Below are 54,705 nucleotides of genomic sequence, written 5' to 3' on the forward strand. Positions count from 1 at the left end.
CGAACCACGGCCCCAGCGCATAACCCAGACCGATCACGCCGATCCACGGTAGCAACGGATACGACGTGCGCAGACGCAAGGTTTCGCTCGCCTCGATCCAGCCCCGGTCATGCAGGATCGCCCATGGCACGTGCAGTGCCGGCTCGGTTGCGAAATGCAGTCCGTCGAGCAGGTTGTGTCCGGCGATGATCGCCAGGCTCAGCGTCAACAGCAGCCAGCGTGGCAGCCAGACCAGCAGCGACAGCGCAATCATGCTCAGGCCGATCGCCCAGATCACTTGCAGGTAGATCACGGTCGGTGGCAACTGAAACGTCCAGGCGAAATTCACCAGAGTGAATTCGAGCGCTACCAGAAACAGTCCGCGCTTGAACAGGAAGGCACTGACATCAGCCTTGCCGTCGTACTTTTCTCCGAACAGCCATGCTGACAACCCGGTCAGCAGCACGAACACCGGCGCACACAGATGCGCCAGGGTGCGGCTGAAGAACAGCGCCGGCTCGGTGCTGGCGATGTCCATCGGGTCGGTGACCTGACGATGCAACAGAAAGGTTTCGCGCACGTGGTCCAGCAACATGAACAGAATCACCAGGCCACGCAGTGCATCAATGGACAGCAACCGGCCAGTCGCCGAGGGGGCAGAACGGGGAACCGCAATCGTCATGGAGGTATCGCAATCGAATGGTTGATCGATGCGACCGCCCGAAAGCGGCCGCGCAATTTGCGTTACCTTATAACATGAAAAACCGATCCAATCGCTAGCGGTTCTCAAACAGCGATCACGCTTTACGCAAGACTTCCAGCACGACCTGCAACGGATGGCGCAGTTGTCGATCGGCCTGGCGCTTGACCTGACTGCGACAGGAATAGCCCGTGGCCAGTGCCTCGCCCTTCTCCGCCGGGGCCTCGATCTGCTTGGCCCAGGATTGTTCGTAGATCACCGCCGACGTCTCGCGATTGCGCGCTTCATGTCCGTAAGTGCCGGACATGCCGCAGCAGCCGGTGGCCTGGGTCGCCAGCTTCAGGCCGACACGTTCGAACACCTGCTCCCATTGCCGGGTGGCGGCCGGGGCGTTGGTTTTCTCGGTGCAGTGCGCCAGCAGGCGGAAGGTGCCGGCGCGGCGCTGGTCGGTCTGCTCCGGCATGACCTTGAGCAACCACTCCTGCACCAGCGCCACCTCCGGGCATTTCTCCATCTCCGGCACCTTCAGATACTCCTGGCGATAGACCAGGGTCATGGCCGGGTCGAGTCCCACCAGCGGAACACCAACCTCGGCCAGTGCGCGCAGCTGTCCGGCATTGCGCAATGCCGCACGATTGAACGCCGAAAGGAAACCCTGCACATGCAGCGGCTTGCCGTTGGCGCTGAACGGCGCCAGGTAAACCTGATAACCCAGTCGCGAAATCAGCTCGATCAGATCCGCCAGCAATGGCGCCTCGAAGTATCGGGTGAACGCATCCTGCACCAGCACCACACTGCGCTCACGTTGCGCCTGGGTCAGCGCCGAAAGCACCTCGACCGACGCCGGCTGAACCTGCCAGCGACGCATCGCCGCGTGGAAATCGAAACGGCTGAGCAACGGCACATCGACCATGCCGCCAACACGCTCGATCAAGCGACGGCTGAACGAGGCGCCCATCAAGCCGTTGTAGAGCAACGGAATCCGCGCCATGTACGGAATCGTGTACTCCAGCGAAGCGATCAGATAATCCCGCGCCGGCCGCAGATAACGCGTGTGGTACAACTCCAGAAACCGCGAGCGGAAGTCCGGCACGTTGACTTTCACCGGGCACTGCCCTGCGCAGGACTTGCACGCCAGGCACCCGGCCATGGCGTCATACACCTCATGTGAGAAGTCCTTTTCCTGCGCACGGCTGTTGCGCCAACGCTGCAGCAACGTGCTGAAAAACGGCGGACGACGGCTGGCATCGGCCAATACATCAACACCCGCCTCCCCCTGCAAACGCAGCCATTCACGAATCAGCGAGGCGCGACCCTTGGGCGACTGCGCGCGCTGGCGAGTGGCTTTCCACGACGGGCACATGGCATCGTCGGGATCGAAGTTGTAGCAGGCGCCGTTGCCGTTACAGTGCATCGCCGCACCGTAGTCCTGCCAGACTTTCTCGTCGATCTGTCGGTCCAGTTCGCCGCGCAGGGTCACTTCGTCGATTTTCAGCAATGCAGCGCCGGGGATATCCGGCGTGGCGATCTTGCCGGGGTTGAACTGGTTGAACGGATCGAACGCCGCCTTCAACGCTTGCAGTGCCGGGTACAACGCGCCGAAGAAGGCCGGTGCGTACTCCGAGCGCAGGCCCTTGCCGTGCTCGCCCCACAACAGGCCGCCATAACGCTGGGTCAGCGCAGCGACACCGTCCGAAACAGGGCGCACCAGCGCGGCTTGTTGCGGATCCTTCATGTCGAGAATCGGCCGCACGTGCAGCACGCCGGCATCGACGTGGCCGAACATGCCGTATTGCAGCTTATGGCTGTCGAGCAGCTCGCGCAGTTCGGCGATGTACTCGGCCAGATGCTGCGGCGGCACGGCGGTGTCTTCGACAAACGGCTGCGGCCGCGCTTCACCGGCGACGTTGCCGAGCAATCCCACCGCGCGTTTGCGCATGCCATAAACGCGGTTCACCGCCGCATGCCCGACGGCCAGCGTATGGCCCAGGCGCTCGACCGTGGCGTCGGTGCCCAAATGCTGGACGAAGGCTTCGACCCGGCCTTGCAATTCCTCGGGATCGTCGCCGCAGAACTCCACCAGATTGATCCCCAGCGTTGGCCGCTCGGCGCTTTCCGGGAAATACTCGGCAACGCCATGCCAGACGATGTCCTGCATCGCCAGCAACAGCACTTTGGAGTCGACGGTTTCGATCGACAACGGCTTGAGCGCCATCAACGCCCGGGCATCACGCAAGGCATCCATGAAGCCGGCGTAGCGAATGTTCACCAGCATCGTGTGCCTGGGAATCGGCAACACGTTGAGCTTGGCCTCGACCACAAACCCCAGCGAACCTTCAGCGCCGCACAGCACGCTGTTGAGGTTGAAACGGTTGTCAGCCTCGCGCAGGTGCGCCAGGTCGTAGCCGGTCAGGCAGCGGTTGAGATCGGGGAAGGTTTCCCGGATCAGCTCGCCCTGCTCATCGATGATCTGCCGCGCGCAGCGATACACCTCACCGGCCCGGCCCTCACGCGCGCATTCCGCTGCCAGTTCGCTTTCTTCCAACGGGCGGCCGTGCAAACGCTCGCCACCACGCAGGACCATGTGCAGTTCCAGCACGTGATCGCGGGTCTTGCCGTAGGTGCAGCTGCCCTGGCCGCTGGCGTCGGTGTTAATCATGCCGCCGACGGTGGCGCGGTTCGACGTGGACAGTTCCGGAGCGAAAAACAGTCCGGCGGATTTCAGCGCCGCGTTTAGCTGGTCTTTCACCACGCCGGCCTGCACCCGTACCCAACGCTGTTCAACGTTGATTTCAAGAATGCGGTTCATGTGCCGCGACAGGTCGACGACGATGCCGTCGGTCAACGACTGGCCGTTGGTGCCGGTGCCGCCACCACGAGGCGTGATCACGACTTTCTGGTAAGCCGGCTCGGCGATCAGGCGCGCGAGCAGCGCCACGTCGTCGGCATCACGCGGGAATACCGCCGCTTGCGGCAAGCGCTGGTAGATCGAGTTGTCCGTGGCCAGCACCACGCGGCTGGCGTAATCGGCGCTGATCTCGCCACGAAAACCGCCGGTTTCAAGGGCTTTGAGAAACTGCTGGTAGTCGGTGTTCAACGCAGTGGAAGGCGACAGCTGGGCAATCATCGGGCGTGTAATCTCGGTCAAAAACGGGCCGTGTGGCGGTGAACAGTTGTGCGCAATGAATGATTGCGTCACGCTCCCGCCATCTCATAGGCCTTATGTTCATTGCAGAGCGATGCCGGGACAACCGTAAAATCGACCCGCAATCCATGACTAAAACGAATGAATCCGCGAACTCTCACTCCCTCGATGTCGTTGCTGCTGGCGTTTGAAGCCGCCGCGCGCCATGAAAGCTACACCCGCGCCGCTCACGAACTGTCGTTGACCCAAAGCGCGGTCAGCCGTCAGGTGCAGATTCTGGAAAAGATGCTCGGCATGCGCCTGTTCAGCCGCGAAGGCCGGCGGGTGATTCTCACCGACGTCGGGCGCATGTACCAACGCGAACTATCCGAAGCCCTCGGCCAGATTCGCAGCGCGACGTTGCAGGCGATGGCGTTTGGCTCGGGCATTCACAGTTTGCGCCTGGCGACGCTGCCGACCTTCGGCTCAAAATGGCTGCTGCCACGCTTGAAGGATTTCTACACCGCGCACCCCGGCATGACGGTGCACCTGCATTCACGCATCGAAACCATCGACTTCGACACCAGCGAAATCGACGCCGCGATCTGCGTCGGCGGCGGTGACTGGCCAGGGCTGACCGCCCACCGTCTGCACACCGAAGAGCTGGTGGTGATTGCCAGTGCGCAGCTGTCCGATGCCGAGCGTCGTGCGGCAGACGAAGATATTGCCGGGCAACTGCTGCTCAACGTCAGCAGCAATGCTCAGGCCTGGTCCGAGTGGTTCAGCCATCACGCTTTGCCCCATCGCAGTATGCGCATCGGTCCGAGCTTCGAGATGACCTCGCACTTGATCCAGGCTGTGCGCGCCAATATCGGGATCGGGCTGGTGCCGAGAATTCTGGTGGAGGATGAGCTACACAACGGCGAGTTACTGCAGCTGGGCGAACCGATCAGCAGTCGCCGCAGCTATTACCTGGTATACCCGGCGCGTAATGAGTCGCTGGCATCGCTGAAGGCGTTTCGCGACTGGTTGATGCGCACGCTCTGAAACAACAGAGGGCGCCGTTCGACACCCTCTGGTTTTGCTCAATCAGAATCGCGGCTTCAGCGCTTTCCAGTCAGGTTTGTAGCGCTGCATTTGCCGTACATCATCGCGCTGGCGGATGCCGCAGGTCAGGTACTGATCATGCAGCTTGCCGAGCTGATCGTGATCCAGTTCCAGCCCGAGGCCCGGTGCACGAGTGATCTTCACGCAGCCATCGACGATCGGCAGCTTGCCGCCCCTGATCACTTCTTCATCCGGCTCCTGCCACGGGTAATGGGTGTCGCAGGCGTAGTCCAGATTCGGCACCGCGGCCGCCACATGCGCCATCGCCATCAGGCTGATGCCCAGGTGTGAGTTGGAATGCATCGACACACCGAGGCCGAAGGTGTCGCACATTTTCGCCAGGGTCTGGGTGTCGCGCAGGCCGCCCCAGTAATGGTGATCGGCGAGGACAATCTGCACGCTGTTCAACGCAACGCTGCGGCGGAATTCGTCGAAATCGGTGACCACCATGTTGGTCGCCAGCGGCAGCCCGGTGCGTTTGTGCAACTCGGCCATGCCGTCGAGGCCCGGGGTCGGGTCTTCGTAATACTGCAAATCGTCGCCCAGCAACTGCGCCATGCGGATCGAGGTTTCCAGCGACCAGTTGCCGTTGGGATCGATGCGCAACGGATAACCGGGGAAGGCCTTTTTCAACGCCTTGATGCACGCCACTTCGCGCTCCGGCGGCAGCGTGCCGGCCTTGAGCTTGATGCTCTTGAAACCGTAGGCCTCGATCATCCGCGCAGCCTGGGCGACGATCTGCTGCTCGTTCAGCGCCTCGCCCCAGTTGTCCGGCTTGTACGGCGAATCGACGTGCTGCGCATACTTGAAAAACAGGTACGCACTGAACGGCACTTCATCGCGCACCGCCCCGCCCAACAGGTCCACCAACGGCACATTCAAGTAGCGGGCCTGCAAGTCGAGGAACGCCACTTCAAACGCCGAATATGCGTTGCTCACCGCTTTACTGGCGTGGGAACCCGGCGCGAGTTCCGCACCGGCCAGACTGGCAGGCTTGTTGGCAGCAACTGTCGCCTGAACGATCCGACGCAGCTGATTGAGATTAAAGGGATCAAGGCCTATCAACTGTGATTGCAGCTGTTGCTGGATCGCCAGCGCCGGAGCATCGCCATAGCTTTCGCCGAGTCCGATGTAGCCGTTGTCGCTCTCGATTTCAATGATCGAGCGCAGGGCGAACGGTTCGTGGATGCCACTGGCGTTGAGCAGCGGCGGATCACGGAAGGCAATGGGAGTGACGGTGACGCGAGTGATTTTCAAAATGACGCTCCTTTGAGACGGAATCAGTGGCTCGCCACCGGGTTGGCCGTCGGCGCGACGGCGTTTTCGGGTTCAGGCTTTACCGGGTTTTTACCCTTGGCGCCGGGCGCCATCCGAGCGAAGAAGATCACCCCTGCCGCTACCAGCGAGGTCGCCGCCAGGCCATACAGGCCGCCCTCAATGGAGCCGGTGGTCTGCTCCAGAAAACCGAACGCGGTCGGCGCAACGAAGCCGCCGAGATTGCCGATGGAGTTGATCAACGCAATGACCGCCGCCGCGATGCGCGCATCCAGATAGCTTTGCGGAATCGGCCAGAACAGCGCCGAGGCTGCCTTGAAGCCGATGGCCGCGAAACAGATGGCGACGAAGGCGAAAATCGGCCCGCCCGTGGTGGACATGAACATGCCGAACGCGGCGATCACCAGGGTCAGCGCGACCCACGCCTGCTGGAATTTCCACTTGCCCGCCATTGACGCGAAGCCGTACATCGCCACGATGGAAATGATCCACGGCACCGAGTTGAGCAGCCCGACCTGGAAGTCGCCGAGGTTGCCCATTTTCTTGATCATGCTCGGCAGCCAGAACGTGGCGCCATAGATGGTCAGGGCGATGGAGAAGTAGATGAAGCAGAACAGCGCGATCTGCCGGTCCGCCAACAGTTTGAACATCGAAGGTTTGGCGACGTGGGTTGCTTCGCGTGCACGTTGTTCTTCGGTGATCGCGGCCACCAGTGCCTCGCGCTCCTCCTCGCTCAGCCACTTGGCCTGGCGCGGATGAGATTGCAGCCAGAACCAGACAAACCCGCAGAGCACCACCGACGCAGCGCCTTCGATCAGGAACATCCACTGCCAGCCGTGCAGGCCCAGACCGCTGATGTGCAAAAGAGCACCGGACACCGGGCCGGAAATCACCGAGGCAATCGCCGAACCGCTGAGAAACACCGCCATGGTCTTGCCGCGCTCCGAGGCCGGCAGCCATTGGGTGAAGTAATAAATGATCCCAGGGAAGAACCCGGCCTCGGCAGCGCCCAATATGAAGCGCAACACATAGAAACTGGTTTCACCCTTGACGAACGCCATGGCCATCGCCGCCGCGCCCCAGGTGAACATGATCCGCGTCAGCCAGGCGCGGGCGCCGTAGCGTTGCAGAAGCATATTGGACGGCACTTCAAACAAGGCGTAACCGATAAAAAACAGACCGGCGCCGAGGCCGTATGCAGCAGCGCCGATCCCCAGATCGGTTTCCAGATGACTGCGCACGAAACCGATGTTGACCCGGTCGATGTAGTTGACGATGAACATCACCACGAACAGCGGCAGCACATGACGCTTGACCTTGGCGGCGGCGCGGGCGAGTACCGTGATGTCCGGTGAACTCTGGAGGGTATTCAAGGGGCGACTCCCGATCTTTGTTTTTGTTGGGATAGCGGCGGCCTTTGAGGCGTAGAGCGATCATGGACGGAGCCATTGATCCCGTCTAATCTAACTTGGCATTCGATTGATACCCGGATTAGATCAATGTTCGAACTGACCCAACTGCGCTGCTTCACTACCGTCGCCACCGAACTGAATTTCCGCCGTGCCGCCGAACGGCTGAACATGACCCAACCGCCATTGAGCCGGCAGATCCAGTTGCTGGAGCATCACCTGGGAGTCGAACTGTTTACCCGCAGTACACGCAGCGTGGCGCTCACCGCTGCCGGCCGCGCATTTTTCATCGAGGCGCAGAATCTGCTGGAGCGCGCGCAACAGGCCGCTGTCACTGCCCGGCGTTTTGCCGAGGGTGATATCGGTTCGGTGAACATCAGTTTTGTCGGCAGCGCGGTGTATGAGTTCTTGCCCAAGGTTATCGCCGAGGCGCGCCTCAAGCAGCCGCAGGTGAAGATCGACCTGACCGAAATGAACACCTACCAGCAACACGAAGCCCTGCGCGCCCGACGCATCGATCTGGGCATCGTCCGCGCGCCGTTGCTGGAGCCCGGTTACGCCACTGAGTGCCTGGTGCGAGAGCCGTTTGTGCTGGCGGTGCCGAGTGGTCATCGACTGGCGAACGCCGACGATGTGTCAGTGAAGGACCTGGATGGGCAGCCGTTCCTGATGTATTCCCACGCAGCCTATCCGCCGTTCAACGAATTGCTGACCGGCATGCTGCGCTCGGCCCGGGTTGCTCCGGATTACGTGCAGTGGCTGGGTTCTTCCTTGACGATTCTGGCGCTGGTCAATGCGGGCATGGGGCTGGCACTGGTGCCGCGTTGCGCGACCAGTGTGGTGTTCAGGAATGTGGTGTTTCGCGAGATCGATCTGGGCGAAGGGGTACAGAGCGAACTGCATCTGATCTGGCGGGAGAACAACGACAACCCGGCGTTTGCGATGTTGCTGGAAGGCATTCGCCGGGCGGTGAAGGATGGATGGGGTTAGGAATGGGTATGCATTGACGGGGGATATTTCAGCGGTGGCGGTGCCTTTGGCCCCTTGATCAATGGTTTTTCCAACTGTTTCCCATCTGGCCCGTAGAACAGGCGCGCGACGTGCGGCGGCATAGGTTGTGGCGCTCTGGCGGTCATGATGAACCCTCTGACATCGGGCTGAATTCAACCCATTTAACCTTCGTGGAATCTATCAGCAAAAATTCGGCACCAAAAGGCACGTCTGTTCCATCGCTGTTGAGCCAACACGGTGATTGCAAAAGGAACTGCCCGGTGGATGACTCGGGCGGCCACTCCACCGGCCAGCCTAGAACGCGCCTTTCATCATCCAAATGCAGGGTGATAACGCGATCATATTTCGCAAATGCGCTGAACCATTGACTGGGGTAGGAAGATTGTTTCGTGACGTTTCTGCTGCTCAACCAACGATGCAACTTGCCATTGGCTGACAGGCAACAGGCCAACAACCCGAGTACCAGCGAAGCAAAAAATGCCCACGACGCTTCAGCTTTTGCATCCCATTTTCCTACAGAAAATCCCTTCTCCCCCACCCACACACAAACCGCTCCAACTCCCAGCACCATTGCGTGAATCACAAACGTGAAAATCAACGCCTGCACAATCTGCCCGAACGTATCCGGCCGCTTGAACGCCGTCAGGGTGTAGAAAATCCAGGCCGAGACAAACCCCGGGATCAGGTACTGCAACAGCGGAATCACTTCTTTCACCAGATCATCCATGATCGGTCGCTCCTTGAATCAGAAAAACAATCCTCCAGAAACAGCAATGCCGGCCCATAACGGGCCGGCATTCAAAGCCTAGTGCACGCAGGAAAGACGCTTGCGATCAAGTGTCACTGCGCATTACGCGTCCTGCAGAATCAGATCCGCGCCCTTCTCCGCCACCATCAGCACCGCCGCATGGGTGTTGCCCGACGTCACGTTCGGGAAGATCGACGCATCGACAATCCGCAATCCGTCGAGGCCATGCACCTTGAGGCGCTTGTCGACTACCGAAGTCTGCTCGTCCGCCCCCATCGCGCAGGAGCCGCACAGGTGATAGATCGAGCCGCAATTGTCGCGGAAGTACTGGAGCATCTGCTCGTCGCTTTCCACTGCCGGTCCCGGCAGAACTTCATCGACCGTGATGCCCTTCAATGAAGGCGCGCCCATGATCTTGCGCATCAGGCGACTGCCCTGGATCACCTCGTCGATGTCCTTTTGCGTGCTCAGATAGTTCGGGTCGATCAACGCCGCATCGCGCGGATTTTTCGAGGCAATCGTGATGTGACCGCGACTGGTCGGGCGGCACGGATTGAAGCACAGCAGGAAGCCTGAATACGGCTCGGGCTTGAGGCTGGCCTTGTTGTTTTTCGGGATCTGGTACGACAGCGGGTTGAAATACAGCTGCAGGTTCGGATGGCTCTGTTCCGAATTGCCACGGAAGAATCCACCGGCCTGATTGACGCTCATCGCCAGCGCGCCCTTGCGCGTCAGCAGGTATTTCACGCCGAGTTTGAACTGGCCGAACAGCGAGCTGAGTTCATCGTTCAGAGTCGGGACGTTGGCCTTGTAGTAGTAGCTGACGCACAGGTGATCCTGAAGGTTATGCCCCACTGCCGGCAGGTGTTTGACCAGCGGAATCTGATGTTTGGCCAGTAGGGTGCGATCGGCCACGCCGGACAGTTGCAGGATCTTCGGTGTGTCGACCGCACCGGCACACAGGATCACTTCCTTGCGCGCCGTGAACGTTCGCGTCACACCATGCTGAGTGATGGAAATACCGGTGGCGCGCTGTTGGCTCTCATCAAACAGCACTCGATCAACCAGCGCGTAATGCTCGACCGTCAGGTTCTGCCGGCTCAGTGCCGGGTGCAAATGGGCGAAGCTGCTGGAGCTGCGCTGACCATTGCGGGTGTTGACGTCGTAGATGCCCGCGCCTTCGAATTTCGGCCCATTGAAATCGTCGCTGCGTGGGTAGCCTAGTTCATCGCAGCCCTTGAGAAACACGTCGCAGATCGGGTGGGTCTGGCCGGTCATCGGGGTGATGCTGATCGGGCCGCTGCCGCCGTGGTATTCGCTGTCGCCCAGCGGATGGTTTTCCAGTTTGCGGAAGTACGGCAGCACATCCTTGAAGGCCCAGCCGTCGTTGCCGTTGGCCGCCCAGTCGTTGAAGTCATGGGCCTGGCCACGCACGTAGATCATTGCGTTGATCGAGCCCGAACCGCCCTGGACCTTGCCACGCGGGGCGTAGATTTCGCGATTGCCCAACTGTTTTTGCGGCTGGCTGTAATACATCCAGTTGAAGGTCGGGTTGTAATACATTTTGGCGAAGCCGACCGGGATCCTGAACCACAGGGAACTGTCCTTGCCGCCCGCCTCCAGCAGCAGCACCGTGTATTGGCCCGAGGCCGAAAGCCGGTTGGCCAGCACGCAGCCAGCGGCGCCTGCGCCAGCGATGATGTAGTCGTATGTCATGCACGGTTACCGCGTAAGTCGTTGTACAAAGAATGCCTGTCAGCCAGGCACTATCCTTGTGGGAGCGAGCTTGCTCGCGATTGCGGTGCCGCATTCAACATTGATGCTGACTGAACTGACGCTATCGCGAGCAAGCTCGCTCCCACAGGTCTTGCGGTTGGGTTAGAAACCTCGTCAGCCCCTGGCCGGCGATGTGTCTTTGACGTCGGCCGGGATCGAGGCCATTTGCAGGTGCAGGCGCTCACCGGTGTACGGCGAATGCTTGCGCACCACGTCCATGTTCAGCTCCACGCCCAGGCCCGGCTCGGTGGACGGGATGATGTAACCGTCCTCCCACTGCAACGGCTTTTTCAGGACCTCGGCGTGGAAGCCACCCCAGGTCTCGATGCTTTCCTGGATCAGGAAGTTCGGCGTGCAGGCCGCGAGCTGGAAACTCGCCGCCGCACCAATCGGCCCGTTGTACAGATGCGGGGCGATTTGCGCGTAATAGGCCTCGGCCATGCTGGCAATCTTCTTGCCTTCGAGCAGGCCGCCGCAGCGCGCCACGTTCATCTGCAGAATCGACGCACCGCCGGCCTGCAACAGCTTGAAAAATTCGTACTTGGTGGTCAGGCGCTCGCCAGTGGCGATTGGAATGCTGGTCTTGGCCGCGACCTGCGCCATGGCTTCTTCCTGTCCTGGCGGCACCGGTTCTTCGAACCACAGCGGATCGTATTTCTCCAGGCGCCTGGCCAGGCGAATTGCCGAGGACGGCACCATTTGCCCGTGGGTACCGAACAGCAGATCGCACTTGTTGCCCACCGCTTCGCGGATCTTGCGGCAGAAGGTTTCACAGCGCTCCAGCACTTCCAGCGAAATCTGATGCCCGGAGTACGCGGTGTACGGCCCGGCCGGATCGAACTTCACAGCGGTGAAGCCTTTGTTCATGTTGTCGATGGCGCATTCGGCGGCCAGGTCCGGGTCGTCGTAGTCGTACTCGCCACGGCTATTGACCGGGTACAAGTAGGTGTAGGAACGCAGGCGCTCGTGAACCTTGCCGCCGAGCAGCTCGTAGACCGGTTTGCTCGCAGCCTTGCCGATGATGTCCCAGCAGGCCATTTCCAGACCGCTGACCACGCCCATCATGGTCAGGTCGGGACGCTGGGTGAAACCGCTCGAATAGGCCTGACGAAAGAAGCGTTCGATGTGGTGCGGATCCTGATTCAGCAAGTAGCGCTCGAACACGTCTTCGATGATCGGCAGCATGGCTTTGGGGCCGAAGGTCGCGGCGTAGATTTCGCCGACACCTTCGATGCCGCAGTCTGTCTTGAGCTTGACGAACAGCCAGTACATGCCGCCGATGTGCGGTGGCGGTACGGCGACGATATGGGTTTCAAGGGCGACGATTTTCATCTCAGGCACCTGTCTTTTTCAGAGATTTGCGATTGATTCGGGCACGCAGGGTCACGGCAGCCAGGGTGCCGATCAGACCGATAGCGGCGATGTAGCCGAAATAGAGCTTGTAGCCGAGGGCGCCGGGGAAATGCTCAGTGAGGTAGCCGTTGATCAACGGGATGAACGCATCCGGCATGTAACCGACCACCGAGACGATGCCGATGGCCAGTCCGGTGATGCGCAGCGGAATGTTGCAGCTGTCGAGGATCGCCCAGTACAGACCGCGAATCGCGTAGGTCATCAGGCCGATGAAAATCACTGTCGCGATCAGCAGTCCCATGCTGTTGAGCGCCGGGAACACAATCAGCCCGACGATTGCCAGACTCGCCAGCAACAGCGCGACGATCAGCACCGAGATGTTCGAAAACTTGTCCCCGAGCCAGCCGCCGCCGATGCCGCCGATCGGACGCATCCACAGTTTGATGGTGGTGATGGTGCCGGCCATGACGGCGGTCAGGCCGCTGCCTTGCAGGTAGTCCGAGAAGCTGTAGGTGGCCCAGAAGATGTGATAACCGCAAAACACGATCGCGGTAACCAGCCACAGTTCAGGAATCTTCACCAACGTCGCCAGATCCGTGAACAGGTTGAACTTGCCCTTCTCCACCGGCGGCGTGTCCTCCATCGATTTCGGATCCTTGATCAGCACCAGCACACAGCCGATGGCGATACAGGTGAAGGCGTAGAGATAAACCACGTGTTTGAAACCTTCGGCAGTGGACTCGCCACGGGTTTCGGTGGCGTAGGCGAACAGCCCGAGCGCAACCGTTGCCAGCAGCGCTTCGACCAGTCCGCGCCCCCCATCGAGGATGCCGAAAAAACGACCCTGTTCGGTGTGATGGGCAATCATCTTCACGCGCTTGAGCACCGAGGCCCAGAACGTCAGGCCGGTGGTCAGTCCCCAGCAGCCGAAGATGATCATCAGCCCGGTCATCGACGGCGCCGTCGAATACCACAGACCCAGCGCGCCAGTGGCCACCAGCGAAAAGAAAATCAGGAAACGCGGCGCGATACGGTCGGCCAGCCAGCCGCTCGGCAAGTAGCTGAGCAGGAAAATCGTCCCAAGCATCGAGTACAGATAGCCCAGCTCGCTGTGGCTGATCTGGAACACCTCGAGCATGGTGGTCTGGTAGACCTGGCGCAGGTACAGGATCGGGTAGATTGCACCGGCGGCGAGCACCAGCAACATCAGCTGGAAATAGCGACTTCCCTTGTCGCTGCGGCTTTTCGAAGCCGAGTTGGAACCCTGAACAGCGGCAGCAGTGGATGCATGCTTGGACATTGAAGTGACCTCGGGCGACCCGTGCTCCGGGCGCCCCTGATAATTGTTTTTATAGGTGTCGCGTGAGGCGTGCTGCGGTGGATCAGTACTTCATGACCACAAGGCGGGTCTGGGTGAATTCGAGCATGCCGTGCTTGCCGTCATCACCGCCCAGGCCCGAGCGTTTCCAGCCGGCGTGGTAGCCCTGATACGGATCGGCCGGGGTACGGTTGACGTACAACTCGCCGGCTTCGATGGCGTTGGCGACTTTCTGCGCGGTGCGGTAGTTCTCGGTGTAGAGCACCGACGACAGGCCGAACTGGTGATCGTTGGCCATGGCCAGCGCTTCGTCGATGTCGCGGTACTTGAGTACCGGCAGCACCGGGCCGAAGATTTCTTCCTGGACGATTTCCATGTCCTGACGGCAACCACTAAGCAACGTTGGCGGGTAGAAATGCCCCGGACCTTCGGGCAACACACCGCCGCTTTCGAGGACGGCGCCGTCCGCAATCGCGCGTTCGACCATGGCGTGAATGTTCTTCTGCGAACTGGCGTTGACCAGCGGGCCCATCAGGCTCGCATCTGTGGCGCGGTCACCGAACTTCACCGCGGCGATCTTCGCTTTGAGCAATGCGAGGAAACGCTCGTAGACGCTTTCCTGCACGTAGACCCGCTCCACTGCCGTGCACAACTGGCCGCAGTGAGTGGTCTTGGAGGCGATGATTGCGCTCGCGGCGGTTTCGAGATCAGCGTCGGCTTCGATGATTGCCGGGGTCTTGCCGCCCAGTTCCAGCGACGGCTTGGCGATGTTGGCCTTGCAGTAGTCGAGAACGATGCGCCCGGCGTTGACGCTGCCGGTCAGGGTAATCAGGCCCACGGCTTTGTGCGCGCAAACGGCTGCAGCGGTGGCGTGATCCATGGTCAGGATATTGATTACGCCGTCTGGCATGCCCGATTGCTCCACGGCTTTGGCGATTTCGAACGCCGACGTCGGGGTGTTGTTGCTCGGACGCACCACCACGGTATTGCCGGCAATCAGCGCCGGAGCGACTTTGCGCAACAGGGTGTAGACCGGGTAGTTGAACGGAATCAGGCACGCGACGACGCCAATCGGCTCGCGGTGCAGGAACAGGTTTTCTTCAGGGCTGTCGCTGGGAATGATCTCGCCTTCGATGCGGCGCGCCCACTCGGCGTGGTAGCGGGTGATCTGCGCGGCATAACGGGCTTCGTTGCTGGCGTCGCTCAGGCTCTTGCCGGACTCGGCGGCGAGTGCGGTGCCGATGGCTTCGGCGCGGTCCTCAAGGGCAGCCGCGAACGCTCGCAGGTGCTCGGCGCGCTCGATGCTGGTGAGTTTGCCCCAGGTCTTTTGCGCCTTGGCGGCAGCGTCGACTGCCGCCAAGGCTTCTTCGGCAGTGGCGGCTGACACCTGGCCGATCAACGCTTCGGTGGCCGGGTTGTAGACCGCAATCAGCGCCGCGCTGGCCGGCTCGATGAAGTGGCCGTTAACAAAATTTCGCTCGACTCGCATGTGCATCGCCCATCGTTTGTTTTTATCGATGCCACCAGTCTTGTCATCGACAGCGGGTTCAACAAACGATTTATCCGGCGATCAAACATTCGAAAAAGGCACGTTACTCAGGAAATCGCCTTCGAAGGCTCAAGTTGGCGCTGCGCCAGCCAGATCTCTTCCTGCAACCACTGACTGAACGCCTGCAATTGCGGCATCTGCGTCTGTTCCGGACGGGTCACCAGCCAGTAGGACTGGTGACCCTCGACATGGACGTTATGCACTTGGGTCAACTGCCCGCTGGCCAGCTCCGAGGCGACCATGTGCCAGTCGGCTATGGTGATCCCCAAGCCATCGACTGCCGCTTGAATCGCCAGATCCAGCAGGTCGAATTCATAACCGCCCTGGGTATCGACGCCGCTGATGCGCGCCGCGTCGAGCCAATGCTTCCAGGTCAGGTAGCGCTGATCCTCCCGGGCCAGCACATGCAGCAGGGTCAGGCGATTGAGGTCGATGCCCTGCTCGCCGCCCTCCCGCGCATACAGGGTCGGCGCGCACACGGCGATGTGCCGTTCCTGAATCAGCAGTGAACTGTCGAGCCCATCCCACTCGCCATCGCCAAAACGGATCGCGCAATCGAGGGTGCTGGTTTCCGCCAGACTGTCCTGTAAACGGGTGGTGATGCTCAGTTCCAGTTCCGGATGCTGCTCGCGCAGGCGCCCGAGGCGCGGCATCAGCCAGCGGCTGGTGAACGTTGGTGGCGCGTTGATGTGCAGGCGGTTGGCATGGGTTTTCTGCTGGATGCTGCGCACGGTCAGCTCGATCTTGTCGAACGACTGATGCAGCGCCCGCAGCAGAATCTTGCCGGCGCCGGTAAGTTCGAGATGGTGATGACGGCGTTCAAGCAGACTCTCGCCGAGCTGTTCTTCCAGCTGCCGCACCTGACGGCTGACCGCGCTCTGGGTGACATTGAGCAACTCGGCAGCGCGGGTAAAGCTGCCGGTGCTGCCGGCCACTTCGAATGCTTTGAGCGCATTCAGGCCGGGCATTTTGCGTTTCATACAAGGCACTCGAAAACCACTGACAAGGTGCAAAGCATCCCACGATGATGGCGAATTGTCCTACAGGATTTTCCGAGTAACATGCATTCGACGCAGGTTTCCCTGACGTTTTTATCGTTTGTTCTGCAACGGGCGGATGGCAAAACTGCGCGGCATCTCTAATAAAAACAATCGAGAGCCGCTCCATGCCCTTCCCTGCATCTTTGCGCCTGCGCACCACCTCCATCGCTCTGTTCTGCAGCATTGCCGCCCCGGCCATGGCGGTCCAGGTCACCGACAATCTCGACCTTGGCGGAGCCATTCGTGCCCGTTGGGACGTGGACCCGGATCGCGATATTCAGAAGTTCGGTCTCGACACGGTGTTCCTCAGCGCCAAATACAACTCCGACACCTGGATCGGCGAAGCGCAATACCGCTTCTACGGTCGCTCCTACCCGTACCAGTACACCAAGGACTATGGCGATATCCGCTTCGCCAAATTCGCGTGGGTCGGCTACAAGCTCAATCCCGACCAGCAAGTGCAGGTCGGCCTGAACACCGTGCCGTTCGGTTTGCAGCCGTACTTCGGCAGCACGTTTTACGAGACCCTGGGCAACGTCATCGGCCTTGAAGACGTGCAACAGGTCGGTGCCAAATACATCCAGCAAAGTGGCGACTGGAACCTTCAGGGCGGTTATTACCTGCGTCCGGCCTGGCAAGGCAAAGGCACCAGCAAGGGTGTGACCTACTCCAGCGTCGTATCCGGGGCCGACAGTTATGTGGCCGACGGCAGTGATAACCAGGAACGCAACACCGTTGTGCTGCGGGTGGCCAGGTCGCTGGATCTGGGGTCGTGGAAGTCCGAAGTCGGGATCTCCGGCCTGACCTCGACCCTCGAAAACAAGGACACCAATAACGGCGGTCGGCGCAATGCCGTGGCCGTGCACTACATGGGCAAGAACGGAGCATGGGGCGTGCAGTTGCAGGCGGCGCGGCAGCAGATGTCGCCACGCAACGCTGGCACTGATGAACTGGTGACCCTCGGTGGTTACGACGGCACCTACAACGTGGCCAGTCGCGGCAATCTGTACGTGGCCGACCTGAGTTACGACGTGGGCGGCAAATATCTGTTCGATCAGATCAGCGGGATCAAGCTGTACGCCAACTACAGCGCGTTCGACAAGTCAGCCAGCGGCTTCAAGACGTCCGAGCGGATGATCCTCGGCACCTCGTTTTCCGTGAGTAAATTGTGGGTTGCGACCGAATGGCTGTTCGGCAAAAACGATCCGTACATCGGCGGCGGCAGCTACACCCAGAGCCTTGGCGCAGGCGGGCTGGATCAGTGGGAGAACCAGTTATATGTGAACGTCGGGTATTACTTCTGACGCTCGAGATTTCAGCGCCTGACAGTCAGCTATCGCTGGCAAGCCAGCTCTCACAGGATTGATGTAGGCCGCACTCTTTGTGGTCACCTTGATACTTGTGAGAGCTCGCTTGCCAGCGATGGCATCTGCCCAAACAACACTTGCATCCGCCCACCACCAATAGTCAGATAGGCCCACTTTCCACAACAACAATAAACCGCCCGATCCGGAGTTCCGCCTCCATGCGTCAACTGCCCTCGCTCAACACCTTGCGCGTGTTCGAAGAAGTCGCCCGTCATCGCAGTTTCAGCCAGGCCGCCATCGGGTTGAACGTCACCCAGGGCGCGGTCAGTCGCCAGATCAAACAGCTTGAAGACTACCTCGGCGTGGCACTGTTCGTGCGCACGCCTCAAGGGCTGTCACTGACCGAAGCCGGCAGCAATCTTTCCCCGCATCTGGCCGAAGCCTTCGACCATATCGAGCGCGCCTTGCAAGCTGTGCGCGTGCCCAACTTGCGTCAGCGCTTGAAAGTGCTAGCACCACCGACCTGGGCCACGCGCTGGCTGTCGCCACACCTGCGCGCGTTCTGCCAGCGCTACCCGGACATCAACCTCAGCGTGACCAACCAGATCGGCCACGACAGCCTCACGGAAGTCGATTGCCACATCCGCTTCGGCCTCGCAGCAGCGCCCCATTGCTCCAGCCAATTGTTGGTGATGGAACGGCACATCGCAGTGGCCAGCCCGGAGCTGTTCAACGGCGATCTGCCACCGGACCTGCGGCAGTTTCCGCTGCTGCACATCCTGCACGACGGCAAGCGTTTGAAGGTCTGGGAGAACTGGCTGGCGGCGATGGGCCGGGATGACATCGATGCCGGGCAAGGGCTGGAATTCAGCACCCTGGATCAGGTGATCCACACTGCGCTGGCCGGCGGCGGTCTGGCGGTGATCGACCGGCAGATGATCGAAAAGGAACTGGCCAACGGCAGCCTGCTGCCGATCACCCCGATTGAGGTGATCGGCCCTTATGGCTATTGGCTGGATGTGGCGAATGACAAGCAAGGCCTGTCGAAAGTGAAGCTGTTTACCGATTGGCTAGGGGTTGTCAGCAACCCCTGACCTGCACTCATCAGACGGGCGTGGCGACTTTCCCGACCGGCGTAACACCGACCTCCACCGGACTCTGCGCCTTGCACGCCTGACTCAACGTCAACGACTTGGTCTCCGGCGCCCATGCCCAGGACAGCAAAGCACCAATCGCCAGAATCGCCGCAAGAATCCCCATCGTCGGGCTCAACCCGATCCCTGCCACACTCACCGGCAACAGGAACGTGCTGACCGCCGAGCCCAGACGACTCACCGCCGTCGCCAGACCAATCCCGCTGGCCCGCACTTCCGTCGGGAAACTTTCCGCCGGGAACACGCCCACCAGATTGCTCACCGCCGACAACACCAGCGTGAACACACCGAACACCAGCACCATAAGCCACGCCGCACTGCCCGGCAGCACCGCCAGCAGAAACAACGCCACCGCCAGAATGATGAACGAGTTGATCAGGAACCCGCGTCGGGTGAATTTGATGGTGCACCAGATGCCGATCAACGCGCCGAGGATCAGCAGCATGTTGAGCATCAGCTCGGTGCCGAAGCCTTCGGCCAGGCCCATCTTCTGCAGGATTGACGGCAGAAAGGTGTAGATGGCGAAGTACGGCATGACGATGCAGACGAAGAACAGGCAGTTGAACGCCGTGCGCTTGCGGTATTCGCGGCTGAACAGCACCGCGTAGCCCGAGCGGGTTTCCGTGGAGCGGGTTTCGTCCAGCTCGACGTTGTCGCCCAGATGCTTTTTGACGATGGCACGGGCTTCGGCCACCCGGCCCTGATTGACCAGCCAGCGCGGCGATTCGGGGGTGCCGATTCGGGCGATCAGAATCAACCCGGCGGGGATCGCTGACGACGCCAGCATCCAGCGCCAGGCATCGTCACCGAGACTGAGCATGGCGGTGCCGACAAAGGTCGCTGCAACGTAACCGAAGGTCCAGATCACACTGAACGAACCCAATAACACGCCGCGATGTTTCTTCGGCGCGAACTCGGCGAGCATTGCGTGACCGACACTGAAATCGCCACCCAGGCCAATGCCGATCAACACCCGACAGAGAAACAGGCTCATGGCCGTTTCGACGTAGAACTGCATCACCGAAGCGACAGTTATCAGCACGAAACTGACCAGGAAGATTTTCTGCCGGCCGACCTTGTCCGAGATCCAACCGAAAAACAGACTGCCGAGAAACAGGCCAATCAGCGCCGATGCGCCGATCAGGCCCTGCCAGAACGCATCCAGGTGCATCTGCGGGCTGAGCAAGGTGAATGCGATGCCGATCAGGCCAAGGATGTAGCCGTCGGTAAAGTGCGCGCCGAAGGTCAGGCCGGCGATCTTGAGGTGGAAGCGCCCGATGGGCAGGTCATCGATCTTTACGGGTTGAGCGGACATATTCGTCTCCAATTGTTGTTATTGACGGAGAAACCGATTGCTCTTGCTGTTCAATTGTGGGAGCGAGCTTGCTCGCGAAGCGGAGTGTCAGCTGACAGAACTGCCAACTGACCTGACGCCATCGCGAGCAAGCTCGCTCCCACAGGGTTCGGGCAGGCTTACAACCCCCCCATCAACAGGTATTTGATCTCCAGATAGTCATCCAGACCGTACTTCGAACCCTCACGCCCAAGGCCCGATTCCTTGATGCCACCAAATGGCGCCACCTCCGTGGAGATGATCCCTTCGTTGATGCCGACCATCCCGGCTTCCAGCCCTTCGGCCATACGCCAGACCCGGCCGATGTCGCGGCTGTAGCAGTACGCGGAAAGACCGAACGGCGTGTCGTTGGCCCGCGCCAGCACTTCGGCCTCGTCCCTGAAGCGGAAGCACGCGGCCACCGGGCCGAAGGTTTCGTCCTGGGCGATCAGCATGTCGCCGTTGGCTTCGGTGAGGATGGTCGGCTCGTAGAACGTGCCGCCCAAGGCATGACGACGGCCGCCGCACAACAGCGTGGCGCCCTTCTCCAGCGCATCGCTCACGTGGGCTTCAACCTTGGCCAGCGCAGCGGCATTGATCAGCGGACCTTGCTCAGTCTCGCCGTCCAGCGCGCTGCCCACGCGCATCGCCGCCACGGCTTCGGCGAGTTTGCCGGTGAAGGCTTCGTAGACACCGTCCTGAATGAAGAAGCGGTTGACGCACACGCAGGTCTGCCCGGTGTTGCGGAATTTCGAGGCCATTGCGCCCTTCACGGCCGCATCGATGTCGGCATCGTCGAAGACAATGAACGGCGCGTTGCCGCCCAGTTCCAGCGAGACCTTTTTAAGGGTGTCGGCAGCCTGGCGCATCAGCAATTTGCCGGTGCGGGTCGAGCCGGTGAACGACAGCTTGCGCACCAAGCTGGATGCTTGCAGCGCGCCGCCGATGGCCACCGCGTCGCCGGAGACGATGTTGAATACACCGGCCGGAATCCCGGCCTGCTCGGCCAGCACCGCCAGGGCGAACGCCGACAGCGGGGTTTCTTCCGACGGTTTGAGGATCATCGTGCAACCCGCCGCCAGCGCCGGGCCGACCTTGCGGGTGACCATCGCCAGCGGGAAGTTCCACGGTGTGATCGCCGCGACCACACCGATGGCCTCCTTGGTCACGATGATCCGCGCATCGGCCTTGTGGGTCGGGATCACATCGCCATAGGCACGCTTGGCTTCTTCACCGAACCACTCGAGAAAACTCGCGGCGTAGACCACCTCGCCCTTGGCTTCGGCCAGCGGTTTACCCTGCTCGCGGCTGAGCAGGGTCGCCAGATCCTGCTGATTGGCGAGCATCAGATCGCTCCAGCGTTTCAGGCGCTGACTGCGCTCTTTGGCGGTGAATTTGCGCCAGGCCGGCAAGGCACGATTGGCCGCCTCGATAGCGAGGTTGGTTTCCTCGGCACCAGCCTTTTGCACGTCGGTGATCAACTCACCGTTGGCCGGGTTGCGCACCGGGTAAGTGGCGCCGCCCTGGCCCCACTGACCGTCGATAAAGTTGCCGTGACGGATCAACTCGCTCATGCCACCGCCCCCTGCAACGTGAAGCGCTCATTCCCCGGACGGGCCGTGCGCAGGATGCGTTTGCCGGCGGTGTAATCGTTGATCACATCGCACGGGGTGTAGTTGCGTTCCAGCTCGTGCAGCTCTTCCGCATCGAGTTTTGTTTCCAACGCCGCCAGTGCGCTGTCGAACTGCGCCGTGGTGTCGGCGCCGACCAGCATGCAGTCCACGCCCGGATGATTGGCGACCCAGGCCTGAGCGATCTGCGCGTTCGACACGCCACGGGCACGGGCCACGCGCTGCACCGAATGAGCGATTTCGAAAGAGGCTTCGTCGCTGTACATCTGCTGGGTGAAGAAGTCGGTCTGGTTGCGGGTCGATTGCACGTCACCGGTCAACAGACCACGGGCCAGCGGACTGAACACCGACACGCCGATGCCCTGATCGCGGCAGAACGGAATCATCTCGCGCTCTTCTTCGCGGTAGGCGCAGTTCAGTTGCAGCTGCATGTTGATCGGCTTGACCCAACCGTTGCGCTCGCAGGCCATGAGGATTTTCGCCAGTTGACCGGTGAGCATGGTCGAGACGCCGATGTAACGTGCCTTGCCGGAACGCACGATGTCGTTCAGTGCGCCCATGGTTTCCTCGACCGGGGTGTTCACGTCGAAGTAATGCAGCATGAACACGTCGACGTAATCCATATTCAGACGCTTCAGCGAGGCATCGATGCTGTCCATGATGTGCTTGCGCGAATGGCCGCTGGCATTGATGCCGTTGCGGGTGCCGTAGCCGACCTTGGTGGTGATCACCAAGTCCTCGCGGCGGGCCAGACGCTTGACGATGCGCCCCACCACTTCCTCGCCGACACCGGCGGAATAGAAGTCCGCCAGGTCAATGAAGTTCACGCCGTTGTTGAGGGCGTGAGCGACGATAGGTTCGCTTTGTTTTTCATTGAAGATCCACGGTTTCCAGTCCGGGGTGCCCATGTTCATGGTGCCCAGGCACAGACGGGAAACTTGCAGGCCGGAGTTGCCCAAACGGATGTATTGCATGGCGCGGACCTCAGGCTTTTGGCGTGTAGAAAGGGTTGCTGATGTGGTTGACCACATCTTTGAGCTGCGCGGTTTCCGGCTTGCCGGTCAAGGCGGCGCGGATCGCGGTGCGGCAGGCGTTGTAGTTGTTCAGGTAGACCGCATCGAGGTCATCGCAGGCCGGGTTGACCCAGTTGGCGGTGACGATCGCCCACTCGTCTTCGGCTTGCGGCGGCAGCGTGCCGTCGAGCAGCGCTTCGAGCACCGCCTTGGCGATACCGGCCTGGGAGGCGCCCCACGTTGCATTGCCGTGCAGGTCGCTGCTGATCGCAGCCTTGTTGACGTAAAGGGTCATCGGCTTGACCGGGATGTTCGGCTGGGCGATCACCATGAACGGGCAATGGCCCTGGCTCGGCGACGCCAGGCTGTTGGCAAACGCCTGCCCCGCCGGGCCATTGCGCGGGCCGATCAGGATGTTGATGTGCGCGGCGTTCACGCCCGGGCCTTCGAAACCTTCACCGATGTACAGGTCGAGTTCTTTCATCAGTCATTACTCTTTGCGATGCAGAGGGATTTTTTGGGGTGATCGACAGCTCACGCGGGCCGAGAGGCCGACGGGATCAATAACGGACGTGGGGAGACGCGAGGGAAGAATCGGGACATGGCTGCAAACGCTCTCTGGTTGTTATTGATGAGCTGTGTTTGCGATTTTTTAACACCGGGGATCTGGCCGGCCGTAACCATTAAAAATCATGGGGCAATGACTTTTAGTCATAGCCTTTTGTGGCGGCAAAAAAAAATCCCGCTCGAAAGCGGGATGTTTTTGAACGGCTCTGATTATGCGACGACAGGAATCATCGGATCCGCAGCCGCCAGCGCGCTGGCACGGTCAGCCGCTGGCGGGTAGATCCACTGGGTGTTGATCTGCATCTTGAGGGACTTGCCCTCCTGCTTGACCAGTTTCACCTGACGATCCCAGCCTTCGGTGTACACCGCGCCCCAGGCGCCGAGATCGAGGCAGGTCACGTATTTCGGCTGGCTGTATGGCGTAGGGTCGACACCCAGAATCTGCGCCGCAACGTTGTTGCCGGCGTGGCGCCCCAGGGAAATCGCGTGCTGGCAGGTCATCAGGGCGAAGTTGCCGATATCGTCGCTGGCCGCATAAGCCACGTCGCCGGTGGCGAAGATGTCGTCCTGGCCGATGACTTTCAGATGGGCATCAACGTGCAGGCGACCCTGACGATCACGCTCGGCAGGAATCTGCTCGGTCAGGGAGCTGGCGCGCACGCCGGTGGTCCAGACCACGGTTTTTGCCTCGATACGTTGACCGTCCGACAAGGTCACGCCCTTTTCATCGACCGACAGCACCGACACACCCAGTCGCCATTCCACACCCAATTCTTCGCTTGCTTGGGCAATCGACACGCTGATCGCTTCACCCATGGCCGCGCCGATTTTCTGCCCACGGTCAACGATGATCACCTGAACGTTGGCATCGTCGCCCAGTACGGCCCGCAGACGCGCCGGCATTTCAGTGGCGGTTTCGATGCCGGTGAAGCCACCGCCGGCGACGACCACGGTGTTTCGAGCCTGGCTCTCAGGTTGGTCGATCAAGGATTTCAGGTGGTTTTCCAAGCGGATGGCGGCTTCGATCTGGTCGACGTCAAACGCGTATTGCGCCACGCCCGGGGTGTCCGTCAGGGCCAGGCCGCTGCCGGAGGCGAGCACCAGTTTGTCGTAATTGAACACCTGTTGCGCACCGGCTGCATCGATGTAGCCCACGGTTTTCGCCTGCACGTCGATGGTGTTCGCCGCGCCCTTGATGAAGTTGACGCCAACCGCATCGAACAGATCGCCTAGCGGCGCCGCCAGCGTGTGGGCGTTCGGCTCGTAGAAACGCGGACGAACGCGCAGCTCGGCCTGCGGCGCCAGTACGGTGACGTCGATGTTGTCCCGATTGTGAATGTCGACCAGACGCGTGGCGCTCAACGCCGTCCACATGCCACCGAAACCTGCGCCGATTACCAGAATGTGCTGTTTCATTGTTCTCTCCAGGCACGAAGCCTAGTCACTGAATGAGGTTGAAGGATTCACATCATCGGGAGCGGACACATTTGTATTTTTCAAGAGTGCGGAAGGCTGCTCACCGGATAACGGCGACTGTATTGGTCGCCTTTAAAGCCGACAAGTCAGATTTTGTGATGATTATGATCGAATAAATCGATAGCTCAGACCGCTCATGGCTGCCCTACGCAACGCTTTGATTAAGCAATAAACCAAGAAAATCGGGATATACATCGCTGAACACGCAAAGCGTTCGGATTTGTTTGCCACTGATAAGCCTGATAACATCGGCGACAAATACAGTCGGAGATAGTTATGTCGCTTTACAGTGCGGGGGTCGAGTACGGCATTCACTGCCTGGCCTTTCTGGTGGGCAGCGGCGGTGACAGTCGTGAAGCCAGCGTGCGCGATCTGGCAGAACTGCAAGGGGTGCCGCTGGATTACCTGGCGAAGATCTTCACCAAACTGGCCAAAGGCAAACTGGTGGAATCCACCGGCGGCGTACGCGGCGGCTTCACTTTGGCGCGCCCGGCGGATGAAATCACCCTGCTCGACATCGTCAATGCCATCGATGGTCGCAAGAACATTTTCGAATGCCGGGACATTCGCGGACGCTGTGCGCTGTTCGACGGCTCGCCACCGGACTGGGCGCTGGAAGGCACCTGCTCGATTCACGCCGCGATGATGACCGCGCAAAAGCGCATGGAAGAAGCCCTCGCCCAGCAGACCATCCTCGACATCGCCAGAAAGGTCGGGCGCAAGGCGCCGCCGGGGTTCAACAGCCAAGTGGAAGACTGGATGCAGGATCGCCGGGAAAAGAAGACCGGTGGCGCCGGCATTCCGCTCATCGACCTCTCGGACTGAGCTCGATCAGCAGGCAAAAAAAAGCAGAAACCGATCACCGGTTTCTGCTTTTTTTATTTCGCCATTACAGGCAATCGCGCACCGCTTTGCGCAACGACCCGGACTTCGCCCACGGCGGCCCCTGATAGAGGGAGACACGGCTGCCGTCCTTGTACTTGACCACATCGAGAATCTCGTCGGCGGTGACGATGCTCGGCGCGGTAATCCGATAGCCGTTGGAAATCGCTGTCTGGGAGGTCTTGGCAACGTCCTGCTGCCACAGTGGCAATACACACGCGGCATATTCCTTGGGGGTTTTGTCGCTGGTCTTGCTGACATTTGGTTCGCCCGGCACCAGTGACGCAGGCAACGAACAACCGGCCAATGCCGCCAGCAGCATCCCCCCGATCAATATCCGCATGGTGATTCCTTCATCTGAAAAAACGCGAATGTACCTTGTAACTGTTCGGACATCCATCGTAGCGCTCTGCCGGTACTCCCCGAAAACCGGGCCATTGAGCTTATCGACAGATGACCTTGCCCCGCACCGGAAAAATGCGGCTACTCTGTTTTACCGAGAATGTTCCGGAGGTGATCATGCGGCTCAATGAATACGAACACGAACTTCAGCGTGACCTGCAAAGCGTGGCATCGGACCTGAGATGGTCGGCGGTGGACCTCAAGCGCATCGCCGAGCAACTGCGCCAGTCGGGCAACGAGGCGGACGCCCAGGCGGTGCTGCGATCCTGCGAGGTGCTGCAAAGCGATGAAGAGCGCCTGCAACTGTATGCCCGGGAAGTGAAAGCCCGCGCCATCAGCCGAACCAAAGTCCACTGAACCTCACCCTGTCCACAGCAAAAAGCCCCGGACAACCGGGGCTTTTTCTTTACAGACCCTCAGTCTGCCTTGCGACCGCGTGCGCGGCCTTTGTACCCCGGCAACGCGGCGGCGTACGCCAGCGCTTCCTCGCGACTGGCAAACGAAGCGAGCCGGTCACCCTGCGTGCAGACCCGCCACGGGCCGTTGTTCACGCTGAGTACGTCGTAGCCATTCATGTGCATTTTGTTCAGCATCGCCATGCTCATAGGCACCTCCTGTCTGGTAACGAACTTTTCCACCTTACACCCGCAACGCGCTCGCGTGCCGACCGGACGTCGCACCGCGCCGCGTCAAGTCCCCGGCACTTTTGCCAATGTCCGGCACTCAGAAACTCTAAACGGCAACGGCCCAAATATTGCTACTTCATGACAGTTTTATGACAAACGGCATTCTGGTGACACATGAAAGTACGAGCAACCGTCATCTGCGAGCAGGATCGACACATTCTCCTGGTGCGCAAACCCAGGTGCCGCTGGACCCTGCCAGGGGGCACCGTCGAGCCGGGAGAAACCCGCGCGCAGGCAGCCGCTCGTGAACTCAGAGAAGAGACCGGACTGGACAGCGACGACATGCTTTATCTGATGGAGTTACAGAATGGCAGCACCCGCCACCACGTCTACGAGGCGTCGGTGCTGAACATCGATCAGGTTCGCCCGCTGAATGAAATCGTCGACTGTCTCTGGCACCCGCTCGATGCGGTGCAGAATCTGAACGTCGGTGAAGCCACGTTGAGCATCATCCGCGCCTTTCGACGACGTCTTTGATCCTTAGCCGGCGAAAGCCCGGCGTCCGGCGCTCATTTCCGTGCGCAATTCACCGATGAAGTTGGAGATGTCACGAATGGTGACCAGGTGCTCCGGGGAAACCCCGTTGAGCAACAGATTGACGCGCCCGCTGTCGGGTTCGTAAACCTTGATCTGCAAGAGGCCCTGCGCCGTTTCGGTGCAATCGCAACACAACGGCGAAAAGCCGGATTCGACGATGCGGCAAATGTCGGCAATGGCAATCATGGGGGCGCGCCTCACAGGCGTTGGCTCGGGCGACCCAATGAGCATAGATGAGCCTTGGCCGCTCTGTTTGCGCCGTCCACCGTAAAATTTGCCAACGGCTTCACATCTTCAATTCGCCGCAATCAGTGGGCGTCGTGATCCCAGATCCAGTTCCAGATTCCCGGCAGGTTCACCGGTTTCGACGACTCTTGCACGGTGCGCGCCAGCGCGGCTTTTTCAAGCGCCGCGCGATCGTCATAGAACGGTTTGTCCGCCAGTCGCACACCGGTGGCGGCGGCGCTGTCGAGCAGAATCTGCAAGTACTCACCAGTGTGTCGAGCGGTGTAGCGATTGAGGTCATGGAAGGTCACCACCACCGGAATTACCCCGTCCACTGTTGGCAATTCGCCGAGGGCTATCTGTTCGCGGACTTCCGACAGCTGACGCAGCATGTTCGCCCGCCGCCTGGGGCTGGCGTTGAAGCCCCAGATCTTGCCATCGTTGGCGCTAAGGTCGGTCAGCAACACCCGCATATGGTGCTGCTGATAGGCGGCGAAAGTGCGTTTGTCGTAATTCCAGAACGGCGGACGCAGCAACGTTGGCGGCGCGCCGGTGATCGCCGCGATGTCCGCCGAACCGTTGGTCAGCGAAGTTTCGAGTTCATCCGGGTCGAGCAATCGATGATTGGTGTGCCAATGGGTGGCGGTGTGAAAGCCCAGAACATGCCCTTCAGCGTGCTCGCGGCGCATGACTCGCCGACCGATCTCGCTATTGCCCGCCCGGGGGGCGCCGGTCTGGACAAAAAACACCGCTTTGATGCCCGGTTGCAGCGGGTTGTCCTTGAGGCTGTCGAGCACACTGTCGGTGGGATTGAAAAAACTCGACGCGCTGGGCCCGTCATCGAAGGTCAACAGAAACCGCACAGGCGCCTGTTCTTTAAGCCGGGCCTCGGTCTGCGGGGTCATTTCGATGGGAGCGGCGATGCATCCGGCCAACCCGACGGCCACCGCCATCGCGCAGAAAAGCTTGAACCACTGTGTCATGTTTTGCCTTGAGCCCGACCGTTGCGGTCATGTTGTCGAATGGCAAAACTCCCTCGCCGCTGTTGCCTCCCTGCGACCCAATGAGATGGGCCGAGGTTGGATAAAGATACACAGGATTTGGTTCAGGCGCTCGCACTCACCGGCCAGGGCAGCAAGGATTGATCCGTGCAACTAAGCTCAAACCTTCAGGCAGCTGTTCGCCGGAGGGTCGGCCGATGTGCGGAAGACTGTCGCAATACCGGGGCATCCACGATTTCGTCGCGGTGCTGAGCATTCCCGATGCGCTGATCAATCACGTTGGTGACGCACCGCTGGCGCATTACAACGCCGCGCCCACCACGTCACTGGCGATCCTTCACCAGTACCAACAACGGCTGTACGCCGAAAATCTGCGCTGGGGCTGGCGCCCGCACTGGGCGAAGGATCGCGCGGCGCCGATCAATGCGCGGGTGGAAAAAGTCGCTCATGGGCCGTTCTTTCGAGCAATCTGGCGCCATCGACTGATCGTGCCGGTCGACAACTGGTTCGAGTGGGTCGACGGGCCCGACAAGAGCCGACAGCCGTGGCTGATTCGTCGGGCCGATCATCAGCCGGTTTTCTGCGCCGCCATCGGCCAGTTTCCGACACCCGGCGAACCTCCACGGGACGACGACGGCTTCGTCATCATCACTGCCAATAGCGAAGGTGGCCTCCTCGATGTGCACGACCGGCGCCCGATCGTGCTGTACGCCGATCGGGTGCTGGAATGGCTCGATCCCGCCACACCCACGGAGCGCGCCGAGCAGATGCTGTTGTTCGAGGCCGAGCCGAGCGAAGCGTTTGAATGGCACAAAGTCGGCAAAGCGGTCGGTAACTCACGCAATCAGGGTTCTGAATTGATTGAAGCGGTGACGTAAATAAATGCCGGCGCGGTGCGTTATCAAGAGCAGCCATCCACGAACTGAATCCTGCGCGTTACACACGGTGTTTCATTCTCGAAACACGGCGCTGACACAGTCGTTTGAGTGAACTAACCGCCTGTCTGACATTTCAATCGCCATACATACTTTTAGAAACACTACGGATAGCATGCGCGCCGCATTTCCTATTGGCATACCAGCTGACCAAAGAGTCAGTAAAACCAGGAATACCCCACAAACTTAACAAACCTTGCAGAGAACTAAGTTGCGCGACGATTTTGCAATCAAACAGGTCACCGGCCTGGAGTGTATTCATCTGTCCACGACAGAACGCTTTCAACTCGACTGTTTTATCGCCCACTACATCAAGACTCGAAACCTGCGTGACGTACCCGATATCGACCGTATCCTGCGCGCCACCCTCGAAAACTACCCCTGCCACCCGCCGGTGATGGTCAACGAGCTGAATGCCTGGATCGACAAGACTTTGGGTTATCGGGCCTCCCACCCCGATTTCACGCAGCTGGAAGATCTTTGATGAAACGAAAAAGCCCCGCGATCGCGGGGCTTTTTCGTTGTGGCGTTCAGGGTTTCAGCGGGCGTTCCTGATCACGGTCGGACAACTCTCGGCTGTCGTCATGCTTCCAGGTCTGCTCCTTGTGTTTCTCCCGCTCGATCTCTTCTTCACTCGGTTCATCATCTTCTTCGGGACGTTTCTGCTCGGTTGCCATGTTCACCTCGCTAATGAAATTCATCCATTAAGCGTAGAACACCCGCAACTTATAGCCACCAGCGCAATAGAAAGAAGAACGCCATGCTCAACAGCATGCTGAATAACGTATTGCGTGTGTAGATCACCAGGCCGATTGCCACGAGTGAACTCAGCAGATAAGGGTTATCCCACTGCAGATTCAGTTGTTTGTCCGGCATGAATACAATCGGCCCGCAAATCGCAGTCAACATGCCCGGCACGGCAAAACCGAGAAACTGCCGCGCGTTGCTGCTCAGACGCACCGGCAAGCGCGGCTCGAGAAACACGTAACGGTTCAGGAACACCAGAATCCCCATGCCGATAATCACTGCCCAGACCATCATGTGCGCTCCCGATACAACTTGTTGCAGATAAACCCGGCAGTCATACCCGCCAGTCCCGACAGCACCAGCGCCGAGCCCCACTGCCAATAACTGAACAGCACCGAGCAGAACAGCGACACCGCCACGCAAACCACTGTCGGTACATTGCGCACCACCGGGGTGATCAGGGCGATGAAGGTTGCGGCAATCGAGAAGTCCAGCCCCAGGTGTTCAAGCCCCGGAATGCTGCTGCCAAGCACGATGCCGGCCAGAGTGAAGAGGTTCCAGGCGATGTAGAACGTCAGACCGACGCCCAACGCGTACCAGCGATTGAACTGCTGGCGGTCGTGCTGACTGGTCAGGGCGAACAGTTCATCGGTGAGCAAAAAGCCCAGGCCGATGCGCCAGCGCCCCGGCAACGGCGAAATCACGTGGCGCATGCTCATGCCGTAGAGCAAATGCTGCGACGTCAGCAGCAAGGTTGTCAGCAGAATCGAAAAAATCCCCGCGCCACCCTTGAGCATGCCGATCGCCACCAATTGTGCCGCGCCGGCGAACACGATGCTCGACAGGCCCTGCCCTTGCAGCGGCGTGAGGTTGGCTTCGATCGCCATGGAACCGGCCAGCAGCCCCCAGGGCGCGGTGGCCAGGGATAACGGCATGATCGCCGCGGCTCCGCGAAGAAAGGCACTGCGCGGCATTAATGAGTCAGACATAACACTCTTCAACCGTGAGACAAGACCCCGGACTCTGCCAACAAACGCCCGTGGATGGCTTGAACAATCTTGCGCAGTTGGCGCAAAACCTTCCTTCTGGCAGCCGTTTACCGGCGTAACATGGCAACCATTCACACACGCGTCAGGGAGACGACATGCTGTATCGAATAGCCGGCGACGGGCTGGTGCTGTTTCATTTGCTGTTCATTCTGTTCGTGCTGTTCGGCGGGCTGCTGGTGCTCAAGTGGCCACGATTGTTCTGGCTGCACTTGCCGGCGGCTGCCTGGGGCGTGGCGGTCGAGGTATTGCACCTGACCTGTCCACTGACCTATTGGGAAAACCTGATGCGCCACGCTGCCGGGCAGACCGAGTACGCCGGCGGTTTCATCGAACATTACGTGTGGCCGATCATTTACCCGGCCGGGCTGACACCGCAGATTCAGCTGGTACTGGGCAGCGTGGTGCTGATGGTCAACCTGCTGGTTTACGGGCGTCTGATTCGCCGCTGGAAACTTGGACGCGCCGCGCGCATTCCGTTTTAACGCGCTTTCAAGGTTTCCAGCCAGGCCGGATCGAGGCGCGGCTGATCGGTGTCCAGGCCGAGCGCCCCCATCCGCGCCTTGTGTTCTTCGACTTCCCGGTGCAATTGCGCGTGATCGCTGGAGTTGCCGTCCAGCTCATGCATCTGGGTCAGGCCCAGGTGATAGAAACGCAGCACCTTCATCGCCACCGGATCGCCCTTCTCCACCGCCGCCGTCACCTGATGCATCACGTTGGTGACACTCATCAGGCTGCGCTTGAGCCGCCAGCCGTACACCGCCGGGGCCATCCAGGTCTGATTCCAGAAACGCCCGCGCAGCAACGCCGCCGTCAGCAGGAATGCGCCAAACACCCCGCCAACATTGAATCGCAGGTTATCCCCGCCCGGCTCGCCGAACAGTGCCACTGCCGCAGTCGAAAACACCATCGCCAGCACCAGAAACAGCACCGCGATGATCAGCGTGCTGCGCCGGGTCTGCTGGCGATAAGTGATGGCATCGATCGGTTGAATCTCGAACATCGCGACAGGCTTCCATGGCTTGAGTTAAAAAGAGGCTGCGCATTATCGCCTCTGAGGCGGATTTAGCTATGCTGGAGCGCCTTTTCATCTTTTCAACGTCCAACGGGGACATGGCGATACCACGCAGATCGTGCCATCTTCATTCATGGATACACACTATTCGGATGCCATTGGCCATGTCGGCAATGACATCGTTTTAAGGATCACTGCATGACCCAACGACACGTAATCAATGCCTCGGTCAGCCCGAAAGGCAGCCTCGAAACCCTTTCCCAACGTGAAGTTCAGCAACTGAGCCAGGCCGGAACCGGCAGCACCTACACCCTCTTTCGCCAGTGCGCCCTGGCCATCCTCAACACCGGCGCGCATGTCGACAACGCAAAAACCATCCTTGAAGCCTACAAAGACTTCGAAATCCGCATCCATCAGCAGGATCGCGGTGTACGCCTGGAACTGCTGAACGCCCCGGCCGACGCCTTCGTCGACGGCGAAATGATCGCCAGCACCCGGGAAATGCTGTTCAGCGCCCTGCGCGACATCGTCTACACCGAAAACGAACTCGATGCCCTGAGCATTGACCTCAGCACCTCCCAGGGCATCAGCGACTACGTCTTCCACTTGCTGCGCAACGCGCGCACCTTGCGTCCGGGCGTCGAGCCGAAAATCGTCGTGTGCTGGGGCGGCCACTCGATCAACACCGAAGAATACAAATACACCAAGAAAGTCGGCCACGAACTGGGCCTGCGCAGCCTCGACATCTGCACCGGCTGCGGCCCGGGCGTGATGAAAGGTCCGATGAAAGGCGCGACGATTGCCCACGCCAAACAGCGCATTCACGGCGGCCGCTACCTGGGCCTGACGGAGCCGGGCATCATCGCCGCCGAAGCGCCGAACCCGATCGTCAACGAGCTGGTGATCCTGCCGGACATCGAAAAACGTCTGGAAGCCTTCGTCCGCGTCGGCCACGGCATCATCATCTTCCCGGGCGGCGCCGGCACCGCCGAAGAATTCCTGTACCTGCTGGGCATCCTGATGCACCCGGACAACGCCGGCCTGCCGTTCCCGGTGATCCTGACCGGGCCGAAACATGCCGCGCCATACCTGGAACAGCTCGACGCTTTCGTCACGGCGACCCTCGGCGAAGCAGCGAAGAAGCACTACGAAATCATCATCGACGACCCGGCCGAAGTGGCGCGGCAGATGACCGCGGGCCTCAAGGCCGTGAAGCAGTTCCGCCGCGAACGTGCCGACGCGTTCCACTTCAACTGGTTGCTCAAGATCGACGAGGGCTTCCAGCGCCCGTTTGACCCGACCCACGAAAACATGGCCAACCTCAAGCTGCACCGCGACCAGCCGCCCCATGAACTGGCAGCCAACCTGCGCCGCGCGTTCTCCGGGATCGTCGCCGGCAACGTCAAGGACAAGGGCATTCGCCTGATTGAGGAACACGGCCCGTACCAGATCCGTGGCGACGCCGCGATCATGCAGCCGCTCGATCTGCTGCTCAAAGCCTTCGTCGCCCAGCACCGGATGAAACTGCCGGGCGGCGCGGCGTATGTGCCGTGCTATCGCGTGGTGTCCTGACACCATCAATGCATAAGCCTGGAGCCCCATTCTTCAGGCCACCCCATAACACTGTGGGAGCGGGCTTGCCCGCGAAGCGGACATCGAATTCAACATCATTGTTGACTGACAGATCGCTTTCGCGAGCAAGCCCGCTCCCACAAAAAGAGTGTGAACCATGGATCACATCAACCACATCCTGATCGTCGACGATGACCGCGAGATCCGCGAGCTGGTCGGTAATTACCTGACCAAGAACGGCCTGCGCAGCACCGTGGTCGCCGATGGCCGGCAGATGCGCAGTTTTCTGGAAGCCAACACGGTCGACCTGATCGTGCTCGACATCATGCTACCCGGCGATGACGGGCTGGTGCTGTGCCGCGAGTTGCGCGCCGGCAAGCACAAGGCGATCCCGGTCCTGATGCTTACCGCCCGCGACGACCAGACCGACCGCATCCTCGGCCTGGAAATGGGCGCCGACGATTACCTGACCAAACCCTTCGCCGCCCGCGAACTGCTGGCGCGGATCAACGCTGTGCTGCGCCGCACGCGAATGCTGCCACCCAATCTGCTGATCACTGAAACCGGGCGCCTGCTGGCGTTCGGCCGTTGGCGCCTGGACACCACCGCCCGTCATTTGCTCGATGAAGACGACACCATGGTCGCCCTCAGCGGCGCCGAGTATCGCCTGCTCCGGGTGTTTCTCGACCATCCGCAACGGGTGCTCAGCCGCGACCAGTTGCTCAACCTGACCCAGGGCCGCGACGCCGACCTGTTCGACCGCTCCATCGATTTGCTGGTCAGTCGCCTGCGCCAGCGTCTGTTGGACGACTCCCGCGAGCCGACTTACATCAAGACTGTGCGCAACGAGGGTTATGTTTTCTCCTTCGCCGTGGAGATGCTCGCCGAATCATGATGGATTTGTATCGCTCTGTATAAATTCGCCACGCAGATACGTAACTCGTGTTTTCGGGCCGCAACACCACATACCAGCGATACACCCTCGCGTTTGAATGAACCCACCAGAAAGCACTGGCTCACTCATCTCAAACGCAAGGAGAAACACCATGTTGAAGTCCTCGAAATCCCTGGTACTCGCCATCAGTCTGCTCGGCGGCCTGGCCCTGGCCGACCTGGCGTCCGCCAGCTCCCAGCCGCTGGTCGCCGAATACGGCTCGGAAAACCTGCAGAAAGATCGCGTTGCCGAAGGTGGCGCGGATCGCTTGCAGGAACTGCGTGAGCGCGTGGCTGAAGGGGGTGCGGACCGTTTGCAGGAGTTGCGCGAACGTGTCGCCGAAGGGGGTGCGGATCGCTTGCAGGAACTGCGCGAACGTTCGGCTCGCAGTGTGCTGGTCGCCGAGAACCGTCCCGAGTTCGGTTCCAAGTACCAGCGTTACTGATCGTTTAGACCCGCCGTTGTCGATTCCTGCCGGGGGCGCTCAGCCCCCGCAGCGTTCACTACCGAACCGCCTTGTTCTCTGACACAAAAGCCCCGCTGTTTCCCCACGACAGCCGTCGTGGCGCGTACTAAGCTGCGCGATTGATTTGTTCAGGGACGATCCATGAAACGATTTGCCGCCTGTCTGCTGTCCGTGCTGGCCCTGACGGCCAGCGCGGCGGATCTGCAACTGCTTACCGACAACCACCCGCCCCTGCATTTCATGCAAGGCAATCAACTCGCAGGATTCGGGGTGGACGTGGTACAGGCCTTGGCGACCCAGACCGGCGATCGCATCCACCTGCAACAAGTCCCGTTGCTGCGCGCCCTGCGCGTGGCCAGCGATACCCCCGACACCGGCGTATTCACCGTGCTGCGGACCGACGACCGTGACGATCGCTATCAATGGGTCGGGCCGCTGATCGAAGTCGAAACCGCGCTGTACGCCCGCGACAATCTCCAGCCTCCCGTGCACAGTCTGCGTGAAGCCGATCATATGGGCCGGATCACCGTGCCGCGCAAATGGCTGGTCTACAGCTATCTGCAAGGGCAGGACCTGAACAACCTCTACGGCGTGGAAACCCCGGAGCAGATGATGCGGCTGTTCAGCCTGGGGCGTACCGATTTCGTGGTCTCCGATACCTGGTCCAAGGCTGCCCTGGCCCGCGAACAAGGCATCGAGCCAGCGCGCTTGCAGTACCAGATCCCGTTGATGAAACAGAACACCTACATTGCCTTTTCGCCGCAGACCGATCCGAAACAGGTCGCACGCTGGCAGCAGGCGCTGGATACGCTGCGGGCCGATGGTCGTCTGGAGCAGATGCGCCAGCGTTGGCTGAGCAATACCCTACCGCGCTGATCAGGCATCAACGCCTTCGATAACGACTATGCGCAAGGGTGTTTTCACATTAAATCTCTCCAGCACTAGAGTGGGCCCCATCTTCTCCCCACTCCCTGGAGCAACATCATGAAAGACATCATCGCACTTGGCTTCATCGTTTCCCTGATCGGCGCCACCTCCGCCATCGCTGCCCCACACGCCAGCACTCCGGTTGTCGCGGCTGCGACCGTTGGCCAGTCCGGCACCCTGAACGTCGACACCGTCGGCATCGATGCCGAACACAAAGGCAACCTCAACCTGCAACAAAATGCCGAACAGACCAAACTGTACGTCGCGGAAAACCGTCCGGAATTCGGTTCCAAATATCAGCGCTACTGAGTGACCGGTTTGAGCTGCCAGAAACAGGAAACCCCGCCGAAGCGGGGTTTCTTGCATTCGGGCATCAGCGCAACAGTCGCGCGGCCAGTGCCTTGGCCTGAGCTGCCACATCGGTCACGGCAGTACTTTCCCACCACATGCCGCGCAACGGCGGGCCCATGGCGAACAAGCGGTTCGAGACCCGACCCTCTTCATCCAGCACAGCGCCGTCCACCGCCGCCGCAATGCCCAGCGCCAACGGCCCCGGACGAACCAGACCGCGCGCCAATAATTGCTGCGGCAAAGGCCGCGCGACCCGGCGCCAGTCGTATTCGATGCCGCTGGAATTGATCAATGCCGCGCCCTGCACCACGCGGGTATCAGCCTCGCCGCGAGGGCGAACGCGGATACTCACCCCGTCGCCCGACGCCGACTCAAGTCCCTTGTAAGACGCCGCATGAATGCGCAATCGCCCTTCCCGGTGCAGACGCTCGACCAGTTCCGCACTCAGCGGCGGTGAACGATGGTGATGACTTTCCCACCACGGCCGCACATGACGTACAAACTGACGCCGCTGCACATCGCTGGCCTGGCTCCACAACCGACCGATGTGCGCACGTACGGTGTCCAGCGGTGCCTGCCAGTCGATGCCTTGTGCGCTGGCGTCGCGACAATGCCGGCGCAATTCGCGCAACAACTGGCGTGGCGTGCAGATGCTGTGATCTTCAGCGAGGAAGTCCACCCATGCGGGCGGTTGTCGACGGACATGGGGCAGCAACCCATGCCGGGAAAACACCTCGATCGGCCCGCGATGCCCGGCCTGCTCCAGCGACACCACGGCATCGACCATGGTCAGGCCGGAGCCGATGATCAGTACCGTCGACTGCGGATCAAGCTGGCGCATGGCCGCGACATCCCACGGATCCAGCGCCGCTGCATTAAGGCCGCTGGACTCCTTTTGCGGTGTGCGGGCCGCCGGGAACATCCCGGTCGCCAACACTGCAAAAGCGCCGTGCAGTTGCCGACCGTCATTCAAGGTGAGCTGCACGGAATCGCTGGAGGCCTGAACATCGACCACTTCGGCGCGCACATGCTCGACCGTCGCCCCCTGTTGCGCGGCCACCTGCTGCGCTTCGGCAAGACGCTGTTGCACGTACACACCGAACAGCCCCCGCGGTGGAAACAGTTCGCTGACCGGCACATGTTGCTGATCCGACTCCGGCCAACCGCCGCCGGCGATGTGATCGGTCAGCCACTGAGTCAGGTCATCGGCATTGTCCGGATCGACGCTCATCCGGGCTGCGTTGCCGTTGAGCGTATGGCCCAGCTCCACCGCACTGTACGCTTCGCCCCGGCCCAACTCGGCCCGGGGCTCGATCACCAGGATTTTTCTGCGACCCGGCAAACGCAGTAATTGCACCGCCAGCATCGTGCCGCTCAGGCCGCCGCCGACAATCAGAATGTCGGCGTGACGCAGTGCGGTCGTATCGGATTGAGTCATGCCGGTCTCGCAACTGAGGATAGGCTCGGGCCAGTGTCATTCAGACGCCGCGAGGACGTCTAGACGGACGCGACTTTTTTCTCCTGCCGACGCGATCCGCTGTCGGGTTCTGTGTCAGTCAGATCACCACATTGCGCACGAAACGCGCCGCCACTGCCCCATCGTTGCGATAGGTGTGCGGCTGATTGCTGGCGAACATGAAAAACTCCCCGGCTGCAATCTGTTGGGGTTGGTCGCCGAGCATCAGCGTCAGGCAGCCCTCGAACACGAAAATCTGTTCGCTCCAGCCTTCGGCGTCCGGCTGCGAAGGATAGATCTCGCCGGGTTGCAGGCACCATTCCCACTGTTCCACTGCACGGGTGGCGCTGGCCTTGGACAGCAAAACGGCTTTGCTACCGGGGATGCTGCCAGCCCAGGCCAGTTCATTGATACGGCCGGGATCGCGATTGTCCGGGGCCTGGATCAGATCGCTGAAGGCTACTTCGAGGGCTTCGGCGACACGGTCGAGGGTGGTCAGGCTGACATTCTTTTCGCCGGCCTCGATGGCCACCAGCATCCGCCGGCTGACCCCGGATTTTTCCGCGAGGGCCGTCTGGCTCATGTCGGCGGCGTGGCGCAGGCGCCGGACATTCTGGCTGACGTGTTGCAGGACCGAAGCCCGTTGAATGGAATCTCTGTGCACTATATTGCTCACTGGCTGGGACTGGGCAGTATACTGCGCAACATTTGGCGCATTGTGCGTCTCTTCCTAAACAGTGCGCAAGGTCATGACGTCAGCCAACTCCTCCCAAACTCCCCTGCGGTTTCACCGGTTCAGCAAAGCCGAGTGCGTGCTGGTGCTGATCACCATGCTCTGGGGCGGCACCTTCCTGCTGGTGCAGCACGCCATGACGGTCAGCGGCCCGATGTTTTTCGTCGGTCTGCGCTTTGCCGCCGCCGCGAGCATCGTGGCGTTGTTCTCGTGGAAACACCTGCGTGAACTGACCCTGTTCGAACTCAAGGCCGGTGCCTTTATCGGCGTGGCGATCATGCTCGGTTATGGCTTGCAGACCGTTGGTCTGCAGAGCATTCCCAGCAGCCAGTCGGCGTTCATCACCGCGCTGTATGTGCCGTTCGTGCCACTGCTGCAATGGCTGGTGCTCGGTCGGCGCCCGGGTTTGATGCCGAGCATCGGCATCATGCTGGCGTTTACCGGGCTGATGCTGCTTTCCGGGCCATCCGGGGCTTCACTGAATTTCAGCCCCGGTGAAATCGCCACGCTGATCAGCGCCATCGCGATAGCGGCCGAAATCATCTTGATCAGCAACTATGCCGGGCAGGTCGATGTGCGCCGCGTAACCGTGGTGCAACTGGCGACGACTTCGGTGCTGTCGTTCTTGATGGTGGTGCCGACCGGTGAGGCGATTCCGGATTTTTCGTGGCTGTTGCTGAGCACCGCCCTGGGGCTGGGCGCGATGAGTGCGGCGATTCAGGTGGCGATGAACTGGGCGCAGAAAAGCGTTTCGCCGACCCGGGCGACCTTGATCTACGCCGGTGAGCCGGTGTGGGCCGGGATCGTTGGGCGTATCGCGGGGGAGCGTCTGCCAGCGATTGCATTGGTGGGTGCGGGGCTGATCGTGGCGGCAGTGATCGTCAGCGAATTGAAGACCAAAGGCAAAGAGACACAAACGGTCACGGAAGAATTGGAGCACGAGACCGAAGGCTAAACGCGGGTTTTACGGCTACTTTGTAGGATTCAGAGACATCCTCGCGTTTGGCGATCCGGGAGCTGGCACGTATGATGCTTCACAAACTTCCGCAGATTAGAAGCCTATGTCTCTGATAGTTCTACTGCTTCTGCCTTTTCTGGGCAGTTGTCTGGCAGCCGTGCTGCCGCACAACGCACGTAACGCCGAATCCCTGCTGGCAGGTCTGGTCGCGTTGATCGGCACTGTCTCGGTCGCGATGCTGTACCCGCAGATCGCTCATGGCGGCGTAATTCGCGAAGAGTTCACATGGCTGCCCAGCCTGGGCCTGAACTTCGTTCTGCGCATGGACGGCTTCGCCTGGCTGTTCTCAATGCTGGTGCTGGGCATCGGCACCCTCGTTTCCCTATATGCCCGTTATTACATGTCGCCGGACGATCCGGTGCCGCGTTTCTTCGCATTCTTTCTGGCGTTCATGGGCGCCATGCTCGGGCTGGTGATCTCCGGCAACCTGATCCAGATTGTGTTCTTCTGGGAACTGACCAGTCTCTTCTCGTTCCTGCTGATCGGCTACTGGCACCACCGTCACGACGCGCGCCGTGGTGCGTACATGGCGTTGATGGTCACCGGCGCCGGGGGATTGTGCCTGCTGGCGGGGGTCATGATCCTCGGCCATGTCGTCGGCAGCTATGACCTGGACAAGGTCCTGGCCGCCGGCGATCTGATTCGCGCACATGCTCTCTACCCTATCCTGCTTCCCCTCATTCTTATCGGCGCCCTCAGCAAAAGCGCCCAGTTCCCCTTCCACTTCTGGTTGCCGCACGCGATGGCGGCGCCAACACCGGTTTCGGCGTACCTGCACTCGGCGACCATGGTCAAGGCCGGGGTTTTCCTGCTGGCAAGGTTGTGGCCGTCGCTGTCCGGCAGCGAAGAATGGTTTTATATCGTCAGCGGCGCCGGTGCCGCCACGCTGCTGCTCGGCGCGTATTGCGCGATGTTCCAGAACGACCTCAAGGGTTTGCTGGCCTACTCGACCATCAGCCACCTCGGCCTGATCACGCTGCTGCTGGGCCTGAACAGTCCCCTGGCCGCCGTGGCCGCGGTGTTCCACATTCTCAACCACGCGACCTTCAAGGCTTCGCTGTTCATGGCCGCCGGGATCATCGACCACGAAAGCGGCACCCGCGACATCCGCAAGCTCAATGGTCTGTTCAAGCTGATTCCGTTTACCGCCACTCTGGCCATGGTCGCCAGTGCATCCATGGCCGGCGTACCACTGCTCAACGGTTTCCTGTCGAAAGAAATGTTCTTCGCCGAAACCGTGTTCATCAACGCCACGGCGTGGGTTGAAACCAGCCTGCCGATCGTCGCGACCATCGCCGGCATGTTCAGCGTGGCCTACTCGCTGCGCTTCACCGTTGATGTGTTCTTCGGCCCGACTGCCACCGACTTGCCGCATACGCCGCACGAGCCGCCACGCTGGATGCGGGCGCCGGTTGAACTGCTGGTATTTACCTGTCTGTTGGTGGGCATTTTCCCGGCTCAAATCGTCGGGCCGCTGCTCGCCGCTGCGGCATTGCCAGTGGTGGGTGGCGAGCTGCCGCAATACAGTCTGGCGATCTGGCACGGTCTCAATGCACCGATGATCATGAGCCTGATCGCCATGTCCGGCGGCATCGTGCTGTATCTGCTGCTGCGCAATCAGCTCAAGCGCGGGCGCTTCAAATACCCGCCATTGGCCGGACGCTTCAACGGCAAGCGAATGTTCGAGCGCAGTCTGGTGGCGATGATGCGCCTGGCCCGGCGGCTGGAGCGGCGGATCGGCACCAAGCGTCTGCAAACCCAGCTATTCCTGATGGTATTGGCGGCAGTGCTGGCCGGCCTGATCCCGATGCTGCACAGCAGCCTGAGCTGGGGCGACCGGCCGAAGATCCCGGGCTCGATCGTTTTCGTGACCCTGTGGCTGCTGGCAATCGCCTGTGCTCTCGGCGCCGCCTGGCAGGCCAAGTATCACCGGCTCGCTGCCCTGACCATGGTCAGCGTCTGCGGACTGATGACCTGCGTGACCTTCGTCTGGTTCTCGGCGCCGGATCTGGCCCTGACACAGCTGGTGGTCGAAGTGGTGACCACCGTACTGATCCTGCTCGGCCTGCGTTGGCTGCCACGGCGGATCGAAGAGGTTTCGCCGCTGCCGAGCAGCCTGCGCAAGGCGCGAGTGCGGCGTCTGCGCGACTTGCTGCTGTCGATTGCCGTTGGCGGCGGCATGGCGCTGCTGTCCTATGCGATGCTGACCCGGCAGACGCCGAACGATATTTCCTCGTTTTACCTGAGCCGTGCCCTGCCCGAGGGCGGCGGCAGCAACGTGGTCAATGTGATGCTGGTGGATTTCCGTGGTTTCGACACCCTGGGCGAAATCACCGTGCTCGCCGCCGTGGCACTGACCGTATTCGCCCTGCTGCGTCGTTTCCGCCCACCGAAAGAAAGCCTGCAACTGCCGGCCCAGCAACGCCTGCTCGCCCCCGACGTGGTCACCGATCTGGTCAACCCGCGCTCGGCCAGCGACACCGCGCTCGGTTTCATGATGGTGCCGGCGGTGCTGGTGCGCCTGTTGCTGCCGATTGCGCTGGTGGTGTCGTTCTATCTGTTCATGCGCGGACACAACCAGCCGGGTGGCGGCTTCGTCGCCGGTCTGGTGATGTCGGTGGCGTTCATCCTGCAATACATGGTCGCCGGCACCCAGTGGGTCGAGGCGCAAATGAGCCTGCGGCCGCTGCGCTGGATGGGCACCGGTCTGCTCTTCGCTACCGTTACCGGTCTTGGGGCGATGGCGGTCGGCTACCCGTTCCTGACCACCCACACCTGGCATTTCAGCCTGCCGCTGCTGGGTGACATCCATATCGCCAGCGCGCTGTTCTTCGATATCGGCGTCTACGCCGTGGTGGTCGGCTCGACCTTGCTGATCCTCACCGCCCTCGCCCACCAATCGGTCCGGGGCCACAAAACCGCTGCCGCCAAAGGAGCCGTCTGATGGAAGAAGTCATCGCAATCGCCATCGGCGTACTCGCCGCGTCCGGAGTGTGGCTGATCCTGCGACCACGGACGTTCCAGGTGGTGATGGGCCTGTGCCTGCTGTCTTACGGTGTCAATCTGTTCATCTTCAGCATGGGCAGCCTGTTCATCGGCAAGGAGCCGATCATCAAGGACGGCGTACCGCAGGACCTGCTCAATTACACCGACCCGCTGCCCCAGGCGCTGGTGCTGACGGCCATCGTCATCAGCTTCGCCATGACCGCATTGTTTCTGGTGGTGTTGCTGGCCTCACGGGGCCTGACCGGCACCGACCACGTTGACGGAAGGGAGCCCAAGGAATGACGGCGATGACTCACCTGATCGCCGCACCGATCCTGCTGCCGCTGCTGACCGCCGCCATCATGCTGATGCTCGGCGAAAAGCACCGTCCGCTGAAGGCGAAAATCAACCTGTTCTCCAGCCTCCTCGGCCTCGGTATTTCGGTGACGCTGCTGCAATGGACCCAGACCACCGGCGTGCCCGGCTCCATCGGCGTGTACCTGCCGGGCAACTGGCAGGTGCCGTTCGGCATTGTGCTGGTGGTCGATCGTCTGTCGGCATTGATGCTGGTGCTGACCGGGATCATCGGCGTCAGTGCCCTGCTGTTCGCCATGGCCCGATGGGACGGCGCCGGGTCGAGCTTCCACGCGTTGTTCCAGATACAGCTGATGGGCCTGTACGGCGCGTTCCTGACGGCAGACCTGTTCAACCTGTTCGTGTTCTTCGAGGTATTGCTGGCCGCGTCCTACGGCCTGCTGCTTCACGGCTCGGGCCGGGCGCGGGTGTCGTCGGGGTTGCATTACATCTCGGTCAATCTGCTGGCCTCGTCGCTGTTCCTGATTGGCGCGGCGTTGATCTACGGCGTGACCGGCACGCTGAACATGGCGGACCTGGCGTTGAAGATCCCTCTGGTGTCTGAGGCCGACCGTGGCCTGCTGCACGCCGGCGCGGGGATTCTGGCCGTGGCCTTCCTGGCCAAGGCCGGCATGTGGCCGCTGAACTTCTGGCTGGTGCCGGCCTATTCCTCGGCCAGCGCGCCGGTGGCAGCCATGTTCGCGATCATGACCAAGGTCGGCGTCTACACCTTGCTGCGCCTGTGGACGCTGCTGTTCTCCGGCCAAGCGGGCGCTTCGGCTTACTTCGGCGGTGACTGGCTGATCTACGGCGGCATGGCCACCATGGCCGGCGCAGGCGTGGCGATCATTGCCGCGCAACGCCTGGAACGCATGGCCAGTCTGAGCATTCTGGTGTCGGCGGGGATTTTGCTGTCGGCCGTGGGTTTCGCCCAACCGAACCTGATCGGCGCAGCGCTGTTCTATCTGGTCAGCTCGACCCTGGCATTGAGCGCGCTTTTCCTGCTGGCCGAATTGATCGAACGCTCGCGTACCGCCATCGAAGTTCCACTGGAAGACGAAAACGAGCTGCTCCCACGTCCGCAGCAATGGCAACGACCGGTCAAGGGCATCAACCTCGACGACGATCAGAAAGCGGTAGTCGGTCAGGTGATCCCGTGGACCATGGCCTTCCTCGGTCTGAGCTTCATTGCCTGCGCGCTGCTGATTATCGGCATGCCACCGCTGTCCGGGTTCATCGGCAAGCTGAGCCTGATCGGCGCCCTGCTCAATCCGCTTGGCCTCGGCGCTGGCGAACCGATTTCGAATGCCGCCTGGGCGTTGCTGGCCCTGCTTATCCTGACCGGACTCGGCTCGCTGATGGCGTTCTCGCGGCTGGGGATCCAGCGCTTCTGGTCACCAGAAGAACGACCATCGCCGCTGCTGCGCAAACTGGAATGCACGCCGATTTTCCTGCTGCTCGGCCTGTGCATCGCGCTGACCTTCAAGGCTGAACCGCTGCTGCGTTACACGCAGGCGGCGGCCGATGCCCTGAACAATCCGCAGCAATACGTGATGGCGGTGCTCGGCACCCGCGCCGTGCCGAGCCCGGAAGCCAAGGCCGCACTGCTGGAGGTGCAACCATGAAGCGTCTGTTTCCTGCTCCGTGGTTGTCGCTGGCGCTGTGGCTGCTGTGGCTGGTGCTGAACCTGTCGGTCAGCCCGGGCAACCTGCTGCTGGGTGCCGTACTTGGTTTCTGTGCCCCGCTGATGATGCGCAAACTGCGCCCGCAACGGATTCACATCCGCCGCCCGGGCACGATTCTGCGCTTGTTTCTGCTGGTCGGGCGTGACGTGATCGTCTCGAACCTGCAAGTGGCCTGGGGCGTACTCAACGCCGGCCGCCGGCCGCTTCGTTCACGCTTCATCAAGGTGCCGCTGGACCTGCGCGATGCCAACGGTCTGGCGGCGCTGTCGATGATCTGTACGGTGGTGCCCGGCACGGTGTGGTCGGAACTGGCGCTCGATCGCAGCATTCTGTTGTTGCACGTCTGGGATCTGGATGACGAGGCGCAATTCATCCAGCACTTCAAGGTCACTTACGAGCAGCCGTTGATGGAGATTTTCGAATGAGTCCGCTGCTGTCGAACGCGATTCTGCTGACGCTGTTCCTGTTTTCCCTGGCGATGGTCCTCACACTGGTGCGCCTGTTCAAAGGCCCGTCGGCGCAGGACCGGGTACTGGCGCTGGATTACCTGTACATCGTCGCCATGCTGATGATGCTGACCCTGGGGATCCGCTATTCCAGTGACACCTACTTCGAAGCGGCGCTGCTGATCGCGCTGTTCGGCTTCGTCGGCTCGTTTGCCCTGGCGAAATTCCTCCTGCGTGGCGAGGTGATCGAATGAACGCTGAACTGTCTCTGTGGGTGGAAATCCCGGTGGCGATCCTGCTGGTCCTCAGCGGCGTGTTCGCCCTGATCGGCGCAACCGGACTGCTGCGGATGAAGGACTACTTTCAACGCATGCACCCACCGGCGCTGGCCTCGACACTCGGTGCGTGGTGCGTGGCACTGGCATCGATCATCTGTTTTTCCGCGCTCAAGTCCGGGCCGGTGCTGCACGCATGGCTGATCCCGATTCTGCTGTCGATCACCGTACCGGTGACCACCTTGCTCCTGGCGCGGGCGGCGTTGTTCCGCAAGCGCATGGCCGGGGATGACGTGCCGGCCGAAGTCAGCAGCCGGCGCACTGAAACCGGCAGCTAGATCCAGGCAACAGCCAAGAGCCCGGCTCCCAATATCAGACACAACGGCGAGTAAACCCAAGTGTCGAGCCGGGCAAACCGCGACCCCTTCACTTCCTTGAAAAAACCGACCAGCTCCGAATCGCCAATCGCCCTCGCAAACATCAGCAGCGCAATCGCGCTGATCACCCATTGCAGTGCCCAGTGATGCACGACGGGCAGCCACCATCCCACCCGCATGCATACCAGTGCGGCAATCAGTAGCAGGGCTGCCGCCACCACCAGCGTGATCCAGCCCGACGGCTTGAACGCAGGCCTGAGCGTCAGCCCGCCGCTGTCCACCGGAACCTGCGGCACCACGGCCACGGCCGCCCACTGCCCACCCATCGCCCAATACACATGCATCAGACTGATTACCGCGAATATCGTCACCAGCCATTGAGCCAACACAAAGGTCATGGTCGAGAATCCTTTAAAGGGATTTGAACAAAACATCCTAGTCGGCATTTTTCCATGTGCACGACCGGTCGGCGGTGCGGTAAAGTGCCGCCCCATGAAATTCACCCGTACCGATCGCTCACTATTGGCCTGGATGCTCTATTGCTGCGTTCTGTTCAACGTGTTCGCCTGCAGCATCGGTCACGGACAAATGGTCGGCATGCAGCTCAACGGTATCGGCGGCCAGTTCTGCGCCGTCGACCCGAGCACCCAGGCGCCGCTCGCCTCGAATCCCGCCGAAGAAAAACTGCCGACGCTGGCCAAGGCCTTCGGCTGCCCGCTGTGCTCCACTGGCGGTATGGGTCCGGCGTTCAACTCCAGCCTGACCCTGGCTATCCTGCCGGAACAACACAGCCCGCCGCTGCCGGCCATTGTCAGCGCTGACCTCCCTGCCCGCTTCATCTGGCCTTCGGCCAATCCCCGCGCTCCGCCGCTCGCCTGAGTGTCCTTGCCCTTTTTGATTTGTCAGCCCACTGCGCCAACGCGCGGCGTTCGCCTGTGCGCTGACTCCGAGACAAGCATTCAGGATTCAATCGATGAAACAACTTACCTTGCTGGCGAGCCTGTGCGGCTGCCTGTCGGTCAACGTCTGGGCGCAATCCACGGTCGATCTGGCGCCGATCACCATTGATGGCGAGTCCGGCGCAGAACCCGGCCTGAGCCTCGACCAATCCAGCGGCATGGCCTCGCGTCTTGGCCTTAGCGTGCGTGACACCCCGGCTTCGGTGGCCATCGCCAACCGCAATGACATCGAACGTCACGGTTCGCAAAACTTTCAGGACGCAGCCAACACCTTGCCGGGGGTGAACGCCAGTGCGCCGCCTGGCTTTGGCGGGTTCGTCTCCTACCGCGGTTTCACCAGCAGCCAGATCACCCAGATGTTCAACGGCGTCAACGTTTCCGGCGGACTGGCGCGCCCCGTGGATTCGTGGATTTATGACCGGGTCGAACTGTTGGGCGGCCCGTCTTCACTGATCAACGGCGCCGGTTCGGTCGGCGGTTCGCTGAACTACGTGACCAAACTGGCTACTCGCGACGAGCAAGCCGTCGAAGGCCGAGTCAGTTATGGCACCTACGACACCACCGAAACCGCATTCGGCCTCAATCACGCGCTGACCGAACCCGGTGCCGACGTGCAGCATTACGCGCGACTCGATGTCAGCCACAACACCAGCAATGGCTACATCGACCGCCAGGAACGCGATGCCTGGAGCGTGGCATTTTCGTTGCTCAGCGACCTGACGCCAAACCTGTCGCACACCCTGGCCCTGGAATATCAGGACGAACACGAGGACAGCCCGTACTGGGGCACGCCGGTGCTCAACCCCAAGGCCGGCGAATTGAAGATCGACAAGCACAACCGCTTCAACAACTACAACGTCGAGGACGGCCGCTACGAGCAGCGGACCATCTGGGTGCGCTCGATCATCGATTACCGGATCAACGACAGCACCAGCCTGCGCAACACTCTCTATCACCTCGACAGCCAACGTGATTACCGCAACCTGGAAACCTATCAATACAACGCCGACAACAGCGCGGTGAATCGCTCCACCGCGTATCAGGTTCGACACCAGGGCGAGCAGAACGGCAACCAGTTCGAATTGCGCCACGACAACACCCTGTTCGGCCTCGACACCACCTGGTCCGGTGGTTTCGAGTACAAAGTCAACCAGACCACCAACTCGCCGCTGAACGTCAAAGGCGCCAGCACGGTGAACCCGAACAACTACCGACCGGGGCACTTTTATGACATTCCCGGAACGATGCCGGGTTTTGTCAGCGACAAGACCAATGAGGTGACGACCAAAGCGCTGTTTGCCGAAAATCGCCTGGCGCTGACCGACAAGCTCTCGTTGCTCACAGGCCTGCGCTACGACGACATCGACCTCGACGTAACCAACCATCGCACGGTGACCGCGAGCAACCCGCGTCATCTGAAGCGCAGCTGGGAGCCAGTCACCGGACGCGTCGGCCTGACGTATCAGTTCATTCCGTCAGCCAATGTCTACGTGCAATACAGCACCGCCGCCGAGCAACCCAATGGCACTCAGGACTTTGATGTCTCGACCGGCAAACAATGGGAAATCGGCGGCAAGTTCGACTATCTGAACGGTCGCGGTTCGGCGACGGTGGCCGCCTACACTATCGAGCGAAAAGATTTCGCGGTGACGGATCCACTGGACCCGACCAGCAGCATTCCGGTCGGCCAGCAGACTTCGAAAGGCATCGAGATTGCCAGCTCGCTACGGATCACCGACAAGTTGCTGGCCGAAGGCAACTTCGCTTGGGTCGACGCGCAATACGATGAATTCAACGAGAAGAACGCCGCCGGCGTAGTGGTCTCCCGCAAGGGCAACACACCGACCAACGTGCCGGACCGAGTCGGCAATCTGTGGTTGACCTACGATTTCTCGTCGCAATGGCAAGGCGGGGTCGATGCGCGGTACGTAGCATCGGTGTTCGCCGATAACGCCAACACCATGACCGTGCCGTCCTACACACTGTTTGGCAGCTTCCTCAGCTACAAGGTGGATTCGCATACCACGGTGACCGGGCGGGTGCGTAACCTGACGAATGAGGTGTATGCCGAGTTCGCCCATGTGTCGCCGGCGTATTACCTCGGCACACCGCGTACATTCGAGCTGGCAGTGCAGACAAGGTTCTGATCCACTTTGGCGAGGGCCTGGTGCCCTCGCCACATCGCTACAGACCTGCCTGAACCTTCTGCGCTACATCCTTCGGCAACCACGCCTGCCACACATCCGGATGCGCTTTCATGAACGCCACCGCCGCATCCCGAGGCGCCGTGTGTTTCTCGCTCATTTCGGCCAGCGCCTTGTTCAAGTCATCGATCGGAAAGTCGACCTTGCTGAAGAACTCGGCAATTTGCGGATACTGCTTCTGGAATGGCGTGGACACCCCGATCGACAGCTTGGAAGCCAGTGAACGGGTCGGTTTTGGATTGGGATTGTCGGCGTCGGTCAGGGTCTTCCACGCTTGGGCGTCGAACGGCGGTTCTTCCAGTTGAACCAGCTTGAACTTGCCGAGCAATGGCGTGGGCGACCAGTAATAGAACAGCACCGGTTTGCCCCGGCGGATCGATGAGCTGATTTCAGCATCCAGTGCCGCACCAGAGCCGCTGCGGAAATTGGTGAAGTCATTCTGCAAGCCATAGGCCGTGAGCTTCTGCTTGTTCACCACCTCCGACGTCCAGCCGATCGGGCTGTTGAGGAATCGACCCTTGCTCGGGGTTTCCGGGTCCTTGAACACGTCCTTGTACTTCTTGAGATCGCTGACGCTGCGCAGGTCCGGCGCCAGTGGCTTGATGCCCTTGGCCGGGTCGCCCTTGATCACGTATTCCGGCACCCACCAGCCTTCGGTCGCCCCTTTGACTGTGTCGCCCAGGCTGGCGACCTTGCCTTCGGATTCGGCCTTGACCCAAACCGGACTGCGTCCGGCCCACTCTTCACCAATGACCTGAATGTCATTGTTGGCCAACGCCGTCTCAAGCGTGATGGTGGTGCCCGGCAAGGTGTCGGTCGGCAGGCCGTAGCCCTTCTCGACGATGATGCGCAGGACATCGGTGATCAGGCTGCCGCTTTCCCAGTTCAGGTCGGCAAAGTGGATCGGCGCCTGTGCCGCGCTCACCGCAGGCACCGCCGTCATCAAGCCGAAGGTGGTCAGGCCAGCGGCCAGCAACCGTCGAAATCCGTTCATGCTTTTGCACCTCGTGCTGTTCACAGCAATAGCAGGATGGCCTGACAGAAGACCGCAAGCCTCTGAATACTCAGTCAACTGACTGTAGACGAGGTTCCTGCTTTTTCAGGGGCATGAAACGGATAAGGCTACTTTTCAGACATTTCCTGCAGGCTCTTCAGCTCGCGTCTGACCATGCTGGCGTATTCCGCAGGCTGCAAGGCGTAGATCTGCGAGGCAACCCAACCCAGCCAGGCACCCTTCAATTCGTCCTTCGCAGCGAACAATCGACGAGCTTCATCACGGGCGCTGTCGAGGTTCTGCAAATGGAAATCGGCGCGGCTCACTCGCTGGCCTTGAACGTCACCAGTTCGCCCTTGCGCCACTTGGCGGCTTTGGCGGTGACGGCTTTCAGGGTCTTCGTCAGGCCTTCCTGGAGTTGTTCATTGGCGGCAAACACGGTGACCGCGCTATGGCCCTCCTTGAACACGATGGCATGGCCGTCGGCTGTGGTGACGAACGCGTAATCGCCCAGACCGTAAACGGTCATTTTGATTTCGCGAAAGCGGATATCCATCTTGCCGCCTTCACGGCTCGGTAGTACCGACGCGCTGAAATGATCACCGACCTTGAGCTTGAGGCCAGGTTTGTCATCGACCACCAGTGCGCTTTCGGTATCGATCTCGGCAACATAAATGCCTTCGGCGTTCTGCTCGGTGATGTAAACAAAACGCGATTGAAACTGCTTGACCAGCTTTGCCCGCAAATCACCGAGCACGAACAAAGCATGCATATCGAGGTTACTGACTGCCAAAGAAACATCCCCACACTTGAAAAGAGTGCCGCACGCGAATAGCGCGCACGGCAGAAAAATTCGGCTTGGCCGAAGGTGTTGCGCGATGACTCGAATATACGCCTGAGCGAGCGAAGTGCTCATTCAACGCGAGTTGCACAAGACTACTGGAATGCCACTCGCGAAACCTGCAAAGACGTTCTCCAAATGTTGAAGGAAAACGCGTCAAGGCCGGCCAAAGAAAACTGACTACGAACTTTAGGGAAAAAACTCACCAAAAAAAGCACTTTTCCGACATATCGCACGCAAAAAATTGCTTTAGATAGCGCCATACCGTCAACAGGTGTTGGCGATTTTAGAGCAGCGATGCTGTTCGCGACTACCCGCAACACCCTGTAAATGCGGGTCAATCCATGAAAAGGACTTCATATGTGCACTATGACGCATTTTGCCGTGACTCACGAACCCGTCTTTGCCTTGAACACTCCAGTGTTCGAGACTGATCCTACAATTGAGCCTTCTGGTCGGGAGCCGTTGTTTCAGGTGGTCCCGGCGGGCAACAGCTTTTTCCATATCAGGGAAAAGTCGACGGGGCTTGTAAGAGGTTTCCGCGAGAATCATAACGCCGCCTGCGCCCTCGCCCGTTCTCTGGAATCGCGAATCGAACTCCTGACCAGCGAGCACCTCAGATAAAGAGAGTCATCAATCCCGCCATTCTTCAAGGAGTACACCATGGAACTGCCTGCCTACAACCTGACAACCCTGTTCGATCAATTGGGGCTGCCTTCGGAGGAAGCGGCGATTGACGACTTCATCGAAGCCCATCCGCTGGAAGCCGATACCAAGTTGATCGACGCCGACTTCTGGAGCCCGCAACAAGCGCAGTTGCTCAAGGAATGGCTGCGTGCCGATGGCGAAGAAGCGGTGATGGTCGACGAGCTGAATGTGCGCCTGCACCGGGGCAAATGATTTCGATCAGTGCAGGCTGTTCTCTGTTCTGGCGCCCAACTGCGCGAGCCAAGCCGCCCTGCACTCCTCGGCTTCATCGCGACTGGCAAAAGCGGTGCCGCGCTGCTCGCCATTGAGCAGCACCACCCAGCAGACACTTTGCCCCATCGCGCGCAGTCCGGCGGGTACACCGCTGCCGATCATCACCGCGACATCGACTCTGCATTGCATGCTGACCTCCCAACTTCATTAGCAACCTAACTATGCGGGCATGTTAATGAAGTGGATCAAGAGGAAACAGCAACGCCGCTGCACAGCTTAATTGCAGTTCCGGCAACAATGCCTCAGCGCGGTTTCTCCGGTTTGTAGCCCAGACGCAATCCACCCCAGTGGCGTCCCTTGACGATGATGGGCACCGACAGGTCGTGCATCAGCTCGCCGGTATCGCGGGTGTAGGTCTGCAACAGTACCGGTTGCTGATGACTGCCGCAGCGGATGCCCGTGCGGTCGGCGAATTTGCGTTTGGTGCGATTGTTGACGGTATCGACCTGCACGTCCCCGGTCAGTGGCTGGCTGAACACCTTATTATGGGTCGGCACATAACCCTGCTGCGTACAGGCGATAGCGAATACCAGGCCTTCATGACGCGGCAGCAACGGTTCCTGAATCGCCGGCAGCACCTGATCGGTGTAGCGGTCGAAACGGGTCTGGAACTTGGCCGGCTGGGTGCCTGGAATCGGCTGATACTGGCGGTCAAACAGTTCTTCAAGGCTGATGCACCCTTGCTCGACGTCAGCCTCGAAGCGCGCAGCAATCTGGCTGGCCCCTTCGCGGGCGAGGTCGTAGATGCGCTGGTGATAGTCATCCAGCCCGACTTCAGCCAGGCGTTCGCTGATGGTTTCTGCCTGGCCCTCCATCTGCACCGCGGCCTCGGCCAGGCGACGAGTCTGTTGGTCGCTGATCGCCAGATCGCTGCGCATCTGTTCGATGGCAGTGAACAGGCTGTCGAGCTGTTCACGATTGGTTTCTGCACCCCGGGCAATTTCGCTGACCTGGTTTTCTACACCGGCCGCCAGTCGTGCGATGTTTTCCAGGTGCTGACCGGTGTGTTCGACCTGCTCGACACCCGTGTGCAAATCGTCGGAGAGCTGACGTATCTGCTCCACCACCTGCGCCGTACGTTGCTGAATGTCGGCGACCATCTCGCCCACTTCGCCAGTGGCCGTCGCAGTACGCGCCGCCAGACCGCGCACTTCATCCGCCACCACTGCAAAGCCGCGACCGTGCTCGCCGGCCCGGGCCGCTTCGATCGCGGCGTTCAATGCAAGGAGGTTGGTCTGACTGGCGATGGATTGGATCACCAACGTCACGCGCTGAATATCGTCGCTGCGCTGGCTCAAGGCTTCGATCAGTTCGCGGCTGGCATTGGCGCGCTGGCTGAGCTGATGCATGCGCGAGATCGAATCCACCAGTTCGGTGCGCCCTGCTGCGCTGCTGTGATGGGCTTCGCTGGCAGCGCCCAATGCCTCGCGGCTGAGCTGCGAAGTGGCCTGTTCAGTGGCGATCATGACTTCAGCGTTATTGACGATCTGCGCGGCGGCGTCGAGTTGCGATTGCAGCTTGCCCGCCAGCTCCTTGACGGAAAAAGCCACGCCAGCAGCCGACAGCGCGTTATGACTGGTGGTGTACGAAAGGTCGCGAGTCAGCTCGGACATCGCGTTGCTGCTATCGACCGGTTGCGCATCAGAGACCGCCCGGGAACGCAGGCGTGGCAGCCAGACGATCAGTACCGCCAGCGGCATGCTGACGTACAAGGGCCATTCGCCCAGGCTCATCCCGGCCAGCAACAGCATCAGGGCGATGCTTTGCAGGGTCGGCGTCATCCAGCGATTCTTCGGCAAAACAACTGGTGCAGGCCGAGCCGCAACCAGAGATCCATCTCTCGTCATTTTGTTACCCCACGCTTGTTCTCATTGTTGTGGCTGCATTAAACGCCACTACAACGCCATTATCCATGGTCCGTTAGTCGTGGGTCTGTGGCAGGTCAATGGAATGGTGGGCAGGACTTTTCGGCAGACGAGAAAAAGCAAAGATCGCAGACTTTTGCAGTTCACTGAGAAACTGCAAAAGGCTGCGATCTTTTCGCGACGACCCACAGCGAAGGGGCCGCCTCAGGAATCAGGCCTGACGCTGGTGCTTGTCGATCTGCTCGTGACGCTCTTGAGCTTCGATGCAGTACTTGGTGGTAGGGCTGATCAGCAAGCGTTTCAGGCCGATCGGCTCGCCGCTGTCGTCGCACCAGCCAAAGCTGTCTTCCTTGATACGCTCAAGGGCCTGCTCGAGTTGCGGCAGCATGCGCTGGTCGCGATCAATCGCGTTCACCAGCCAGGTGCGCTCTTCTTCCACCGATGCGGCGTCCGCCGGGTCAGCCGGGGTGTCCAGGCTTTCGATGGCAATACGGTTCTGCTCAATGCGCTCATGGGTTTCGACTTTCATGTTCTGCAACAGCTCTTGAAAGAAAGCGTGTTGCTCGGCATTCATGTAGTCATCTGCCGGCATGGCCAGCAACTTGTCCTTTGTCATTGATATCTCTATAAAAAACGTGCATTAAGGCGAATTAGGGAGCGTTCCGGCGAACCGCCTGCGGTCATCGGAAAGGCATCGTTTATTGCAAACGCCACCCGGCACTCAATTTACGAAGGGGCGGCAGTCTAAGGCCCGTTTGAGGCCTCAGCAACTGTAAATACCGGGAATTTGTCCGACAAGGCTCGGAAACTGCTCTGACACAAGCTTCACAGCGCTCATCGGAGTGCGTTTATAGCAAGAAATTCAGTCGAGCGGCTGTATATAGAAGACAAACGTCGGACGAGCGGCGCTTTGTCGCAATTCGTTACGATCATTGA

At 60.5% G+C, this 54,705-nt stretch carries 58 protein-coding genes (1 of these 58 running past the window's edge); 26 read left to right on the forward strand and 32 right to left on the reverse strand.

The features are described from left to right. Both CAF73_RS20215 and CAF73_RS20220 read right to left on the reverse strand, forming a co-directional pair. Positions 1-661: the 5' portion of a DUF1624 domain-containing protein gene (locus CAF73_RS20215; protein WP_085703607.1), read on the reverse strand. Its footprint begins 509 nt before the window's first position; the window shows 661 of its 1,170 coding nt (coding positions 1-661); it begins with the start codon at positions 659-661; its stop codon lies beyond the left edge, outside the window. A 115-nt stretch (positions 662-776) separates the two neighbouring features. After that, entirely contained in the window at positions 777-3,806 is a 3,030-nt protein-coding gene (locus tag CAF73_RS20220; protein WP_085703608.1) for an FAD-binding and (Fe-S)-binding domain-containing protein, read from the reverse strand. Between the two features lie 159 nt (positions 3,807-3,965). On the opposite strand from CAF73_RS20220, the gene CAF73_RS20225 reads away from it, so the two are divergent. Continuing rightward, positions 3,966-4,850 carry a LysR substrate-binding domain-containing protein gene (locus tag CAF73_RS20225; protein ID WP_085698275.1) on the forward strand — a complete coding sequence of 295 codons (885 nt, stop codon included), beginning with the start codon at positions 3,966-3,968 and terminating at the stop codon, positions 4,848-4,850. Between the two features lie 42 nt (positions 4,851-4,892). Here the strand turns inward: CAF73_RS20225 and CAF73_RS20230 are convergent, their stop codons facing one another. Both CAF73_RS20230 and CAF73_RS20235 read right to left on the reverse strand, forming a co-directional pair. Continuing rightward, positions 4,893-6,167, reverse strand: coding sequence for a glucarate dehydratase family protein (locus CAF73_RS20230; protein ID WP_085703609.1), 1,275 nt, complete (start codon positions 6,165-6,167; stop codon positions 4,893-4,895). A 23-nt stretch (positions 6,168-6,190) separates the two neighbouring features. Further along, positions 6,191-7,558 (reverse strand): MFS transporter, encoded by a 1,368-nt coding sequence (locus tag CAF73_RS20235; protein ID WP_085703610.1) that lies wholly within the window; start codon positions 7,556-7,558, stop codon positions 6,191-6,193. A gap of 126 nt (positions 7,559-7,684) precedes the next feature. On the opposite strand from CAF73_RS20235, the gene CAF73_RS20240 reads away from it, so the two are divergent. After that, on the forward strand, positions 7,685-8,584 hold the full coding sequence (locus CAF73_RS20240; RefSeq protein WP_085698272.1) for a LysR substrate-binding domain-containing protein: 900 nt from the start codon (positions 7,685-7,687) through the stop codon (positions 8,582-8,584). Between the two features lie 142 nt (positions 8,585-8,726). Here CAF73_RS20240 and CAF73_RS20245 read toward each other — a convergent pair whose 3' ends face one another. The 6 genes from CAF73_RS20245 to CAF73_RS20270 form a co-directional block, all read right to left on the reverse strand. Further along, complete coding sequence (locus tag CAF73_RS20245) at positions 8,727-9,332, reverse strand: DUF6338 family protein (protein WP_085703611.1); 606 nt, start codon at positions 9,330-9,332, stop codon at positions 8,727-8,729. Between the two features lie 123 nt (positions 9,333-9,455). Next, positions 9,456-11,069 carry a GMC family oxidoreductase gene (locus CAF73_RS20250; protein ID WP_085703612.1) on the reverse strand — a complete coding sequence of 538 codons (1,614 nt, stop codon included), beginning with the start codon at positions 11,067-11,069 and terminating at the stop codon, positions 9,456-9,458. 174 nt (positions 11,070-11,243) lie between these two features. After that, positions 11,244-12,461 (reverse strand): mandelate racemase/muconate lactonizing enzyme family protein, encoded by a 1,218-nt coding sequence (locus CAF73_RS20255; protein ID WP_085703613.1) that lies wholly within the window; start codon positions 12,459-12,461, stop codon positions 11,244-11,246. 1 nt (position 12,462) lies between these two features. Beyond that, positions 12,463-13,782 (reverse strand): nitrate/nitrite transporter, encoded by a 1,320-nt coding sequence (locus tag CAF73_RS20260; protein WP_085703614.1) that lies wholly within the window; start codon positions 13,780-13,782, stop codon positions 12,463-12,465. 82 nt (positions 13,783-13,864) lie between these two features. Continuing rightward, a complete protein-coding gene (aldA, locus tag CAF73_RS20265) occupies positions 13,865-15,289 on the reverse strand; it encodes an aldehyde dehydrogenase (protein ID WP_085703664.1) in 1,425 nt (474 codons plus the stop codon). A gap of 107 nt (positions 15,290-15,396) precedes the next feature. Next, positions 15,397-16,329, reverse strand: a complete 933-nt coding sequence (locus CAF73_RS20270; RefSeq protein WP_085698267.1) for a LysR substrate-binding domain-containing protein — start codon at positions 16,327-16,329, stop codon at positions 15,397-15,399. A gap of 185 nt (positions 16,330-16,514) precedes the next feature. Here CAF73_RS20270 and CAF73_RS20275 point away from each other — a divergent pair, with 185 nt between their 5' ends. Both CAF73_RS20275 and CAF73_RS20280 read left to right on the forward strand, forming a co-directional pair. Further along, the gene (locus tag CAF73_RS20275; RefSeq protein ID WP_085703615.1) at positions 16,515-17,693 is read left to right on the forward strand and encodes a hypothetical protein; all 1,179 of its coding nucleotides are present in this window, start codon (positions 16,515-16,517) and stop codon (positions 17,691-17,693) included. A gap of 221 nt (positions 17,694-17,914) precedes the next feature. After that, the gene (locus CAF73_RS20280) at positions 17,915-18,790 is read left to right on the forward strand and encodes a LysR substrate-binding domain-containing protein (protein WP_085703616.1); all 876 of its coding nucleotides are present in this window, start codon (positions 17,915-17,917) and stop codon (positions 18,788-18,790) included. A gap of 10 nt (positions 18,791-18,800) precedes the next feature. Here the strand turns inward: CAF73_RS20280 and CAF73_RS20285 are convergent, their stop codons facing one another. From CAF73_RS20285 to CAF73_RS20305, 5 genes are all read right to left on the reverse strand, one after another. Then, positions 18,801-20,165 (reverse strand): MFS transporter, encoded by a 1,365-nt coding sequence (locus CAF73_RS20285; RefSeq protein WP_085703617.1) that lies wholly within the window; start codon positions 20,163-20,165, stop codon positions 18,801-18,803. 158 nt (positions 20,166-20,323) lie between these two features. Then, complete coding sequence (locus CAF73_RS20290) at positions 20,324-21,757, reverse strand: NAD-dependent succinate-semialdehyde dehydrogenase (protein WP_085703618.1); 1,434 nt, start codon at positions 21,755-21,757, stop codon at positions 20,324-20,326. After that, a complete protein-coding gene (locus CAF73_RS20295) occupies positions 21,754-22,788 on the reverse strand; it encodes an aldo/keto reductase (RefSeq protein WP_085703619.1) in 1,035 nt (344 codons plus the stop codon). Before CAF73_RS20295 ends, CAF73_RS20290 begins: the two co-directional genes overlap by 4 nt. 10 nt (positions 22,789-22,798) lie before the next feature. Next, a complete protein-coding gene (gene fae / locus CAF73_RS20300) occupies positions 22,799-23,311 on the reverse strand; it encodes a formaldehyde-activating enzyme (protein WP_085698261.1) in 513 nt (170 codons plus the stop codon). A gap of 293 nt (positions 23,312-23,604) precedes the next feature. After that, positions 23,605-24,810 carry an NAD(P)/FAD-dependent oxidoreductase gene (locus CAF73_RS20305; protein WP_085703620.1) on the reverse strand — a complete coding sequence of 402 codons (1,206 nt, stop codon included), beginning with the start codon at positions 24,808-24,810 and terminating at the stop codon, positions 23,605-23,607. 336 nt (positions 24,811-25,146) lie between these two features. On the opposite strand from CAF73_RS20305, the gene CAF73_RS20310 reads away from it, so the two are divergent. Continuing rightward, a complete protein-coding gene (locus tag CAF73_RS20310; protein ID WP_085698259.1) occupies positions 25,147-25,695 on the forward strand; it encodes an Rrf2 family transcriptional regulator in 549 nt (182 codons plus the stop codon). A 64-nt stretch (positions 25,696-25,759) separates the two neighbouring features. Here the strand turns inward: CAF73_RS20310 and CAF73_RS20315 are convergent, their stop codons facing one another. Continuing rightward, on the reverse strand, positions 25,760-26,095 hold the full coding sequence (locus CAF73_RS20315) for a hypothetical protein (protein WP_085698258.1): 336 nt from the start codon (positions 26,093-26,095) through the stop codon (positions 25,760-25,762). A gap of 176 nt (positions 26,096-26,271) precedes the next feature. Here CAF73_RS20315 and CAF73_RS20320 point away from each other — a divergent pair, with 176 nt between their 5' ends. Then, positions 26,272-26,511 carry a hypothetical protein gene (locus CAF73_RS20320; protein WP_007950501.1) on the forward strand — a complete coding sequence of 80 codons (240 nt, stop codon included), beginning with the start codon at positions 26,272-26,274 and terminating at the stop codon, positions 26,509-26,511. Between the two features lie 59 nt (positions 26,512-26,570). Here the strand turns inward: CAF73_RS20320 and CAF73_RS20325 are convergent, their stop codons facing one another. Next, positions 26,571-26,759: a DUF2188 domain-containing protein gene (locus CAF73_RS20325; RefSeq protein ID WP_085703621.1), complete on the reverse strand. Its 189-nt coding sequence runs from the start codon at positions 26,757-26,759 to the stop codon at positions 26,571-26,573. 195 nt (positions 26,760-26,954) lie between these two features. On the opposite strand from CAF73_RS20325, the gene CAF73_RS20330 reads away from it, so the two are divergent. Next, positions 26,955-27,317, forward strand: coding sequence for an NUDIX hydrolase (locus tag CAF73_RS20330; protein ID WP_085698257.1), 363 nt, complete (start codon positions 26,955-26,957; stop codon positions 27,315-27,317). A 3-nt stretch (positions 27,318-27,320) separates the two neighbouring features. On the opposite strand, the gene CAF73_RS20335 is transcribed toward CAF73_RS20330, so the two are convergent. Both CAF73_RS20335 and CAF73_RS20340 read right to left on the reverse strand, forming a co-directional pair. Continuing rightward, on the reverse strand, positions 27,321-27,563 hold the full coding sequence (locus tag CAF73_RS20335) for a DUF1652 domain-containing protein (RefSeq protein ID WP_085698256.1): 243 nt from the start codon (positions 27,561-27,563) through the stop codon (positions 27,321-27,323). A 122-nt stretch (positions 27,564-27,685) separates the two neighbouring features. Continuing rightward, positions 27,686-28,585 carry a polysaccharide deacetylase family protein gene (locus CAF73_RS20340; RefSeq protein WP_085703622.1) on the reverse strand — a complete coding sequence of 300 codons (900 nt, stop codon included), beginning with the start codon at positions 28,583-28,585 and terminating at the stop codon, positions 27,686-27,688. A gap of 215 nt (positions 28,586-28,800) precedes the next feature. Between CAF73_RS20340 and CAF73_RS20345 the strand changes: the two genes are divergently transcribed. After that, entirely contained in the window at positions 28,801-29,481 is a 681-nt protein-coding gene (locus CAF73_RS20345; RefSeq protein ID WP_085703623.1) for an SOS response-associated peptidase, read from the forward strand. Between the two features lie 268 nt (positions 29,482-29,749). Then, on the forward strand, positions 29,750-30,022 hold the full coding sequence (locus tag CAF73_RS20350) for a hypothetical protein (RefSeq protein WP_085703624.1): 273 nt from the start codon (positions 29,750-29,752) through the stop codon (positions 30,020-30,022). Between the two features lie 46 nt (positions 30,023-30,068). On the opposite strand, the gene CAF73_RS30240 is transcribed toward CAF73_RS20350, so the two are convergent. The 3 genes from CAF73_RS30240 to CAF73_RS20360 are packed head-to-tail and all read right to left on the reverse strand — an operon-like array spanning position 30,069 to position 31,274. After that, positions 30,069-30,215: a hypothetical protein gene (locus CAF73_RS30240; protein WP_007950514.1), complete on the reverse strand. Its 147-nt coding sequence runs from the start codon at positions 30,213-30,215 to the stop codon at positions 30,069-30,071. Positions 30,216-30,264: 49 nt separating this feature from the next. Further along, the gene (locus CAF73_RS20355; RefSeq protein WP_176247751.1) at positions 30,265-30,576 is read right to left on the reverse strand and encodes an AzlD domain-containing protein; all 312 of its coding nucleotides are present in this window, start codon (positions 30,574-30,576) and stop codon (positions 30,265-30,267) included. Beyond that, positions 30,576-31,274 carry an AzlC family ABC transporter permease gene (locus CAF73_RS20360; protein ID WP_045121617.1) on the reverse strand — a complete coding sequence of 233 codons (699 nt, stop codon included), beginning with the start codon at positions 31,272-31,274 and terminating at the stop codon, positions 30,576-30,578. The genes CAF73_RS20355 and CAF73_RS20360 overlap by 1 nt, the downstream gene beginning before the upstream one ends. Before the next feature lie 155 nt (positions 31,275-31,429). On the opposite strand from CAF73_RS20360, the gene CAF73_RS20365 reads away from it, so the two are divergent. Further along, positions 31,430-31,816, forward strand: coding sequence for a DUF2784 domain-containing protein (locus CAF73_RS20365; RefSeq protein ID WP_085698251.1), 387 nt, complete (start codon positions 31,430-31,432; stop codon positions 31,814-31,816). On the opposite strand, the gene CAF73_RS20370 is transcribed toward CAF73_RS20365, so the two are convergent. After that, a complete protein-coding gene (locus CAF73_RS20370) occupies positions 31,813-32,334 on the reverse strand; it encodes a DUF3087 domain-containing protein (RefSeq protein WP_085703626.1) in 522 nt (173 codons plus the stop codon). The genes CAF73_RS20365 and CAF73_RS20370 overlap by 4 nt on opposite strands. Positions 32,335-32,544: 210 nt before the next feature. On the opposite strand from CAF73_RS20370, the gene ppnN reads away from it, so the two are divergent. The 5 genes from ppnN (at position 32,545) to CAF73_RS20395 (ending at position 36,554) form a co-directional block, all read left to right on the forward strand. Next, positions 32,545-33,918 (forward strand): nucleotide 5'-monophosphate nucleosidase PpnN, encoded by a 1,374-nt coding sequence (gene ppnN, locus CAF73_RS20375; RefSeq protein WP_007950520.1) that lies wholly within the window; start codon positions 32,545-32,547, stop codon positions 33,916-33,918. Positions 33,919-34,075: 157 nt separating this feature from the next. After that, on the forward strand, positions 34,076-34,813 hold the full coding sequence (locus CAF73_RS20380) for a response regulator (protein WP_085698249.1): 738 nt from the start codon (positions 34,076-34,078) through the stop codon (positions 34,811-34,813). A 151-nt stretch (positions 34,814-34,964) separates the two neighbouring features. Then, positions 34,965-35,297 carry a hypothetical protein gene (locus CAF73_RS20385; RefSeq protein WP_085703627.1) on the forward strand — a complete coding sequence of 111 codons (333 nt, stop codon included), beginning with the start codon at positions 34,965-34,967 and terminating at the stop codon, positions 35,295-35,297. Positions 35,298-35,459: 162 nt separating this feature from the next. Then, entirely contained in the window at positions 35,460-36,194 is a 735-nt protein-coding gene (locus tag CAF73_RS20390) for an ABC transporter substrate-binding protein (RefSeq protein ID WP_085698247.1), read from the forward strand. Between the two features lie 108 nt (positions 36,195-36,302). Continuing rightward, positions 36,303-36,554: a hypothetical protein gene (locus CAF73_RS20395; protein ID WP_085698246.1), complete on the forward strand. Its 252-nt coding sequence runs from the start codon at positions 36,303-36,305 to the stop codon at positions 36,552-36,554. Positions 36,555-36,618: 64 nt separating this feature from the next. Here the strand turns inward: CAF73_RS20395 and CAF73_RS20400 are convergent, their stop codons facing one another. After that, the gene (locus tag CAF73_RS20400; protein ID WP_085703628.1) at positions 36,619-38,034 is read right to left on the reverse strand and encodes an FAD/NAD(P)-binding protein; all 1,416 of its coding nucleotides are present in this window, start codon (positions 38,032-38,034) and stop codon (positions 36,619-36,621) included. 118 nt (positions 38,035-38,152) lie between these two features. Continuing rightward, on the reverse strand, positions 38,153-38,716 hold the full coding sequence (locus CAF73_RS20405; RefSeq protein WP_085703629.1) for a helix-turn-helix domain-containing protein: 564 nt from the start codon (positions 38,714-38,716) through the stop codon (positions 38,153-38,155). Between the two features lie 85 nt (positions 38,717-38,801). Here CAF73_RS20405 and CAF73_RS20410 point away from each other — a divergent pair, with 85 nt between their 5' ends. The 7 genes from CAF73_RS20410 to CAF73_RS20440 all read left to right on the forward strand — a co-directional run bounded on the left by CAF73_RS20410 (position 38,802) and on the right by CAF73_RS20440 (position 45,886). Then, positions 38,802-39,740, forward strand: coding sequence for a DMT family transporter (locus tag CAF73_RS20410; protein ID WP_085703630.1), 939 nt, complete (start codon positions 38,802-38,804; stop codon positions 39,738-39,740). A gap of 106 nt (positions 39,741-39,846) precedes the next feature. Beyond that, positions 39,847-42,747, forward strand: coding sequence for a monovalent cation/H+ antiporter subunit A (locus CAF73_RS20415; protein WP_085703631.1), 2,901 nt, complete (start codon positions 39,847-39,849; stop codon positions 42,745-42,747). Continuing rightward, a complete protein-coding gene (locus CAF73_RS20420) occupies positions 42,747-43,091 on the forward strand; it encodes a Na+/H+ antiporter subunit C (RefSeq protein ID WP_003192163.1) in 345 nt (114 codons plus the stop codon). Before CAF73_RS20415 ends, CAF73_RS20420 begins: the two co-directional genes overlap by 1 nt. Then, on the forward strand, positions 43,088-44,767 hold the full coding sequence (locus tag CAF73_RS20425; RefSeq protein WP_085703632.1) for a monovalent cation/H+ antiporter subunit D: 1,680 nt from the start codon (positions 43,088-43,090) through the stop codon (positions 44,765-44,767). Before CAF73_RS20420 ends, CAF73_RS20425 begins: the two co-directional genes overlap by 4 nt. Further along, positions 44,764-45,252 carry a Na+/H+ antiporter subunit E gene (locus CAF73_RS20430; RefSeq protein WP_085698240.1) on the forward strand — a complete coding sequence of 163 codons (489 nt, stop codon included), beginning with the start codon at positions 44,764-44,766 and terminating at the stop codon, positions 45,250-45,252. The genes CAF73_RS20425 and CAF73_RS20430 overlap by 4 nt, the downstream gene beginning before the upstream one ends. Beyond that, entirely contained in the window at positions 45,249-45,527 is a 279-nt protein-coding gene (locus CAF73_RS20435) for a K+/H+ antiporter subunit F (protein ID WP_007910754.1), read from the forward strand. Before CAF73_RS20430 ends, CAF73_RS20435 begins: the two co-directional genes overlap by 4 nt. Continuing rightward, positions 45,524-45,886 carry a Na+/H+ antiporter subunit G gene (locus CAF73_RS20440; protein WP_007950534.1) on the forward strand — a complete coding sequence of 121 codons (363 nt, stop codon included), beginning with the start codon at positions 45,524-45,526 and terminating at the stop codon, positions 45,884-45,886. Before CAF73_RS20435 ends, CAF73_RS20440 begins: the two co-directional genes overlap by 4 nt. On the opposite strand, the gene CAF73_RS20445 is transcribed toward CAF73_RS20440, so the two are convergent. Beyond that, complete coding sequence (locus tag CAF73_RS20445; protein WP_085698239.1) at positions 45,883-46,323, reverse strand: DUF3995 domain-containing protein; 441 nt, start codon at positions 46,321-46,323, stop codon at positions 45,883-45,885. The two genes, CAF73_RS20440 and CAF73_RS20445, sit on opposite strands and share 4 nt — an antisense overlap. Before the next feature lie 94 nt (positions 46,324-46,417). Here CAF73_RS20445 and CAF73_RS20450 point away from each other — a divergent pair, with 94 nt between their 5' ends. Then, complete coding sequence (locus tag CAF73_RS20450; protein WP_011334690.1) at positions 46,418-46,804, forward strand: DUF2946 domain-containing protein; 387 nt, start codon at positions 46,418-46,420, stop codon at positions 46,802-46,804. Positions 46,805-46,898: 94 nt separating this feature from the next. Continuing rightward, positions 46,899-49,031, forward strand: coding sequence for a TonB-dependent siderophore receptor (locus CAF73_RS20455; RefSeq protein WP_085703633.1), 2,133 nt, complete (start codon positions 46,899-46,901; stop codon positions 49,029-49,031). A 37-nt stretch (positions 49,032-49,068) separates the two neighbouring features. Here CAF73_RS20455 and CAF73_RS20460 read toward each other — a convergent pair whose 3' ends face one another. From CAF73_RS20460 to CAF73_RS20470, 3 genes are all read right to left on the reverse strand, one after another. Beyond that, positions 49,069-50,082: an ABC transporter substrate-binding protein gene (locus tag CAF73_RS20460; RefSeq protein WP_085703634.1), complete on the reverse strand. Its 1,014-nt coding sequence runs from the start codon at positions 50,080-50,082 to the stop codon at positions 49,069-49,071. A 128-nt stretch (positions 50,083-50,210) separates the two neighbouring features. Then, positions 50,211-50,408 (reverse strand): hypothetical protein, encoded by a 198-nt coding sequence (locus tag CAF73_RS20465; protein ID WP_085703635.1) that lies wholly within the window; start codon positions 50,406-50,408, stop codon positions 50,211-50,213. Next, complete coding sequence (locus CAF73_RS20470; RefSeq protein WP_007950541.1) at positions 50,405-50,875, reverse strand: hypothetical protein; 471 nt, start codon at positions 50,873-50,875, stop codon at positions 50,405-50,407. Before CAF73_RS20470 ends, CAF73_RS20465 begins: the two co-directional genes overlap by 4 nt. A gap of 408 nt (positions 50,876-51,283) precedes the next feature. Here CAF73_RS20470 and CAF73_RS30510 point away from each other — a divergent pair, with 408 nt between their 5' ends. Together CAF73_RS30510 and CAF73_RS20480 are read left to right on the forward strand one after the other, a co-directional pair. Further along, positions 51,284-51,547: a hypothetical protein gene (locus tag CAF73_RS30510; RefSeq protein WP_139834857.1), complete on the forward strand. Its 264-nt coding sequence runs from the start codon at positions 51,284-51,286 to the stop codon at positions 51,545-51,547. A 39-nt stretch (positions 51,548-51,586) separates the two neighbouring features. After that, the gene (locus CAF73_RS20480; RefSeq protein WP_085687730.1) at positions 51,587-51,823 is read left to right on the forward strand and encodes a DUF2789 family protein; all 237 of its coding nucleotides are present in this window, start codon (positions 51,587-51,589) and stop codon (positions 51,821-51,823) included. A 6-nt stretch (positions 51,824-51,829) separates the two neighbouring features. Here the strand turns inward: CAF73_RS20480 and CAF73_RS20485 are convergent, their stop codons facing one another. The 3 genes from CAF73_RS20485 to CAF73_RS20495 all read right to left on the reverse strand — a co-directional run bounded on the left by CAF73_RS20485 (position 51,830) and on the right by CAF73_RS20495 (position 54,385). Beyond that, entirely contained in the window at positions 51,830-52,033 is a 204-nt protein-coding gene (locus CAF73_RS20485; protein WP_085698234.1) for a hypothetical protein, read from the reverse strand. A gap of 113 nt (positions 52,034-52,146) precedes the next feature. Then, on the reverse strand, positions 52,147-53,751 hold the full coding sequence (locus CAF73_RS20490; protein WP_085703636.1) for a methyl-accepting chemotaxis protein: 1,605 nt from the start codon (positions 53,749-53,751) through the stop codon (positions 52,147-52,149). A 229-nt stretch (positions 53,752-53,980) separates the two neighbouring features. Beyond that, on the reverse strand, positions 53,981-54,385 hold the full coding sequence (locus CAF73_RS20495; protein WP_039767046.1) for a TraR/DksA C4-type zinc finger protein: 405 nt from the start codon (positions 54,383-54,385) through the stop codon (positions 53,981-53,983). Positions 54,386-54,705: the final 320 nt, after the last annotated feature.

The organism is Pseudomonas sp. B15(2017), from assembly GCF_002113215.1.
Taxonomy (GTDB): domain Bacteria; phylum Pseudomonadota; class Gammaproteobacteria; order Pseudomonadales; family Pseudomonadaceae; genus Aquipseudomonas.

What these genes read in the sequence shown, in the direction of transcription:
- CAF73_RS20485 (WP_085698234.1), bottom strand. Translation starts at nt 52,033, where the DNA reads ATGCAATGCAGAGTCGATGTCGCGGTGATGATCGGCAGCGGTGTACCC.
- CAF73_RS20345 (WP_085703623.1), top strand. Translation starts at nt 28,801, where the DNA reads ATGTGCGGAAGACTGTCGCAATACCGGGGCATCCACGATTTCGTCGCG.
- CAF73_RS20260 (WP_085703614.1), bottom strand. Translation starts at nt 13,782, where the DNA reads ATGTCCAAGCATGCATCCACTGCTGCCGCTGTTCAGGGTTCCAACTCG.
- CAF73_RS20355 (WP_176247751.1), bottom strand. Translation starts at nt 30,576, where the DNA reads ATGGTCTGGGCAGTGATTATCGGCATGGGGATTCTGGTGTTCCTGAAC.
- CAF73_RS20240 (WP_085698272.1), top strand. Translation starts at nt 7,685, where the DNA reads ATGTTCGAACTGACCCAACTGCGCTGCTTCACTACCGTCGCCACCGAA.
- CAF73_RS20365 (WP_085698251.1), top strand. Translation starts at nt 31,430, where the DNA reads ATGCTGTATCGAATAGCCGGCGACGGGCTGGTGCTGTTTCATTTGCTG.
- CAF73_RS20390 (WP_085698247.1), top strand. Translation starts at nt 35,460, where the DNA reads ATGAAACGATTTGCCGCCTGTCTGCTGTCCGTGCTGGCCCTGACGGCC.
- CAF73_RS20415 (WP_085703631.1), top strand. Translation starts at nt 39,847, where the DNA reads ATGTCTCTGATAGTTCTACTGCTTCTGCCTTTTCTGGGCAGTTGTCTG.
- CAF73_RS20440 (WP_007950534.1), top strand. Translation starts at nt 45,524, where the DNA reads ATGAACGCTGAACTGTCTCTGTGGGTGGAAATCCCGGTGGCGATCCTG.
- CAF73_RS20275 (WP_085703615.1), top strand. Translation starts at nt 16,515, where the DNA reads ATGCCCTTCCCTGCATCTTTGCGCCTGCGCACCACCTCCATCGCTCTG.
- CAF73_RS20385 (WP_085703627.1), top strand. Translation starts at nt 34,965, where the DNA reads ATGTTGAAGTCCTCGAAATCCCTGGTACTCGCCATCAGTCTGCTCGGC.
- CAF73_RS20425 (WP_085703632.1), top strand. Translation starts at nt 43,088, where the DNA reads ATGACGGCGATGACTCACCTGATCGCCGCACCGATCCTGCTGCCGCTG.
- CAF73_RS20490 (WP_085703636.1), bottom strand. Translation starts at nt 53,751, where the DNA reads ATGACGAGAGATGGATCTCTGGTTGCGGCTCGGCCTGCACCAGTTGTT.
- aldA (WP_085703664.1), bottom strand. Translation starts at nt 15,289, where the DNA reads ATGCGAGTCGAGCGAAATTTTGTTAACGGCCACTTCATCGAGCCGGCC.
- CAF73_RS20455 (WP_085703633.1), top strand. Translation starts at nt 46,899, where the DNA reads ATGAAACAACTTACCTTGCTGGCGAGCCTGTGCGGCTGCCTGTCGGTC.
- CAF73_RS20450 (WP_011334690.1), top strand. Translation starts at nt 46,418, where the DNA reads ATGAAATTCACCCGTACCGATCGCTCACTATTGGCCTGGATGCTCTAT.
- CAF73_RS20310 (WP_085698259.1), top strand. Translation starts at nt 25,147, where the DNA reads ATGTCGCTTTACAGTGCGGGGGTCGAGTACGGCATTCACTGCCTGGCC.
- CAF73_RS20280 (WP_085703616.1), top strand. Translation starts at nt 17,915, where the DNA reads ATGCGTCAACTGCCCTCGCTCAACACCTTGCGCGTGTTCGAAGAAGTC.
- CAF73_RS20220 (WP_085703608.1), bottom strand. Translation starts at nt 3,806, where the DNA reads ATGATTGCCCAGCTGTCGCCTTCCACTGCGTTGAACACCGACTACCAG.
- CAF73_RS20245 (WP_085703611.1), bottom strand. Translation starts at nt 9,332, where the DNA reads ATGGATGATCTGGTGAAAGAAGTGATTCCGCTGTTGCAGTACCTGATC.
- CAF73_RS20305 (WP_085703620.1), bottom strand. Translation starts at nt 24,810, where the DNA reads ATGAAACAGCACATTCTGGTAATCGGCGCAGGTTTCGGTGGCATGTGG.
- CAF73_RS20325 (WP_085703621.1), bottom strand. Translation starts at nt 26,759, where the DNA reads ATGAGCATGGCGATGCTGAACAAAATGCACATGAATGGCTACGACGTA.
- CAF73_RS20445 (WP_085698239.1), bottom strand. Translation starts at nt 46,323, where the DNA reads ATGACCTTTGTGTTGGCTCAATGGCTGGTGACGATATTCGCGGTAATC.
- CAF73_RS20330 (WP_085698257.1), top strand. Translation starts at nt 26,955, where the DNA reads ATGAAAGTACGAGCAACCGTCATCTGCGAGCAGGATCGACACATTCTC.
- CAF73_RS20225 (WP_085698275.1), top strand. Translation starts at nt 3,966, where the DNA reads ATGAATCCGCGAACTCTCACTCCCTCGATGTCGTTGCTGCTGGCGTTT.
- fae (WP_085698261.1), bottom strand. Translation starts at nt 23,311, where the DNA reads ATGAAAGAACTCGACCTGTACATCGGTGAAGGTTTCGAAGGCCCGGGC.
- CAF73_RS20295 (WP_085703619.1), bottom strand. Translation starts at nt 22,788, where the DNA reads ATGCAATACATCCGTTTGGGCAACTCCGGCCTGCAAGTTTCCCGTCTG.
- CAF73_RS20315 (WP_085698258.1), bottom strand. Translation starts at nt 26,095, where the DNA reads ATGCGGATATTGATCGGGGGGATGCTGCTGGCGGCATTGGCCGGTTGT.
- CAF73_RS20420 (WP_003192163.1), top strand. Translation starts at nt 42,747, where the DNA reads ATGGAAGAAGTCATCGCAATCGCCATCGGCGTACTCGCCGCGTCCGGA.
- CAF73_RS30240 (WP_007950514.1), bottom strand. Translation starts at nt 30,215, where the DNA reads ATGGCAACCGAGCAGAAACGTCCCGAAGAAGATGATGAACCGAGTGAA.
- CAF73_RS20380 (WP_085698249.1), top strand. Translation starts at nt 34,076, where the DNA reads ATGGATCACATCAACCACATCCTGATCGTCGACGATGACCGCGAGATC.
- CAF73_RS20370 (WP_085703626.1), bottom strand. Translation starts at nt 32,334, where the DNA reads ATGTTCGAGATTCAACCGATCGATGCCATCACTTATCGCCAGCAGACC.
- CAF73_RS20460 (WP_085703634.1), bottom strand. Translation starts at nt 50,082, where the DNA reads ATGAACGGATTTCGACGGTTGCTGGCCGCTGGCCTGACCACCTTCGGC.
- CAF73_RS20255 (WP_085703613.1), bottom strand. Translation starts at nt 12,461, where the DNA reads ATGAAAATCGTCGCCCTTGAAACCCATATCGTCGCCGTACCGCCACCG.
- CAF73_RS20495 (WP_039767046.1), bottom strand. Translation starts at nt 54,385, where the DNA reads ATGACAAAGGACAAGTTGCTGGCCATGCCGGCAGATGACTACATGAAT.
- CAF73_RS20335 (WP_085698256.1), bottom strand. Translation starts at nt 27,563, where the DNA reads ATGATTGCCATTGCCGACATTTGCCGCATCGTCGAATCCGGCTTTTCG.
- CAF73_RS20400 (WP_085703628.1), bottom strand. Translation starts at nt 38,034, where the DNA reads ATGACTCAATCCGATACGACCGCACTGCGTCACGCCGACATTCTGATT.
- CAF73_RS20395 (WP_085698246.1), top strand. Translation starts at nt 36,303, where the DNA reads ATGAAAGACATCATCGCACTTGGCTTCATCGTTTCCCTGATCGGCGCC.
- CAF73_RS20285 (WP_085703617.1), bottom strand. Translation starts at nt 20,165, where the DNA reads ATGTCCGCTCAACCCGTAAAGATCGATGACCTGCCCATCGGGCGCTTC.
- CAF73_RS20480 (WP_085687730.1), top strand. Translation starts at nt 51,587, where the DNA reads ATGGAACTGCCTGCCTACAACCTGACAACCCTGTTCGATCAATTGGGG.
- ppnN (WP_007950520.1), top strand. Translation starts at nt 32,545, where the DNA reads ATGACCCAACGACACGTAATCAATGCCTCGGTCAGCCCGAAAGGCAGC.
- CAF73_RS20270 (WP_085698267.1), bottom strand. Translation starts at nt 16,329, where the DNA reads ATGAAACGCAAAATGCCCGGCCTGAATGCGCTCAAAGCATTCGAAGTG.
- CAF73_RS20360 (WP_045121617.1), bottom strand. Translation starts at nt 31,274, where the DNA reads ATGTCTGACTCATTAATGCCGCGCAGTGCCTTTCTTCGCGGAGCCGCG.
- CAF73_RS20250 (WP_085703612.1), bottom strand. Translation starts at nt 11,069, where the DNA reads ATGACATACGACTACATCATCGCTGGCGCAGGCGCCGCTGGCTGCGTG.
- CAF73_RS20435 (WP_007910754.1), top strand. Translation starts at nt 45,249, where the DNA reads ATGAGTCCGCTGCTGTCGAACGCGATTCTGCTGACGCTGTTCCTGTTT.
- CAF73_RS20320 (WP_007950501.1), top strand. Translation starts at nt 26,272, where the DNA reads ATGCGGCTCAATGAATACGAACACGAACTTCAGCGTGACCTGCAAAGC.
- CAF73_RS20340 (WP_085703622.1), bottom strand. Translation starts at nt 28,585, where the DNA reads ATGACACAGTGGTTCAAGCTTTTCTGCGCGATGGCGGTGGCCGTCGGG.
- CAF73_RS20410 (WP_085703630.1), top strand. Translation starts at nt 38,802, where the DNA reads ATGACGTCAGCCAACTCCTCCCAAACTCCCCTGCGGTTTCACCGGTTC.
- CAF73_RS20290 (WP_085703618.1), bottom strand. Translation starts at nt 21,757, where the DNA reads ATGAGCGAGTTGATCCGTCACGGCAACTTTATCGACGGTCAGTGGGGC.
- CAF73_RS20430 (WP_085698240.1), top strand. Translation starts at nt 44,764, where the DNA reads ATGAAGCGTCTGTTTCCTGCTCCGTGGTTGTCGCTGGCGCTGTGGCTG.
- CAF73_RS30510 (WP_139834857.1), top strand. Translation starts at nt 51,284, where the DNA reads ATGTGCACTATGACGCATTTTGCCGTGACTCACGAACCCGTCTTTGCC.